This is a genomic window from Microbacterium invictum (assembly GCF_014197265.1).
GTDB classification, from domain to species: domain Bacteria; phylum Actinomycetota; class Actinomycetes; order Actinomycetales; family Microbacteriaceae; genus Microbacterium; species Microbacterium invictum.
On record NZ_JACIFH010000001.1, the window covers coordinates 3,309,276 to 3,366,495 of the forward strand.

Consider the following 57,220-nt stretch of genomic DNA (forward strand, 5'->3'; position numbering starts at 1 on the left):
TAGATGTCCTGCAGCTTGGTGAAGCCCTGTACCGCGACCGGGTCATCGGCGAAGTTGACCTCGTTCGCCGTGTACTGGGCGGCCCAGTCGTTGTCACTGGCCCACACGTTGTAGAAGTCCGCGAGCGTGATGATCTGCGCCGTCCACGCATCGCCGAACGTCAGCTCGACGCCGGTGTAGCCGGCATCCCGGATCGCGTCGGAGTTCGCGAGGAACTCGTCCCAGGTCTTCGGGACGTCCAGGCCCAGCTCATCGTAGATCGGAATGCTGTAGAAGATGCCGCCACCGCCGGCGGTCTGCACGGGCACGCCGAACACGCCGTCCTCGGTCGACACGGCTGAGATCCAGGCGTCATCCAGGTTCGAGACGAAGTCCTCGGCCGCGATGTCGAGCATGGTCTGGTCAGGGTTCAGTGCCTGCAGCAGCGAGCCGCTGTTGTACCAGAACATATCGGGCATCTCGCCGGTGGCCAGACGCGTCTTCATCAGGTTGTCGAGCTGGGCCGAATCGCTGGGGCCGGAGGCATCGACTTTGATGACGATGTCGGGGTTCTTCGCGTTGAACGCCTCAGCGAGTGCCTCTGCGGTGGCGATATTGGTCTCGACTCCGGATCCCTGGAACCAGGTCAGTTCGACTGGCCCGTCCGGATCGTTGTCTCCACCTCCACCGGCACAGCCGGTGAGGAGCACGGACACGGCCGCCGCGCTGGCTGCAGCCAGCATCAGCGAGCGTCGGGTGGTTGCTGACATCACTTACCTCTCTGTAAGACCGCCTTGGTGCGACGGATTTCATCGACTCTGTGCAAAACGAGTCAACGATGGGCTTTCGCGTAATGCTAGAGCCGGTCACACTGCCGCGTCAATGTCCGCGTCCCTCGCACGGACACTGATACGCCTTTGTGATCAATGCGTCGACGCACGGCCCGCGCCGCCCGCACACGATCCTCCCAGCGCGGTAGCATTGCGGACTATGGCGGCACGAGGCCCGTACGCGAAGGGACTCGCGAAGCGCGAGGAGATCCTCGCGGTGGCACTGGAACACTTCGCTCGCAAAGGGTACGACCGTGCGTCTGTGCGGGAGATCGCGCGCGAATCGGGGCTGAGCCAGGCCGGTCTGCTGCATCACTTCAGCAGCAAGGAGGAACTCTTCCTGGAGGTCCTTCGCCGGAGGGACGATCGTGACGGTGATCCGGTCCACCACCGCCACGTGCACTCGATCGATCACCTGATCCAGGCGGTCGAGCACAATGTGACCGAACCCGGTCTCGTTCGGCTGTTCGTCTCGATGTCTGCCGAGAGCGTCGATGAATCCAGTGCCACCAGATCGTTCTTCGAGTCGCGCTACGACTGGCTCCGCGGTGAGCTGAGATCCGACATCGAGCAGCGCCAGTCCCGCGGTGAGGTGTCGCGCGAACTCGACCCCGAAGATCTGGCGTCGCTGATGGTCGCCGCCGCCGACGGGCTTCAGCTGCAGTGGCTGCTCCAGCCGGACAAGGTCGACATGCCCCGTCGCCTCAGCGCCCTGTGGCAACTGATCTCGAGCATTCCGTGACCCGCCGGGATTCAGCGAATCGGTGACTCAGCGGCGGTCTTGCCGGGGTCGCGCTCGATGACGTCGCCGAGCGCGTCATCGATGCGCAGCATGAGCTCCGGAGGTATCACGACGCCCGACGCCGCAGCATTCTCTCGCACCTGCTCGGGACGCGACGCGCCGATGATGGCGGAAGCGACGTTGTGGTTCTGCAGCACCCACGCGACCGCCAACTGCGCCATCGAGACCGAGAGCTCGTCCGCGATCGGCCGCAGCCGCTGCACGCGATCGAGGACGTCGTCGCGCATGAACCGCCCGATCATGTCCGCGCCGCCGTTGCCGTCCGTGGCGCGGCTCCCGGTCGGCGGCGTGTGGCCACGACGGTACTTGCCGGTCAGCACGCCCTGTGCCACCGGCGACCACACGATCTGCGAGATGCCCAGCTTCTGCGACGTCGGCACGACTTCGGGCTCGATGATGCGCCACAACGCGGAGTACTGAGGCTGATTCGAGACGAAAGGGATGCGCAGTTCGCGGGCGAGCGAGGCACCCGCACTGAGCTGAGCCGCCGTCCACTCGCTGACCCCGATGTAGAGCGCTTTGCCGGACCGCACGATGTCCGAGAAGGCCACCATCGTCTCTTCCAGCGGCGTGGCGTTGTCCCACCGGTGCGCCTGATAGAGGTCGACGTAGTCCGTTCCCAGCCGTCTCAGGGACCCGTCGATCGATTCCATGATGTGCTTGCGGGAGAGGCCAGTGTCGTTGGGGCCGCCCGGACCCACCGGATAATAGACCTTCGTGAAGATCTCCAGCGACTCGCGTCGCTGACCTTTGAGCGCATTACCCAGCACGGTCTCGGCTGCGGTGTCGGCATACATGTCGGCGGTGTCGAATGTCGTGATGCCGACGTCCAGCGCGGCCTGCACACAGGCTCGGGCCGCATCGTTCTCGACCTGAGATCCGTGCGTGAGCCAGTTGCCGTAGGTGATCTCCGAGATCTGGATGCCGGATGCGCCGAGATACCGGGATCTCATCTCACGCCCTCTCGTCGGCGACGACCGCGGTGAAGCGATGCTCGCCCCCGATCACATCGAGTTCGCGTCCGTCCGGCAGCACGATCACCGCCGGTACATTGACTGGCAGGTCAACCTCGAGTTGGAACTCGCCGTCGTCGAGCCGCCAGGACGACCTGATCGGGCCGTGCACGCTGTCGTACGAGGTATCGGCCCAGGTGATACCGGGGCCGGGCTGCGGGTGGATGCGGACCTTCGAGTATCCGGGGGCGGCGGGGCGGATGCCCCCGACGACCTGGTAGATCCAGTCTGCGACCGCTCCCAGAGCGTAATGGTTGAAGCTCGTCATTTCGCCGGCATTGATCGACCCATCGGGAAGCATAGAGTCCCAGCGCTCCCAGATCGTGGTGGCGCCCATCGTCACCGGATAGAGCCACGATGGGCACTCGCGTTCCAGCAGCAGCCGATACGCGTCATCGATGTGGCCGGTCTCCGACAGCGCCCACGTGACGAACGGGGTCCCAGCGAACCCCGTGGTGACCCGGTAGCGCGCTTTCCTCACCAGATCCGCGAGACGAGTGCCGGCGCGCCGCCGGTGATCGCCGTCGAGCACGCCGAAGGCGATCGCCAGTGCGTACACCGTGACGCAGTCCGACGTGATCCGGCCGGCCTCGTCGACGTACTGCGACACGAAGGCGCTCCGCGTCCGCGCCGCGAGGCCATCCCACCGCGCAGCGTCGTCGGTCTTGCCCAGAATCCGGGCGGCTTCCGCAATGAACGACGCCGAGCGGTAGAGGCACGCAGTGGCGACGACTGCGGGATCGGCTTTCGCCGCACCAGGATCATCGGGCGGAGCATCGGGGTCGAGCCAGTCGCCGAGCTGCTGCCCGAGTTCCCAGACCCCACGGGGGGAAATGTCCTGCTCGATGGATTCCAGGTGGAGCACCATGCCCGGGTAGTAGTCGGCCAGACGCGCGACATCGCCGTACGCCTGCCACAACGCCTGCGGCACCCACACCGCGGCATCGCCCCAGACAGCGGTCGCGCGGTGCCAGGGCAGAGAGAACCCATCGGGGAAGTTCGCGTACTTGAGCACGTCGGGGACGATGAGGGGAACGAAGCCGCCCGGCGCGTTCTCCGTCTCGACCCGCAGGTCGCGCAACCAGCCATCGAGGAAGTCGGCGATGTCGAACTGGAACGCCGCCGACGCCGCGTAGGCGGCGAGATCGCCGGTCCAGCCCAAGCGCTCGTCGCGTTGCGGACAGTCGGTGGGAACGCTGAGGAAGTTGCCCTTCTGCCCCCAGACCGAGTTCTTCACGAGCTGATCGACGAGCGGCTCGGAGCAGGAGAAGTAGCCGGTGCGGCGCATCTCGGAGTGCACCACGACCGCCTCCAGGTCGTCGAGGGAGAGTTCCCCTGGCCACCCATCCACCTCGATGTAGCGGAACCCGTGGAATGTGAGTGTGGGCTCGAACCGGTCCGCATCGCCGGACAGTACGAACACATCCGTGGCTGCCGCGCCCCGCAGCGGCCGGGTGCCCAGCTCGCCGTCCTCGAGCACCTCGGCATGGCGGATGCGGATCTCGTGTCCGCGCGGGCCGGTGACGTGGAATCGAACCCAGCCGACGAGGTTCTGGCCGAAGTCAACGAGCGTGCGTCCCGAGGGCGAGCTCCAGATCTTCGCCGGCGCCACGACCTCGTTTCGGACGATGTCGGGCGTGCTCTGCGCCACGAGCGTCGAGCGGTCGACGTCCACCACTTCCACCTGGAGGGGGCGGGGCCGGTCTCGGGCGTCGATGATCTCGCCGTCGTAGAGCGAGTTGCCGATGATCCCGGTGGTCTCGGCTTCCCAGCCGGCCGATGTCGACAGCTGCTGACTCGTGCCGTCGCCGAACGATACCTCGACTGTCGCGGCGACGCAGATCTCATCGCCGTAATTCGCCTCCGCGGACGCGAATCCGAGATCGCCGCGATACCAGCCATTGCCCAGCACGAGCTCAAGGACGAGGTCACCGTGTCCTCCCGTGACCAGCTCGGAGATGTCGTAGGTCTGGTAGGCCAAGCGCCATTCATAGGCCGTCCAACCCGGGTTGAGGACCGACTGCGAGACCGGCGCTCCATCGATGAATGCTTCGTAGACGCCGTGGGCCGTGGCAGTGAGCACCGCGCGTCGGATCTCGGAACGGGGTTGGTTCAGCGGCGCGGTCAGTCGGAAGCGTGGTGCGATGCCGCGATCGGCGACGGCGCGGATGAACTGGGCGTCCTGCAGCGGATGCGCGTGTGTTGTGGTCACGCTTCAGGATTACCATTCATTGACTGGGATTTGCAAGTCCGATTCACTTTCCCTCCCGCGTGCAATCGGCCGCCACGCGTGCCAGCTCCACGGCACGGAAGTCCGCTCCGCCCGGATGCTGACGTGGCCAGGGGATGTAGGCGAAAGCGATGTCGCGAGCGGGGTCTGCGAACGCCAGCGCGCCGGCGGCACCATCGTGACCGAAGGCGCCGAGACTTCCATATGGCATCCTCGGCTGCGGTAGCAGGAATACCGCTCCGAAGCAGTTGGGGAAATCGAGTACCCGGTCGTGCCCCCACGCTCGTTGTGTCGCCATCGCACGGAAGGTCGCTGCGGAGGCGATGGGCGCAGCCGACGACGGCAGCGCGTCGGCGAATAACCGCGCGAGGCCCCGGGCAGATCCGACTCCGCCGATCGCGGCGGGGCCGGCGCGGCGGACCCGTGGGTTGTTGGTGCTGGTGCCCCATCGGCTGAGGTCCTCCGGAGCATCGACATTGCCGAAGACGGTTGCCGCCAGCCCATCCATCGGTGGTCGGCCGGCCAGCTCGGTCTCCTGTTCGGGGGTCAGCACCGGCGGCGCGAGCGGAACATACCGGGCATCCTCGGACTCGGGCAGCCCAAGGAAGAAGTCCGCTGCGCGCGGGCCGCGCACCTCCTCTTCATACCGCTCCTGGAGGCTCCTGCCGGAAATGCGACGCACGAGTTCTTCCATCAGAATCCCGATCGTGAGCGCGTGGTAGCCGAACGCGGAGCCGGGGATCCAGAGCGGGGCTTGTGCAGCGAGGCGCGCAGCGCCCGCCGACGAAGATTCGAGGACTTCGTCGACCGAGAACGTGCTTCCAGCCAGCGCGGGAAGGCCAGCGCGGTGGGAGAGGAGGTCCCCGACGGAGATCCGACCCTTCCCCGCCGCCGCGAACGCGGGCCAGTAGTGCGCCACCTCGCGGTCGAGCTCGAGCTCGCCACGGTCGATGAGCTTGGCAATCACCAGCGCGGCCACGCCCTTCGTCACCGAGAGACTCCCGTCAGGGACTCTCGGCTCAGCGCCGACCCGACTGCAAGGTCCACAACCAGGCGGCCGCGGTGGTGGATGGCGAGCTGTGCGCTGAACCCGGGCTCCGCATCGACGTACTCGCGGAGCTTGTGGCGCACCGGTTCGAACAATTGATCGCTGTCGCCGTGTAAGTCGGTCATGTGGTCTCCTTCGCAGTCGCGTGGTGTCGCGCAACGGAGTCGCGCAACAGAGCAGAGAGCAGGTCGGCTGCCCCCGAGGCGTTTTCGATGACGGACAGATGTGCGCCCGGCAGTTCCTCATATCGGAACGTGCTGCTATCCGCAGCGAATGCGCGCATGTTGCTCGCCGACACGGCGCGGTCGGCGGTTCCGCCGACGGCCAGACCGCGCGTCGTAACCGGACGCGCGAGGTGTCGGCCGTCGTACTCGGCGAGTGCGCGGCAGCACGCGAGGTGACTGGACAGATCGACGTCGGCGAGGTCGTGCAGAGTGTCGGCGACGACATCCGCACCCGCCCCCTCGGCGAATACAACGGTGAACCAGCCGCGGCGCGTGCCCGCGGGATCGAAGGCAGGGGTGCCGTGACGAGTCGCGGCCGCGACGATGGCGGCCCAGCCTTCCGGCGAGCCGAAGAGGAGTGCGCTGTTGAACAGTGCGACACCCGTGATCATCAATTCCGGCCGCACCGCGGCTTCCAATGCGATGGCGCCGCCCGTGGATGCGCCTGCGATCACGACACGTCCGGTACATCGCGTCGATTCGATCTGCTGTGCGATTTCTGTGGCGAGGCTGCCGATGTCGACTTCCGCTAGCGCGGGCGCGCCGCCATGCCCGGGGAGGTCAAAGAGCAGCATTTCAGCCCCGAGACGGGGCGGGATCAGCTGCACGACGGACCCCCACATGCGCGTTGTCGTTCCGTGTGAAGGCAGTAAAGCGAGGGTCGCGCGCGGTTGTCGAGCAGGCAGATACGTCGTCAATCTCAACGCTTCGCGTTCTCTTCGCCTCGTCGCGGTTGGGTGATCTCAACAGAACCGAGCGGGATAACAGTCAATGAATGGTAAGGCATGCGCGAGTGGCGCACGTGCGCAGAATGGTAAGACTCTCACGTCGGTGGTCAAGCCTTGAGCGGGCCATTGCGAGACGGTGGCGATGCCGGAGACGGCAGAACCAATAAAGAAAGTTGGGATTCTGATGGGACACGCAATGAAGCAAGTCCGAAGCACCACACTGGGGTGACGCAGTAATCCGGCCGAGGAAGGTGTTCGTCTTGGACGCGCCGACGGCGGTCGGGCAGCCGCGTCACCGAAAGGGACCAGATACGCCTCGATCTGCACGTCGACCGCCGCGATATCGGCGTCGATCTGATCGATCCGACCCAGCATCCTGCGATAGCAGGAACCGGTGATGCTCGTCGAAGTGACCGGTGAACGCTTCCTCCAGCTGGGGGATCTTCTTCCGCATCGCAGTACGCGCCATCTGCGCGAGCACTGTCGGATCTTGCTCCCCGGCGATCAGCGCCGCCATCATCGCCCGCCCGGAGGCACCGAAGATATCGGAGGCGACCACCGACGGCTTGATGCACGCGTCTTCGAGGACCTTCTCCACCCGGTCCTTCTCCGCGCCCCGCGAGCCGACCACAAGCTGGGCCGGAGCATCTGCCGTTCAGCGACCTTGCAGAGCCAGGCCGCGTTCAGCACGTCCGTCTTCGGCCTGCCCGGTAGATGTGCGACGTCCTTCGCGTTCACCAGCCTCGGCTCCAGCACGTGCGCTTCGAGCAGGTAGAACGGCGGCCGCCAGTAGTCGCTGGTCGCTGCCATCACTACCCGTTCGACACCCAGTTCCACCAGCAGGTTCGCCAATTCGGTCAACGACCGAGTCATCGTCGAATGCGTTGTCACCTCCTGCACCCGCCGCTTGCCTCCCGGCGGTGCCGGCAACCGGACACAGCACACCACCTCCGCCTTGCCGATATCCGGCGCCGCGACCCGCTCGATGATCTGCTCGTCGTCCTCTGTCTGGGTGAACATCACCGACACTCCCTTCCGAACCGGCATTGCCAACGGCGTGGCCGCCCGGGCGAACCACCAGGACGAGACAGCGAATCTAGTTCTCGTGCTCAACCGTCAACGACGGCCCGCGACAATGAAAAGTTGCTGTGTCTGCTGGTCGCGCAGCATCTTCTCGGGATCGCGTCCGGCCGGAAGTGGATCCGGTGCGCCAGAGCGCATCTGCGGGGCATGTTCCCGAACATCTCCAAGCAGTCCGGATGGGGCAAACGCGTCCGCCAGTCCACCGGGCTGCTGTCCGCGGGTGATCACCGAGCTGGCCCGTGACACGCCGTCGTGGGGCGAGGTGACCCGGCTGATCGACTCGACCCCGCTGCCCTGCGCCGAGTCGCGGGAGACGGTGAGACGCTCCGACCTGGCCGGCCACGCCGGCGAGCGCTGGGTCGAAGACCGCGGGAGGGTGTATCGGGTTAAATGGCATCCGTGAGTGACGATGAGGCGAGTTCAGGCGATCGAGGGCCGCAGACCCACAGGACGATCGATCGTGTGACGAAGATCCTGGAGGAGGTCGTCTACAACCCGGGAATGACCTTCGCTGAAGTGGCGAAAGCTCTCGACGCGCCGCGAAGTTCCGTGCACGGGTTCATTCGCGGACTCCTCGCCAGGGGCTGGCTGTTCGAGGACAATCATCGCTTCTACCTCGGGCCTGCCGTCTACGGCCTGACGCTCGCCAGCGGACACATCCGGGCCGGCCTTGTGACCGAGGGAGATTTGGCCGAACTGCATGATTCGACGGGGCTGACGGTCTTCCTCGGTGTCCAGGCAGGGGAGCATCTGATCTACGTCGCGGAGGCCGGATCCGACACGCTCGTCGGATACGCCGCACGGACCGATATCCGCCGCACTCTCCTCGAAACGGCGGGTGGTAAGGCGCTGCTCGTGGCTCTCCCGGAGTCGCAGCGCAATGCGTACCTGCGACGCAGGCCACCCGAGGATGCGGCGCTCGTCGACCAGTTCCTGTCCGAGTCCGTCTCGATCAGGGAGTCGAGGATCGCCCGCAACTCGCTGCATCAGGGCTCACGATTCGCCCTCGCGACTGTGCTGTCCAACACCGCGGGCGAGGCGGTAGCCGAAGTCACGCTCGTGGGAGAGAGCTCCGACATGTTGCCGCGCGAGGAGGAACTGAGTCAGACGCTGCTTCGGTTCGTCGACGGGTGGCGGCAGCGCAAGGGTTACAGCGCTCGTGAGGCTGTCTGACCGGACGCCATCAGGTGCGGTCGAAGACAGCTGCGAGGTCGGCAGGGTCGACCTGCAGGGGCGGTACACCGGCTCGTTCCTGCTGCAGCTGCAGGAACGCCTGGCTGTCGCGGCCACCCCAGCCTCGATCCATGGCCTCGGTCATCTCGTCGTAGATGATGTCGCACAGCGCCGTGGGAACTTCGAACTCACGCGCGAGGCGAACCGCGAGTCCGGCGTCCTTATATGCCAAGCGAAGCTGGAAGCTGGGGGTGTCGAGATCTCCGGACAGAACCCGGTTGCCGAATTTGTCGAAACTGCGAGCGCGCCCGGCTGCTCCGGAGCGGATTGCCTCGAAGAGTGCGAGCGGCTCGAGGCCCGCCTTCACGCCCACTGTCATCATTTCGCCCAGCACCGCCGAGATGCCGAGGCTTGTCATGTTGTGCACGAGCTTCGCGATCGTACCCGCACCGATGGGGCCGATGTAGGCCGGTTTGTCGGCGATCGCCTGGAGAAGTTCGAGGTGTCGATCGAACGCAACTCGATCGCCACCCACCCAGATCGCCAGCCGGCCGGTGGCGGCGCCGTTCGGTCCGCCGCTCACCGGTGCGTCCAAGAAGGCGACTTCTCGCTCGGCGAGTCGCGCTGCGAGGGAGCGGACAGTATCGACCGAGTTGGTCGACAGATCGAACCACGCCGTCCCCTCGCCCAGACCCGACTCAAGGCTCGCGGCGACATCCTCGACGTCGGCCGGGGTGGGGAGGGACGTGAAGACGACTTCGACGCTGCGGGCCAGCTCTTCCGCGGTGGCCGCCCAGGAGGCGCCGTGTGCGAGCAGTTCAGTCGCAGCGTGCGGAGCGATATCGGTGACGACGAGCTCGTGCCCCGCGGCGAGCAGATTCGCCGCCATTCCCCGGCCCATCTGGCCGAGCCCGATGAATCCAACCCTCACGGTTCTCCTGTCCGGAGTCGGTTTGACTCCTCTTCCGCGTTGACTGTACCGTGCCAATGTTCTCGATGAGGAACAATGATTCGATATTACGAACACACGATCGGGGAGAATTGCCTCATGACCGAGTCGAGCATTTACGTCAACCGAACCTCGGTGGGGGTGCCTTCGGATCCCGTCAGTGGCACATTCACGGGCGAGGCGTGGCGCGACGTCATCGTGCCCCGACGCGACGGCATCAACGTCGCGGACGTCTTCTTCACGCCGTGCGCGCGCACCGACTGGCACACGCACGAGGGTGGCCAGCTGCTCATCGTCCGCTCGGGCGAGGGGTACATCGGAGATGAGCACGGCGCACACCGCGTCGCGGCGGGGGACACCGTCTGGACACCTCCCGGCATCCGGCATTGGCACGGGGCCGCGCCCGATCGCACCTTCCTCCATACCGCGGTCTCGATCCGTGGCGTGGAATGGTCGGATCCGGTCACGGACGGCGAGTACGCACGGTGGACGGCCCCCGATGGCAACTGAACCCCCATTCGTCCTGCTCCACGGCGGCCGTCACGGCGGATGGTGCTGGAAGCGTGTCGCACCGCGGCTGCGGGCGGCCGGGCACGAGGTCTTCACCCCGACACTGACCGGCCTGGGGGAGCGAAGGCACCTGCTCAGCCCTGCCATCGACCTCGAGGTGCACGTCGCCGACCTGCTCGGCGTCTTCGAAGCAGAAGAACTCGACGACGTCGTCCTTGTCGCCCACAGCTACGGTGGCGTGGTGGCGTCCCGCGCGCTGCAGTCGCTGCGGGAACGGGTCCGCAGTTTCGTCCTGCTCGACGCGCACATGCCCGCCGAGGGGCAGGCGGTGTTCGACCTGGTCAATCCCGACAAGGTGCAGCGCATGAAGCAGCTCATCGCGACCGAGGGCGATGGCTGGTACGTGCCGGTCATGGATGCGAAGTGGTGGGGGCTCACGGATGAGGAAGACATCCGATGGGTCAATTCGAGGGTCACGCCTCAGCCTGCACGCACATACACAGACCCCGTCGGACGGACGGACTATGCACGGACGCATCCCTACACGTTCATCGAATGCAGCGACTCCGCACTCTCCGGCAGCGAACGCGAGTGGCAGCGACAGCGCGCAACGAAATCACCCGATGGCATCCGTCACCTGATGATCGACGGATGCCACGACGTCATGGTCACCGAGCCGCAGGCGCTTGCGGAGATGCTCCTGTCGGTGACCGATGCACCGACCGGTCGAGTGCACCCCGGCTAAAACCTAGTGCTCACTCGATATTGGTGCTAGCGTCTTCCACCAGGCGACCGAAGGGGTTCGCCGAGTGAGGAGAACAGGGATGTTCCGATTCAGAACCGCGGCCGCGGTCACCGTGATCGCGACGCTGGTCATCACAGGATTCGTGGGTTCCAGCGCCAGTGCCGCCCCGCCGTGGTGGCATCCGGGCGAGGCCGGGGGCAATGACGTGAAGGTGAAAGTCTCAACGGGCTCGCTGCGCGGCTCCACCGAAGACGGCGTGACCAGTTTCAAGGGTATTCCCTACGCCGCCCCGCCGACTGGCGCCAACCGGTGGCGGCCGCCACAGCCGGCGAAGTCGTGGAAGGGTGAGCGCGACGCCACCGCGTTCGGCCCGGACTGCATGCAGGCGAGCTTCGGTCCGCCTGGAGACACCCCGCCCTCGGAGGACTGCCTGTTCGCCAACGTCTGGCGCCCGGCGGGCGCCAAGAAGGGCGACAAGTTGCCCGTCATGGTCTGGATCCACGGTGGCGCATTCGTCTTCGGCAGCGGATCGCAGCCGACATTCTCAGGCGAGGCGTTCGCCCGGCAGGACGTCATCCTGGTGACCCTCAACTATCGACTCGGACGGTTCGGATTCTTCGCCTTCCCGGCCCTCAGCAAGGAGCGTCGCGGCGAGCCGAAGGGCAACTATGCCTACATGGACCAGATCGCGGGGCTCGAGTGGGTCAAGCGCAACATCTCGAAGTTCGGCGGCGACCGGAACAATGTCACGATCTTCGGGGAGTCGGCCGGGGGCGTCTCGGTCAACGCACTGCTGACTTCTCGCTCAGCGCACGGCCTCTTCGACAAGGCGATTTCCGAATCGGGGGGCGGTCGTGACGGCACCCTCACCGGCCGTCCGATCGCCGATGACAACACCGATCCGCAGTTCCCGGTTTCGGCCGAGACCATCGGCGTCAACTTCGCCCAACGGCATGGGATCGAGGGCGTCGATGCCGCCGCGCTGGCGCGCTTGCGGGCGCTGCCGGCCGAGCAGATCCTCGATAGTGGGGCCGAGACCGATGGCCCGGACGGCCCGCGGACCTATTCGGGGCCGATCGTCGACGGGCGCCTGGTCGCGCAGACGCCCGAGACCGTCTTCTCGGCGGCGAAGCAGAGTCGTGTCCCCGTGCTCATCGGTTCGAACAGCGCCGAACTGGGTGTCGAGTTCGTCCGCGCCGATTCGAAGGAAGACCTCTTCCGGCAGTTCGGCGATGCCAGAGACGAGGCGATCGCCGCGTATGACCCCGACGGGACCACCGATTTCGCCACTCTGATGACGATGGTCATCACCGACGAGGTCTGGGCGGAGCCCGCCCGGTTCATCGCCGATGCCGTCGTCGCCAGGCGCAAACCGGCGTATGTCTATCGGTTCTCCTATGTCGCCGAATCCATGCGGGCTCAATACACGCAGGGAGCACCGCACGCGTCTGAACTCGAGTTCGTCTTCGACACCCTCGAGGGGCGCTACGGCGACGCACTGACAGACACGGACCGCGGCGTCGCCAGCATGATGAACCGCTACTGGGCGAATTTCGCCAAGACGGGCGATCCGAACGGTCCGGGACTCCCGGAGTGGCCGCAGCACGATCCGTCCGCCAATCCGATTCTCGACTTCCGTCCCGATGGCACCGCGGTCGGCGGACCCGACCCCCACACCGCGCGGCTGAATGCCGTCGAGAAGGCCGACGACCTCGTGGTGCCTCGCTGATCCAGGGGCCCCGTCCCGCGCCGCCGAGCCCGGAGTTCGACAAGACTCCGGGCTCGGCGGTCGTCCTCAGTCGCCTGCGCGCGCGGCTGGTTGCGACGGGTCGGATGCCGCGGCGTCCCAATCTCCGTCGACGAACAGCGAGAACACCTGGCGCAGTTCGTCCGACATGTCGACGACGTCACGGTCAAGCAGCCACTGCACCTGCAGCCCGTCCATGAGCGCGATCACAGCGATGGCCGCGCGGCGCGGGTCGATGCCGGGGCGCAGCCGGCCGTCGGCGAGGAGGGCCAGGAACGCACGTTCCACCTTCTCGCGGGTGAAGTCGTAGCGGCGAGCGAAATATGCGTGGGCCGGATGATCGGGCGACGTCGCCTCGGCCGACAGGGTGGTGTAGAGCTCCACAACGCCCGGGATCGACGCGTTGTGCGCGGCAAGATCGACCAGGCTGCGGAGCACCTCCATGCCGTCGGGCGAGTCGACCGGTACCAATCCGCGGGCCTTCTCGTCGCGATGCTCGAGTACCGCTTCGAGCAGGGCTGTCTTGCTCCGGAAGTGGTGCAGCAGACCGGCCTCGCTCATGCCGACCCGCTGAGACACCTCGCGCAGGGATCCCGATCGAAAGCCGGACTCGGCGAAGACCTCGAGCGCGGCGTCGAGGATGGCAGCCCGCTTCTCAGCCGTCTTGGCATACGCTCCCCGCGGCTTGCGCGTGGGCTTCGCGGGGTTGGCACTGGTCGTCATGGGTTACCACCGTATACGGCCGGGCATCGTCGCCGACGACCGGATCCCTTCTCATTCAAGAACTTAGTCTCTGGTCGGAGTCCGAGGGCGAGTGGTGCATTCCTCAAAAACCTAGCGATCACTCGTATTTGGTGATAACTTTCTGAACAGAGGCGATCCGCAGGGGTATCGCCACCAGAAGGGACCAAGGATGTTCCGATTGAAGGCCACAGCAGCCGTCGCCGCCATCGCCGTCCTCGCGCTCACCGGTTGCTCGGGAGGCGGGGATGTGACACCCGACGAGGGGGACACCACTCGAGCCGAACAGTTGAGCCTCAGCTCATTCGTCGCTCCAACGAGTTTCGACATCGGCGAAGGCGCCGATTACGGAAACCGCAGCCCATTCTTCCAAGCCGTGTTCGACACGTTGCTCCAGAAGAACGGGGATGGCGAGATAGAGGCGTGGCTCGCCACGGAGTGGGAGTACAACGACGACGGCACTGTGCTCACGCTGACGCTGCGCGACGACGCCACCTTCACCGACGGTGAGCCCGTCAACGCGGAAGCCGTCGTAGCGAGCCTCGAGCGGTTCCGCGACGGCAGCGCACCGCAGGCGGCGACGCTCGCGGGCAAGGAGTTCGCCGCGGTCGATGACTTCACCGTCGAGATCACTCAGCCCGCGGCCGACCCGTCGCTGCTCAATCTGCTGTCGATCGCCCCCGGTCTCGTCCAGGCGCCGTCATCGTTCGACGATCCGGATTCGGCGACGAACCCCGTCGGCTCAGGGCCGTACATCTTCGACGCCGCCGCTTCGGTCATCGGCACCACCTACAACTTCACCGCCAATCCGGACTACTGGAATCCCGATGCGGTGAAGTACGAGAACCTCACCATCAGCGTGATCGAGGAATCGACAGCCACGCTCAACGCACTCAAGGCCGGTGAGGTGAACGGATCCAAGATCATCGACAACACCACCATCCCCGAGGTCGAGGCGTCGGGGTGGACGGTCCAGTCGAACGAACTCGACTTCCAGGGCATGCTCCTGTTCGACCGTGCCGGCACCATGTCCCCCGAGATCGGCAACGTGCAGGTCCGGCAGGCGATCAACAAGGCGTTCGACCGCGAGGCACTGCTCGAAGCGCTGCAGGCGGGCTACGGCACGACCACCGAGCAGGTCTTCCCTGTGACATCGGTCGGCTTCGACGAGGCGCTGGACAGCACCTACGGCTACGACCCCGAAGGGGCCCGAGAGCTTCTTGCCGAGGCCGGCTATCCCGAGGGCTTCACGCTGAACCTGATGACGACTCCGGCGTTCCAGACGACATTCGATCTCGTCGCCCAGCAGTTGGCCGATGTTGGCATCACCGTCAACTACACCGACCCCGGCACCGGCAACTACATCACGGAGATGCTTGCGCCGAGCTATCCGGCCGCGTTCATGGCCCTCGAACAGAATCCCGATTGGCAGCTGATCAACTTCATGATCTCGCCGGATGCCACCTACAACCCCTTCGGGTACTCCGACCCGCAGGTCGACGAGTACATGTCGACGATCCAGCTCGGAACCGAGGAGGAGGCGGAGCAGGCGACGAAGGACCTCAACGCCTACATCGTGGACGAGGCCTGGTTCGCCCCGTTCTTCCGGGTGCAGGCATCGTTCGCGGTCGACGAGAACACCAACCTCGAGTTCTGGCCGACCAACGCCTACCCTTCGATCTTCGGCTTCTCGCCGAAGAGCTGACCGACGCCGGTGGGCCCGTGCAGCGCGCTGCACGGGCCCACCCCGTTTCACAGGACTGAGAAATGCTCGCATTCATTCTCCGGCGCGTGCTCGCCGGTCTCGCGCTCATCGTGGTCATCTCCTTCCTTGCCTTCGTCCTGCTGTATCTCGCAGGCGGCGATATCGCTCGCCGCATCCTCGGCGAGAACGCGAGTGCCGAGTCGGTCGCGAGACGTCGCGAGGAACTGGGGCTCGACGCGCCACTGCTCACCCGGTATTGGGATTGGGTCATCTCCGCGCTCACCGGTGATTTCGGCCGCAGCTGGTTCAGCGGCGAGCTCGTGACGGCAAGCGTGACGAATCGGCTCGCGGTGACACTCTCGATCGTGATCGGCGCGACGATCATTTCGGCGCTGCTCTCCGTTGTGCTCGGCGTCTGGGCGGCTCGACGCGGCGGCGTGGTCGACGGTGCCATTCAGATCTTCTCCCTCGTAGGCTTCGCGATCCCGGGCTTTCTCATCGCACTGGGACTCGTGCTGGTGTTCGGCGTGAGCCTCGGCTGGTTCCGGGCCACCGGCTACACACCGGTGACGACCTCGGTGACAGGGTGGCTGTCATCGGTGACCCTGCCGATCATCGCGCTGTCGATCGGTGCCATCGCGAGCGTCGCGCAGCAGATCCGCGGTTCGGTCATCGACGCCATGTCCCGCGACTATGTGCGGACGCTCCGCTCGCGCGGCCTGCGCACCGACTCCGTCGTCTACCGGCACGTTCTGCGCAATGCGGCGGGTCCGGCCCTCGCCGTTCTGGCGGTGCAGTTCATCGGGCTCCTGGGTGGCGCCGTCATCGTCGAGCAGGTCTTCGCGATCCCGGGCATGGGTCAGCTCGCCGTCCGCGCGACCAGTCTCGGCGATCTGCCCGTCGTGCTGGGCGTCGTCATCGCGTTCGCGGTGATCGTCATCATCGTCAATCTCCTCATCGACATCGCCCAAGCTGCGCTGAACCCGAAGGTGCGACTCTCATGACCGCGGTAGACCTCCCGCCCATCGTCCCCGTGGCTCGCTCGCGCGTCGCCCTCGGGAGACGTGTCCTGCGCCGCCCGCTGGGTCTCGCGTCGGTGCTGTTTCTCGGCCTGGTCGTCGTCATCGCCGTCATCGGCCCCTGGATCGCCCCGCTGGACGCCAACTACGCCGACGTCCGCAATGTGCTGGCTCCGCCGAGCGCCGATCACCTGCTGGGCACGGACGGCAGCGGTCGCGACGTCTTCTCGCGCCTTCTGGTCGCCACGCAGACCACCGTTGCAGCGGCGCTGATCGCCGTGGTGGTGGCTGTCGTGCTCGGTGTGGTGAGCGGTCTGATCGCCGGTTACTACCAAGGCTGGTTCAACACCGTCGCCACCTGGGTCACCGAACTGAACATGGCGCTTCCCGGCATCGTCGTGCTGTTGGCCGCCCGAGTCGTCCTCGGCCCGTCGGTGTGGATCGCGATGCTCATCTTCGGTGTGCTGCTCGCGCCGGCGCTCTTCCGGCTCGTCTACGCGTCCGTGACTTCGGTGCGCGAGGAGCTGTACGTCGATGCCGCGCGGGTGTCCGGGTTGAGCGACGGCCGCATCATCGCCCGCCACGTGCTGTCGGTCGTCCGGGCACCGATCATCATCCAGGCGGCGATGATCGCCGGCATTGCTATCGCGGTGCAGTCGGGTCTGGAGTTCCTGGGCCTCGGAGACGTCATGGTGCCCACTTGGGGCTCGATGCTCAACGATGGCTTCGGCAACATGTACCGCGCGGCGATCCTGATGCTCTGGCCGTCGCTCGCCATCGCGTCGACATGTGTCGCGCTGACGCTGCTCGCCAATGTGATGCGCGACGAGATCGAGCGCACGATCACTGTTCGCCGGCGCCGTGGCCGAGCCGTCACGACCGTGACAGGCTCGGTCGCGGCCGTCACCACCTCCTTCTCGATGAGCGGCGGGGACGTCGTCGATGCGGATGAACCGCCCGTCCACGAACGGGACGAGGTCATCGTTCACCGTGACGACAAGCACTGCAAAGAACCGCTGACAGTGCTCGCGCTCCGCGAGGTCCGGGTCGGCTACGACCAGCCCGACCGGTCGCACATCGAGGTGGTCCGGGGGGTTTCGCTCGACATCCGCGCCGGGGAAGTGCACGGCCTGATCGGCGAGTCCGGGTCCGGGAAGACGCAGACCGCCTTCGCCGTTCTCGGCCTGCTGCCCCGTGGTGGTCGGGTGACGGGCGGGTCGATCCGCTACGAGGGGGTCGAATTGGCCGACGCGCCGGAGCGCGATTTCGCGCAGATCCGAGGAAAGCGCATCGGCTACATCCCGCAAGAGCCGATGAGCAACCTCGATCCGTCGTACACGCTCGGCAGTCAGCTCGTCGAGCCGCTGCGCAAGATCCTCGGTCTCTCCAAGAAAGAGGCCGTCGAGCGCGCGCTTGATCTGCTCGCACGTGTCGGCATCCCAAACCCGAGACGGACATTCGACGCCTACCCGTTCGAAGTCTCGGGCGGCATGGCCCAGCGGGTGTTGATCGCCGGAGCAGTCTCAACCGACCCGGATCTCATCATCGCCGACGAACCGACGACGGCGCTCGACGTCACCGTGCAGGCGGAGGTGCTGGATCTGCTGCGAGACCTGCAGTCGGAACGGAAGATGGCCATGCTGCTCGTCACGCACAACTTCGGTGTCGTGGCCGACCTGTGCGATCGCGTCACGGTCATGCAGAACGGTCGCTTCGTGGAGCAGGGCCCGGTGAGGGCGATCTTCCACCAAGCTCAGCACCCCTACACGCGTGCCCTGCTGGACGCGATTCTCGAGGACGGCGCTCCCCGGGAGTCGCTCGCGGCGAAGGGAGGCGCAGCATGACGGCGCCACTGCTCGATATTGCCGATCTCGTGGTCGAGTATCCAGGAAAGGGTTTCCGGGCAGAGCCGTTCCGCGCGCTCAACGGGGTATCGCTCGATATCGCGCCGGGCGAGACGGTGGGACTTGTCGGAGAGTCGGGCTCGGGGAAGACGACCCTCGGTCGCGCGGTGCTCGGCCTGGCGCCCGTCAAAGCGGGTGCGATCGTGTACGACGGCAAGGACATCACACAGCTGGGCCGCCGGCCGCGCAGGGCGCTGAGCTCGGAGATCCAGGTCGTGTTCCAGGACCCCTACTCGTCTCTCAACCCGTCGATGACGATCGAGCAGATTCTCACCGAGCCACTCACGGCGACGGGCAGCGCGGCCACGGCAGCCAGGGCGCGCGTGCGAGAGCTGCTCGACCAGGTCGGTCTGCCGGCCGATGCGCAGGGCCGCCTCCCTCGCGAGTTCTCCGGTGGCCAGCGGCAACGCGTCGCGATCGCTCGGGCGCTCGCGCTCAGCCCGCGTCTGATTGTGTGCGACGAGCCCGTTTCGGCGCTCGACCTCACGACGCAGGCCCGCGTGCTCGATCTTTTCATCGAGATTCAGAATCGCACTGGGGTCGCCTACCTGTTCGTGACGCACGACCTCGCCGTTGTCCGCCACGTCAGCCATCGGGTGGCCGTCATGTATCGCGGTGAGATCGTCGAGTCCGGGGATGGCGATCGAGTGACCTCAGAACCTTCGCATCCGTATACGCAACGCCTGTTCATGGCAGCGCCGGTGCCCGACCCCGACGAGCAGGAGGAGCGACGCCGGGCGCGGCGCGCTCTCCTCGACGCGGAACGGGCGGCCTCGCCGTCGTAGAACCTCGCACCCGACCCGCTGCCGGATACGGCATCTGCGATTCATGAACACGCCCCGACCGATGATAGGAACCCTGCGGTGACCGACTCCGTGAACCATCTGCGCCCGCTTCTGGCCGAACTCACCCTCGAGCAGAAGATCGCATTCGTCCAGGGCGCGGATTTCTGGACGACCACCCCGATCCCCGAGATCGGACTCCGGGCGATGACGCTGTCCGATGGCCCGGCCGGGGTGCGCGGTCCGAAGTGGGACGAGCGCGAACCCTCGCTGAACATGCCGTCCGGCTCGGCGCTGGCGGCATCGTGGGACATCGAGCTCGCTTTCCGGTACGGCGCGGCCGCGGCATCCGAAGCACGTCGCAAGGGCGTGGACGTAGTCCTGGGACCGACGATCAACCTACAGCGGAGCCCGCTCGGGGGGCGCCACTTCGAATGTCTGAGCGAAGACCCCGAGCTCAGTGCCGCGCTCGCCGCCGCTTACGTGCGCGGGCTGCAGGGAAGCGGCGTGGCAGCGACCCCGAAGCACTATGTCGCCAACGACTCCGAAACCGATCGGTTCACCGTCGACGTCCGCATCGATGAGCGGACGCTGCGCGAGGTGTACCTGGCACCGTTCGAGCGGGCCGTCGAGGCCGGCGCATGGTCGATCATGAGCGCCTACAACTCCGTCGACGGCGTCACGATGAGCGAGAACGATCTGCTCGAGACGCCGTTGAACTCGGAGTGGGGATTCGACGGTGTCGTAATCAGTGACTGGACCGCGGTGCGGACGTTGGATGCGGTCGCCGCGGCCCAGGACCTCGCGATGCCCGGACCGGCGCCAGCGTGGGAAGGACTGGCCGACGCGGTCCGCAGCGGTCGCGCGAATGTGGGTGACCTCGATCGCAAGGTGCTGCGGCTGCTTCTCCTGGCCGAGCGCGTCGGCGCGCTCAACGGACGCACGCCAGTCGAGCCGACGCCCATCGACGGCCGCCCCTTCGTGCGGGAAGCGGCGATCGCCGGCACGGTACTGCTGCAGAACTCCGGCATCCTCCCGCTTGACCCGTCCGCGCTGGGAGCCGTCGCGGTGATCGGCCAGAACGCCCGCGATGCCCGCACGCAGGGCGGCGGCTCGGCCACCGTCGTCCCGGCGATCGTCGTCTCGCCGCTGGAGGCGCTTCGAGCCGCGCTTCCGGCCGCCGAGGTGCGATATGAGATCGGTGCGATCGTGCAGGACGGGGTGACTCAGATCCCCCTTGCCGCGATGGAGAATCCGGTCACGGGGGAGCCCGGCGTCCGCGTCGCGTTCTTCGATCCCGACGGTGTCGAACTCTTCGCCGAGAACCGTCGTTCGTCGGCCCTTGTCTGGTTCGGGGGCGAGGCGCCGATCAAGGCGAGTCGCACGGTGGTGGTCGAGACCCGATACACGCCCACCGAGTCCGGCACGATCCAGCTGGGGTTCGCCGGCGCAAATCCCGGGCGCCTGTACGTCGATGGGCGCCTGCTGCTCGATGATTCGCCGACGAAGACGGGCACGAACTTGGGAGCCTCGATCCTCAATGCACCCTCGACAACCGTGGCCGTCGTCGTCGAAGCCGGGAGGACGATCGCCCTCCGGGGTGAGTTCACGCGGCGGGCCCGGCACGCCATCGACGGTTCGTTCAGCGTCACCATCGGCGTTGCCCCGGCGCGCACCGATCCGGACGAACTCATCGCTCGCGCGGCGGCGTCGGCGAAGACGGCCGATGTGGCGATCGTCGTCGTCGGCACCAACTCCGAAGTCGAGTCGGAGGGCTACGACCGCGCCAACCTCGATCTGCCTGGCCGACAGGACGACCTCGTGCGTGCCGTGGCCGCGACCGGCACGCCCACCGTCGTGATCATCAACGCCGGCTCGCCGGTCATACTGCCCTGGGCGGACCAGGTCGCCGCTGTCGTGCAAGGGTACTTCGGCGGCCAGGAGTTCGGTCATGCCATCGCCGACGTGGTGACGGGTGCCGCTGAGCCCGGCGGTCGACTGCCCACCACGTGGCCGGCTGCGCTCGAGGACGTTCCGGTCATCGACGTCACGCCGGCCGATGGCCGCCTCGAATATCGCGAGGGCCTCCACATCGGCTATCGCGCCTGGCTGAGGTCGGCGGCCAGCCCCGCATTCGCGTTCGGTCACGGTCTGGGGTACACGAGGTGGGACTGGACTGCGGCACGGCGGGACGGCGATACCGTCGTAGTGACGCTGACCAACACCGGCGGCCGCGCCGGCAAGCACGTAGTTCAGGTCTACGCCGAGCGCCCCGACTCCGCCGTCGAGCGGCCCGCGCGGTGGCTCGTCGGCTTCGCCACGGTGCACGCCGCGCCGGGCGCGACGGTCACCGCCACCGTGCCCGTCCCGTCGCGTCGTCTCGCGCACTGGGCCGGCGAGTGGGTCGTCGAGCCTGGGTGCTACACGATTCGTGCTGGGGCATCCGTCGCTGATCTGCCGCTCGCACTCGAGTGGACGGTGGAGTCATGAACACAAACCTAGAAAGAGAAGGAGCACATATGTCGCTTTCCACCCGGACTCTGTCGGCACCGCCGTCCGGCCATGAGTTGATCGTGTCGGCCATCGGCTTCGGCTGCATGGGCCTGTCGGCGAACTACGGCGAACCCGTCGCCGTCGCGGACGGCATCGACCTCATCCGCGCCGCGCACGAAAGGGGTGTCACACTCTTCGACACGGCAGAGGCCTACGGCCCGTTCACGAACGAGGAGCTCGTCGGCAAGGCCGTCGCACCCATCCGTGATGAGGTCGTCGTCTCCACGAAGTTCGGTTTCGATTTCTCCGGCGAGAAGCGTGCGCTCAACAGCCGTCCCGAACACATCCGCGCGGCCGTCGAGTCGTCGCTTGGACGACTGGCAACCGACCGCATCGATCTCTACTACCAGCATCGTGTTGACCCCGACGTGCCGATCGAGGACGTCGCCGGCGCGGTGAAGACACTGATCGAAGAGGGAAAGGTGCGCGCGTTCGGCCTGTCTGAGGCGAGCGCCGAGACGATCCGCCGCGCACACGCGGTGCACCCGGTCGCCGCTGTTCAGAGCGAATATTCGCTCTGGGTGCGCGAGCCCGAAACAGACGTGCTTCCCGCATGCCGGGAACTCGGTATCGGGTTCGTGCCGTGGAGCCCGCTGGGGCAAGGATTCCTGACCGGGACCGTCGACGCGAACTCGACGTTCGGTGAAGGCGACATCCGGCGGGTGTTCCCGCGGTTCGCCGCCGACGCGCTCCGCGCCAACGAAGAGCTCGTCACGCGCATCCGGCAGGTGGCGGCGCACGCCGAGGCCACGCCGGCGCAGGTCGCGCTCGCCTGGCTGCTCAGCCGCGGACCGTCCATCGTTCCGATTCCGGGTACGCGCAAGCTGCACCGGCTCGACGAGAACCTGGGAGCAGATGCGGTGACGCTCGCCGCGGAGGATCTCGCCGCCCTGGACGAGCTCTCGCGCACGGTGGAGGTCCAGGGTGCTCGCGGCAGTGGGCACGAGTCGTACCGCTGAGCAGCACCGGCCCGCGAATCCCACAAGCCGGTTCCGAATTCAAACGTGGAGGACATCAACATGAATGTGACTTTGAACAACGGCGTCGCTATGCCTGCCCTGGGCTTCGGCGTCTTCCAAACCCCGCCCGAGACCACCGCGGACACGGTTGCCGAAGCCCTGCGCGTGGGCTACCGGCTGATCGACACCGCCGCGTCGTACTTCAACGAGCGCGAGGTCGGCGACGGCATCCGCCGATCCGGGCTCGACCGTTCGGAGGTGTTTATCGAGACGAAGCTGTGGATCAGCGACTACGGCTACGACCAGGCCCTGCACGCGTTCGACAAGTCCGCGGGCAAGCTCGGGGTCGAGACCATCGATCTGCTGCTGCTGCATCAGCCCGTCCCCACACAGTTCGACAAGACGGTCGGCGCGTACAGGGCACTGGAGCACCTACTCGCGGAGGGCAAGGTGCGGGCGATCGGGGTGAGCAACTTCATGCCTGAGGTGCTCGCCGAGCTGCTCGCGCAGACCGACATCGTCCCGGCGGTGAACCAGGTCGAGGTGCACCCGTACTTCACGCAGCGCGACGTACAGGTCGCGAACGCGGCGCATGGCGTGTTGACGCAGGCATGGTCACCGATGGGTGGGATCACCAGCTACCGCGGTGATGACAGCACGTCCACCTTCAACGATCCCGTGATCGGGGCCATCGCCGAAGCCCACGGGACCACGCCTGCCCAGGTGATGCTTCGGTGGCACCTGCAGGAGGGACGTTCGGCGATTCCGAAGTCGGTGAAGCCCGAGCGGATCGCGTCCAACTTCGACGTGTTCGGATTCGAACTGACCGGTGACGAGTTGGCCGCGCTCGATGGTCTCGACACGGGGGTGCGCGGCGGACCCGACCCGGTCACCGTCACGCCCGAGGCCTTCCACCGCGACATCCCCGAAGCCTGACCGGCACAACGACCTGCGAGCCGTGGCCAGATGGCCACGGCTCGCAGATGCCGGAACGAGCGGTCAGCTGAAGTAGGTGGGCCGCCGGGTGACGTAGGGCCCTTCCAGCTCGGCGACCTCATCGCCTGACAGCTCGATGTCGAGAGCGGCGACCGCGTCGGCGAGATGGTGCGGCTTCGTCGCCCCTGAGAGCACCGAGTCCACGACGGGATTCCGCAGGACCCACGCCAAAGCGACCGATGCCATCGACACGTCGCGTTCGCCGGCGATGCGTTCCACGGCATCGACGATGGCCTTGTCGCTGTCGAGGAACAGCGGCTGGCCGAACATGTCGACCTTGGGGTTCTGCTTCGCGCGGTCGGTGGACTGATCGCCCCACGGCCGCGCATTGACGCCCGCGTTGAGCGGGCTCCACGGGATCGACCCGACGCCCTGATCGGCCAGGAGCGCGAACATCTCACGCTCTTCCTCGCGGTGGGTCACCGAGTACTGATCCTGCATGGACACGAACTTCGTCCAGCCGTGCAATTGCGCGGTGTACTGCAGCTTCGAGAACCGCCAGGCCCACATGGACGACGCGCCGAGGTAGCGGGCTTTGCCGGCCTTGACGATGTCGTGCAGCGCTTCCATCGTCTCTTCGACGGGGGTGAGCGGGTCGAAGCGGTGGATCTGAAGGAGATCGACATAGTCCGTGCCCAGACGTGCCAATGACGCGTCGACCTGCTCGATGATCGCCTTCCGGGAGAGCCCTGAACCGCCGGGCCCGTCATGCATCCGGTTGAAGATCTTCGTGGCGAGGACGATCTCCTCGCGGCTCGAGTACTCCTTGATGGCGCGCCCGACAATTTCTTCGCTGGTGCCGCGTCCGTACGTGTTCGCGGTGTCCCAGAAGGTGATGCCGAGCTCGATCGCCTGTCGGAAGATCGGTGCAGCCGCCTCATCATCGAGGTTCCAGTCACGTCCAGTGCCCGGCAGGCCGAAGCTCATGCAGCCCAGGGCGACACGGCTGACCTTCAGGCCGGAGTGTCCGAGATTCGTGTATTGCATGATCCCACTCTCTTATCGGTTGCGCGGCCTAGCCGTGCTGGGCCTGATACTCCAGGTAATCCTCGATGCCGTAGCGGCCCATTTCGCGACCGATGCCCGAGAGTTTGAATCCGCCGTGCGGTGCGCGCATGTCGATCGGGGTGCCGTTGATGCGGACCCGACCGGTGCGGATCCGGGAGGCGACCCGGCGGGCATGCTCGCGATCGCCGGCCCACACCCCGCCGGCGAGGCCGAACTCCGAGTCGTTGGCGATGCGGATCGCCTCGTCCTCGTCGTCGAACGGGATGATGATCACTACCGGCCCGAAGACCTCCTCCTGCGCGAGGCGATCGCTGTTCGTGCCCGAGAAGACGGTGGAGCGGACGTAGTAGCCCCGATCGAGCCCCGCGGGGTGGTCCAGGCCACCGGTGATGAGCTTGACGCCCGCGTCGAGCGCCCGCGAGATGTGGCCGCGCACGCTCTCATACTGATCGGCGTTCGCCAGGGGGCCCAGCTGGGTACGCGGGGCGGTGGGGTCGCCGATGATGAACGAGTCGGCGGTTTCGCCCGCGAGCTGCTCTGCTTCTGCGAGCCGTGCGCGCGGCACCAGGAGGCGGGTGAGAGCTCCGCACGCCTGACCCGAATTGCGGAATGCGTCGTCGATGCCGGACCGGACGGCTTCTTCGAGGTCGGCGTCCTCGAGCACGATGTTCGCCGACTTTCCGCCCAGCTCCAGCGCGACGCGCTTGACTCGGCGGGCGGCGACCTCCATGACCCGTGCACCGGCGCCCACGGAGCCGGTGATCGAGACCATGTCGACGCCGGGGTGGGCGGTGATCGCCTCACCGACGATGCTGCCGGAACCGTTGACGAAGTTCACGACGCCGGCGGGCACCCCCGCTTCCTCGGCGACGGATGCCAGGAAGTGCGGGGTCAGCGGTGCCACCTCGCTCGGCTTCACCACGACCGTGCACCCGGCCGCGATGGCCGCACCGACCTTGAGGGAGACCGAGCGCATCGGCCCGTTCCATGCGCCGATCGCGCCCACGACGCCGGCGGCCATGCGGCGCACGGTGGAGTCGCCGACCTTCTCTTCCCACACAACATCGGGCAGGGCGTCGGCGAAATGGCGCAGATCGCTGATCGACACTCCGGTCGACGCCGTCTTCGCCCGGGTCACCGGCATGCCGATCTCGCGCACGACGGATGCCGTGATCTCGTCTGCTCGCCGCTCCATGATGTCGGCCATTGCGTGCAACGTTGCGGCGCGGTCGGCCGGATCGGTCTGCGACCATGCATCGAGCGCCCCTTGCGCCGCGGCGACGGCACGGTCGACATCTTCGGCAGTGCCGCGTCGTACCTCGCCGTACACCTCTTCGGTAGCGGGGTTGGTCAGCTGTCGGAAGTCCTCGCTCCCGGCGCGAACCCACTCTCCGTTGATGTAGTTGTCGTCGTGCCGGATCATCTGGATTTCCTCCTGGACGGGTGTACGTGCATCGGACAGTCCCGGTTGGTGCTCATCGGTGAGTCAAGCCGATGAGCACCGAGATGGCGGCGTCAATCGGATGATTCAGAGTATACTCTATCGCGAAGGGCCCGATGGTGGCCGTTTCCCGGATAAAGGAGTCTGTCGATGCCCGTGCCATTCGTCCGACACGCCGGCGTCGCCGCTCGAGCCGTCTGGGGTGACGGAGCGCTCGCCGCGCTCGACGGTGAACTGCGCCGCCTCGGCATTACACGTCCCGTCGCGATCTGCGCCCGGTCGGTCGCCGCTCGCGCCGATGTAATGGACATGCTCCACGAGGCGCTGGGCGATCGACCGGTTGCGACGTTCTCCGATGTTCGCGAGCACAGCCCGCTGCCGCAGGTCCGCGCCGCGGCAGAGGTCCTCGCGGAGAGCGGAGCCGATGGAGTCATCGCCGTAGGCGGCGGGTCGGCCGTCGTGACGGCACGAGCCGCGACGATCCTGGCTGCCGAACGCAAGGACATCCGTGAGCTCGCCACCCATCGCGACGCCGAAGGCCGCATGATCAGCCCGCGCCTGCTCGCCCCGAAGCTGCCGAACGTGGTCCTCGCGACGACGCCGACGACGGCCTATGCGAAGGCCGGTGCCGCAGTCCGAGACCCGGAAGCGGCCGAGCGGCTCGCCCTGTTCGACCCCAAAGCGCGCGCCCAGCTGGTCGTGTTCGATCCGATGCTCGCGCGCACCGCGCCGGCATCACTCGTGTCGTCCGCAAGTCTCAATATGTTCGCCATGGCGATCGACGGTATGCAGACGACCGCTGACAACCCGCTGGCCGAGGCCCTCCTCAGTCAGGGTCTTCGCGAAGTGCTGGCCTCACTGCCGGCGCTCGATGCCGACGGTGGGGATGATCGCGAACGGGTCAGGCTCATGCTGGCCGCGCTGCTCGTGGGGCAGGGCAGCGACTTCGCCGGCACCGGGATCGCGCAGGCGCTGTCCCATGCCGTCGGTCCGATCTCAACGACGGCGAACGGCGTGGTCGAGGCGATGCTGCTGCCGCACACCGCCCGTTTCAATCGCGATGTCACCGGGCGGAGCCAGGCTCGTATCGCGGAAGACTTCCCTGCCGGGACGCCGGATGCGCGTGACCTGCCGGATGCGATCGGCCGGTTCCTCGCGTCGTCCGGCGTCCCCACGAGACTCCGGGACGTCGGCATCACGCAGGACCAGTTGCCGGATGCCGTCGCGCATACGCTGGGGGACTGGTCGATCACGCGCGTTCCGAAGCCCGCCGGCGAGGCCGAGCTTCTCGACATCCTGCAGGCGGCATGGTGATGCCTGCCGGTGAACAGCCATCCCGAGGAGGAATGGGTAAATGACGAAGATCCTGGAACAGATGCTGGCCGGCGGGCGCGCGCCCGACAGCGTGGTGCCGATGCTCATCGACGGCGAGTGGACGCACGGCGACGGTGGCGACGCGCTCCCAACGCACGACCCGGGTACGGGCGACGTGATCGCCAACGTGCCACGGGCCACCCTCGCCGATGTCGATCGTGCGGTGGCCGCCGCGAGGGCCGCTTTCGACGAGTCCCGCTGGATGCGGTTGGCGCCGGCCCAACGCGGTGCGATCCTGTGGCGGATCGGCGATGCCATGATCGCGCGGGCCGAAGATCTGGGAGCTCTGGAGAGCCGCAACATGGGCATCCCGGTTCCGCAGGCGCAGGCGATGGTGCGTGAGGCAGCGGCGCAGTTCCACTATTACGCGGGCTGGGCCGACAAGATCCACGGTCGCACCCTCGATCTCGGACCGGCCGAACGCCGGATCCAGGGCTACACGCTCCGCGAGCCGATCGGCGTCGCCGCACTGATCGTTCCATGGAACGCGCCCTTGATCTCGGCGGCCAAGAAGCTCGCGCCCGCGCTCGCGGCCGGCTGCTCCTGCGTGCTCAAGCCCGCGACCGAGACGCCGCTGACCGCCCTCGTGCTCGGCCAGATCATGTCGGACTGCGGTGTCCCCGCCGGTGTCGTCAACGTCGTGACCGGTTCGGGGGAGACGGTCGGCGGCCGGATGGCCGATCACCCGGATGTCGACACGCTCGGATTCACCGGGTCGACCGAGGTCGGGCGCAGCATCATCCACGCCGCCACGGGAAACCTGAAGACGCTGTCGCTCGAGCTCGGCGGCAAGTCGCCGGTGATCGTGATGGGCGACGCCGATCTCGAAGCGGCCATTCCCGGCGTCGCGGGAGCGGTGTTCTGGAACACCGGACAGGTCTGCGCCGCGGGGACGCGTCTGTTCGTCCACGATTCGGTCTATGACCAGGTCGTCGAAGGTGTTGCGGCGCGCGGCCGTGCCCTCAAGGTGGGTTACGGCGCCGACGCGGGCGTCGACATCGGGCCGCTCATCTCGCAGAAGCAGCTGGACCGGGTCACCGACTACGTCGATGTCGGGCGAGGTGAGGGCGCGACCGTCTACAGCGGTGGCACCCGGATCGGGGACGCGGGCTACTTCTTCGAGCCGACGGTGATCGTAGATGTGGATCAGAGCATGCGGGTGATGCGCGAGGAGATCTTCGGGCCCGTGCTCGGCGTGATGCGGTTCTCGGATGCCGATGAGGCGGTCGCCCTGGCCAACGACAACTCCTACGGACTCGCGTCGAGCGTATGGAGCAGAGACGGCGCGACGGCGCACGCCATCGCGAGGCGACTGCGAGCCGGCCGGGTGGGCATCAACATCCATCGCGCCGGCGGGGTCTACATGCCCGCGGGTGGATATCGTCACTCGGGTTGGGGGCGCGAGAACGGCGAAGAGGCGCTGCTCAACTACATGGAGACGAAATCCGTCGTAGCCACGCTCTGATCGTCCGCGGGCGCTCCCGTTGGGGGCGTCCGGGGACGGCCGATGAGCTCACGCCAGAAGTCGACAAGGAGTCGCCTTCTGGCGCCGGTCAAATGCTCTGAGCCCTGTCGCGCATCCGTGACGCCACGGCGAGCATTCGGCTGAGAAGGGCATCAGGCGCCGAGTAGAAGAGCGAGTGGTCAGTGTCGATCTCGATGTAGTCACCGAGAATCGTCGCGCACGCTCGCTGGTAACTTGGGGCCATCGCGAAGTCGTCTGTGCAGACGACATATGTCGCCGGAACATCGCGCCATGAGGCACGCCCGACGGGTGCTGTCATGCAACGATGGTGCATCGGTCGAAGACGGGGCAGTACGGCGTGGATGGTGCTGTCGGCACAGCGGTTGTAGAACGCTGGAGTCGCGCCCTCGGCACTGAGTCGAAAGACCGCGGGGTCGTCCATCGATTCCATGGCGGCCTCGAGCCGCGGCGTGAACAGACGCTCGAAGGCATCGGATGCTGATTCGTCTGAATCAGGCATCGTCGCGGCGCAGTACATCAATTCATCTGCTTCATGACCCGCAGCCGTGATCACGACGCCACCGTAGCTGTGTGCCGCCAGCAAGACCATGTGACCCTGTTCCTTCGCCTCGCGCACAGCCTCGCGCACGACGTGTGCGTCGTCAGCCAGCGAGGTCAAGGGGAGATCGACTGCGGTCACTGTCAAACCTGCGTTCCGAAGCGGGGGACTCAACTCCTCCCAGCACCAGGAACCGTGACATGCACCGTGGACCAGGATCACAGCGACTTCCGGCAGCTCTGTCAACGTATCGACCTCGCCTTTTCGCCGGCCCCGTTTGGTTCCGCGCAGATCTGCTCATCGTCATCGGCCGGGCGCGCCAGAACGGCTTCCGCCCAGTTGTGGATGCGTTGCCAGAACGACTTCCGGGTCCCGGCGAAGTTGTGCATGTGCCCCATGCGTGGACAGATGTGCACAGTCACGTCGCAGGATTGAAGGTACGCACGGGGCTCACTGCGCGGGTCAGGCGTGACGTCGCGTTCGCCGACGCCGACGAAGACCGGCACTCTGATCATCGCCGCCTCAGGAGCGACCGCGCCGGGGGACATCATGGTCATCGAGGAGGGAGGAACGACGTCAGTGGCCCACTCCGGCAGCTCACCGCGACGCGTCGGGTACTCGGTGAGATCGGCTATCACGATGTCTCGCGGCACATCGTCGTAGTGGAATCCGGACGCGGTGGCAGGCAGTCCGTCGGCGTCCCGCGCCATCTCAGGCATTGCCGTGGTGTGCAACTCGCGCGTCATTGCGCCGACATCGGATCCACGGGGAAAGTACCGCGCCGCAGCTCGTGGCGTACCCGGGGGCAGCCAGCTCACCGAATGCGACGCAGACCACCCCAGAACGGCGACGGCGTCGAAGCGATGTTTCTGGCCCTGGTGGAGAATCAACAATGCGCCCCCCATTGATTGGGCGAGTCCGAGGGTCCGTGGAGCTTGGATCGCTCTGAGGCCGGGCACGAGGCTCCCCGAACCGAGACGGTCGAGCACGTAGGCGACCGCTGCATCATTTGCATCGACGAGTTGCTGCCAGGTCACGGTGCTCATGTCTTCGACACGTGTACCACCTCCGGTCCCCAGATGGTCGACCGCAACGAACACCCAACCCTTCGACGTGTGATGGCCGGCCTGGCCACCCCCGCCGTGACCGGGCATGTCAAACGAGAAGTAGCGGCGGCTATAGCCGCCCCCAGGAAACGCGAAGCACACGACCGGGTCGTGGCCGATGACGTCGGGAATCTGGATCGTCACAGCGACTGACAGCTGTTGGTCAGAAGCAACCGCTTCCGATACGTCGACCATGAGTTCATGCTTCGGCATTGGTTCTCCAAGGCTTACAACGTTGTGTCTGCAACGGGGGCTGGCGGTACTCGATCTTGGCAGCGGCTGGCGGTTCCTGCGTACTCGGTGACTGCCGGAGTACGCAGGGCGCGGTCCCGCAGCTGGGCTAGTAGCGCGGCGTGAAGTCCGCGACATTCTCCGGGGTGATGACGACAGGGTCGGTCGTCGTCCCGTACTCGGCGGGAATGTTCGAGATGAAGCGCGGGACGTCCTTCCCGGTCTGGGCATCGTGGATCGCCTGGATCAGCTTGACTCCGTACTGATCCGGGAAATACGGCAACGTGAACTGCATGTTGCCCGCCACGATCTGCTCCACACTGAAGTCTGTCCCACCCTGATCCGCGAACTGCACGGTACCCATGACGCCAGCCTCCTCCATGGCGCTGGCTACTCCACGGGACAGGTCCGGCGAGAAGGCCGAGAGCACCACGGTGACGTCCGGGTTGGCAAGTAGATAGTCACGGGTCTTCGACAATCCACTTGGCGTCGTCCAGTCTGTGAAGACCGGCGTGATCGTGACCTCGCTGTTCGTCTCAGCAAGTTCGGCGATCGCGGCCTTCTGATTGATCACCAGCGGATCGAGCTCCGGACCCGTGATCAAGGCGATCTTCTGCTGTCCTGGGTTGAGCTCGATGGCGGCCTCAAGGAATGCAGTGGTGTAGTCCGACGTCGTGTCGCCGGCAATGGTCGTGAACGTCCCGGGCACCCAGAGGTCGTCTCCAGCAGGCAAGACGCTCGTGTCGCAGGGGGTTCCGATCGTGATCGACAAAAGGCCGGCGTCCGGGATGGTCTTGGTCATCGCAGCACACTCGGAGGCAGCGACGAGCGGTTCCACGGCCATCACGTCGTAAGTCTTGTTGGTCGCGGCCGTCTGGATCTGGTTCAACTGCTTGTTCAGATCGAACTGTGCGTCGATCGCCTCCACCACGTAGCCGTGCTTCGCAGCCTCCTCCTCCGCGCCCCGCACGATTGCCTGGTTGAAGGCGGTCGCGCTTCCTTGAAGGAATATCCCGATCTTCACCTCATCCAAAGGCAGGTCGATGGTGCCACCCTCCCCCACGTCGAGCGTGATCACCTCGGTCGAGCCGGGCGGCGTATCGTCGCCACCGGCATCCGAAGCGCAGGCTGTGAGGAGTAGGAGAGATGCCGTTGCCGCGACGGAAATTGCCATCGTGGTGACGGGCCGGTTGCTGACTAGCGTCATCGCTAGACCCTTTCTGGGAGTCGGAACCCGATGGCGCCGCACGGGCGCCACAAGGGGAGGATTACCACGTCCGCTTTATCGTCCTGTCGGGATGTTCATCATTGAGCGTGCATACAATCTGACGACTAGACGGGTGTATGTACTCTACAGTATATTGAGCCTCAGTCAACGGTGACACTGATGCACCGTGAACGAGCGATCATCAAGCCCACCTGCTTGCCGCAGTGCGCCGATGCAAACCTCAGAGCGCTCCGACCCATGAATGGTGAGCAATGGACAACGCTGTCGTCGTCTCCGATTTGACCAAGGTCTTTGATCGGACCTTTGCGCTACGGGGTATCGATCTGACCGTCCGATCGGGCACAGTGCACGCCCTCATCGGCGAGAACGGTGCGGGAAAGTCCACGGCTCTCGGCGTGATCGCGGGGCGGATAACGAAAACGGGCGGCACTGTGTCCGTCTTCGGGGAAGATCTCCGCGGCGGCGGTCCACGTGAATCCCGGCGTGCAGGCGTCGTCGCCATCTACCAGGAACTCACCATTATTCCCGGTTTGTCGGTCGAGGCGAACGTGTTTCTCGGCCAACCGATCACCCGAGGGGGCTTTCTCGCCGAATCAACGATGCGCCACCGCTATCTGGAATTGTGCGATCACGTCGGGGTCGGTTCCCATCCCCCCAATACTCGAGCGGGTGCGTTGTCGGTCGCAGACCAGCAGATCCTCGAGATCCTCCGGGCTGTGGTCAGTGATGCGCGAATCATCCTGTTCGATGAGCCGACTGCTTCGTTGGCGGTGCCCGAGCGTGAAGCGCTCTTCACGCTCATTCGCGCTCTGCGAGACGACGGCGTCACCGTAGTCTTTGTGAGCCACAACCTCGACGAGGTGCTCGACATCTCTGACAGCCTCACAGTCTTTCGAGACGGTCAGGTAGTGGCCGACGGCGCACGGGGTGACTTCACTAAGGGGTCGATGGTCGCGGCCATGCTGGGGCAGACCGGCGATGACCGGGTCGCTTCCGAGTTGAGCGAGAACGCCGACGGGCACGAGATCCGAACGGCGCCCGGTATCTTGAGGCAGAGTCGGCAGACCGCGCAGCCGCCGCTGCTGGCGATTGCGGATCTGACGGTGCCTGGCGCGGTCGACGGTATCAACCTAGAACTGCAACGCGGCGAGATCATCGGTCTTGGCGGCCTGGTCGGTTCGGGGCGGTCGACCGTCCTACGAGCGATCGCGGGCGCATTACCCCAAGCAACTGGGCGAATGTGGATCGACGGAGTTGAAGTGCCGTGGCCCCGAAGCGTTCGGCGCGCGCTGCGCTACGGAGTTGCGCTGATCCCGGAGGACCGAAAGGCTGAGGGACTCATACTTCCGATGCTGTCGATGGACAACATCGCCGTGAGCGACTTCCGCCGCCTCTCACGGTTCGGCCTTCTTTCCTCGAAGTCGGTAGAGCAATCGACAGCGGACCACGGTGCGGCATTCGGTCTCACCAGGGCACTGCTAGAGCGTCCGGCATGGCAACTCTCCGGAGGGAATCAGCAGAAGCTCCTTCTCGCGCGCTGGAGGCATGTGACGCCGCGCGTGCTGCTCGCCGATGAGCCGACTCGGGGCATCGACGTCGGGGCAAAGGCCGAGATCCTCAGGTCGCTCGAGCGGCTGGCAGGCGACGGACTCGGGATCGTCATGGTCTCCTCCGAACTCGAGGAGATCACGGCCGTCGCGAGGCGTGTAGTCGTGCTCGCCGAAGGCGTGCAGGTCGGACTTCTGGACGCCGCGACAGCGCCCATCTCGCCCCATGACATCCTCGCCCGCGCTTTTCGCGTCAATGAATTGCACACGCATACCAAGGAATTCGGCGATGGCTGAAGGAGATCCCGTGATGAAGAATGATTCCGTGGCCGCAACCAGGCTGCGGCAGGAGTCGCCCCCGATGACTCGCGGGGGTACAGTGATCGTGGCGCGTGGTAGCACCGCCCTGCGGCTTGCCCTGCGATTCGGAATGGTCTGGGTCCTGATCCTCACCGTCATATTCGCGCGGATCATCTATCCGCAATTCTTCGACGCCGCGAACCTCAACAACATGGTCGCTCAAGTGGCCCCGACCGCGATCGTAGCTGTCGGGATGACCTATGCGATCATCTCGGGTGTTTTCGACCTATCCGTCGGGGCTGTGTTCGCGGCATCCGCAGTCCTGTTCACCAGTCTCTCGAACTCGATGCCGTGGCCGCTCGCCTTTGCGTGCACGGTTCTGATGGGGATCGTCTGCGGCGCGGTCAACGGCTTCGTCGTCACCTACCTCAAGGTCAACTCGTTCATCGCCACGCTTGCCACGGCGTCGCTCATTTCCGGTGGTGCGTACCTCTACTCCAACGCACAACCTGTGATCTCCTCGGCCGACGGCTTTGAGTTCCTTGGTACGAGCAGACTGGGAGGGGTGTGGACCTCGACGTGGCTACTCGTTCTGTTGATCCTGCTCCTAGGAGTCATCCTGGGGCGAACCTCCTACGGGAGGTCGATCTATGCGGTCGGCGGCAATCTCGAGGCGTCCCGACTCGCTGGCCTGCGGGTAAAGGGTGTTCGCATCAGTGCGTTCATGATCGTCGCGGCGTGCGCAGCGGTCGGGGGGATGATCGTGGCGTCGCAGACGAGCGTGGGACAGGCGAATCTCGGTGCGAGCGTGACACTGGATGCCATCGCGATCGTGATCATCGGGGGGACCTCGTTGCTCGGGGGAGAGGGCGCGATGTGGCGAACTGCGATCGGAATTCTCCTCTGGGGAACGATCGCGAACGTGTTCTCGGCTCTGGCTCTGAACACCTCCAGTCAGTTGCTGATCCAGGGCGGTATCCTGCTCATCGCCGTCTCCATCGACTCGCTCGCACGACGGGGACGGTGAACCGGCGGTGGCACTGACGATTCGAGCATTCTGCGTCGGACGGGCATACGGGCTCCCCAAGCCGTCGTTCACTTACATGCGCAACTGGCAGCAGCAGCAAGATCTCACCCTCATCATGTTCGTCATCGAGGGTGGTGACTCGCCCATCATCGTGGACACCGGTGCCGACGTAAGCCGTGCGCCAGAGCTCCATGGTCTGAGCATGGAGCAGTTGGAGCACGAAACCCCGCAGTCCGTCCTTCGCGAATGTCGAATCGACCCGGCCGATGTGAAGCTGGTCGTCAACACGCACCTGCATTGGGATCACAGTTCGAACAACCATCTCTTTCCGAATGCTGAGATTGTGGTGCAGCGGGCCGAATTCGAATTCGCGCAGCATCCCGTTCCTTGGCATCGCCATCAGTACGAGGCGCTTCCCGGGGTCGTCGCAGCTTGGCAGGATGCCCGGGACCGGGTGCGGCTCATCGAAGGCGATGTCGTGCTCGCTCCCGGTGTGACGTCGATCGCGTTGCCCGGCCACACCCCTGGATCTCAAGGGGTGCTCGTCGAGGCGGGCGATCGCAGGTACCTCATTGCCGGCGATCTGGTCTACCTCTATGAGAACTGGGCGGGAGACGAGGCAGTCGATCACATTCCGGTCGGCCTGTTCACTGATCTCGTCGCATATGGAGCAAGCCTTCGAAAGGTCGAGGGCCTGGGCTGTGAGGTCATCCCCAGCCATGATGCTCGGGTCGTGGAGCGTCACCTGTTCAACTGATGCTCTCGTGCCGCGTTGGGGCGGAGCCTTGACACCATAGAGAGTCTACTATCTATACTAGAGAGCATCCGAGGCTGCTTCGTATCCCGCCCCGGAACCCGGACAGAGAGGTCCTGCGATCATGCGATTCCACCACAGCAAGAATCCGTCCCGTATCGCCCTCGGTGTGCTCACCGTCGGGGCACTCGTCGTGCTCTCATCGTGCGCATCGAGCACGCCTGAGCCGGAGGAATCAGCGGCCGGCGTTGACTTCCCGGTCGCGACCGGGTCAGGGTCGCCGACCGTGCTCGACGACGCCGAGTGGGAGTCGCTCGTCGAAGCGGCGAACGCCGAGGGCGAGCTCATCGTCTACTCCTCGCCTCCCGGCACCGAAGAGACCTTCGCGCAGTTCTCCGAGGACTACCCCGACATCACCGTCACGGTGGTGCGAGAGCCGACGAGCGATCTCATCGCCCGCATGGATCAGGAGATCGACGCCGGCGTAGCCGGTGCGGACGTGACCTGGCACTCGCAGCCCGCCTGGGCCGCCACGCGAGCCGAGGACGGGGCGCTCAACGCCCTTCAGCTCAGCCCCGAGGCCGCCGAGCTCGGCTGGGGCGAATTCGCCACCGACGACTACTACCTGCAGATCATGGCCAACCCGTATCTGCTCGGGTGGAACACCACGCTCGGCGAGCCCGTCGACAACATCCAGGACCTGCTCGCCAAGGCGGGGGACACTCCAGTCGGCATCGCCGAACCCATCTCGCAGAACGGGATGTTCCAGCTGCAGACCTGGATGGACGAATACGGCGAGGACTTCCTGGGTGAGCTCGCGGCGTTGAACCACACGGTCATCAGGTCGACGACGCCGCTCGCCCAGAGCCTGGCAGCCGGCGAAGTCGGCTACGCGATCCTCATGCAGCCGGGCCTGCTCGATCAGCTGAAGGAGGAGGGCGCTCCCGTCGAGCAGATCGTGCCGGACGACGGACTCGTCACCGGATTCGCCTACGGGCCGATGACGCTCGCCGGCGCCGACCACCCCGCAGCCGCACAGGTGTTCGTGAACTGGTTGATGTCGCAGCCGACGCAGCAGCTCCTCGTCGACAGCCACGGCCCGCTCGCCGTGCCGATCATCCTCGACGGAACCGAGAACGCGCTGGCGTGGGATGAAGTCCAGGCGGTCGACGATGCCGAATGGCCCCAGGAGCGACGAGACGAGTTCCGCGCAGTCTGGGACAGCTACTTCCTCCCTTGACCGGCGGCTCGATCGAGTGCCGGCGATGCCGGTCCTGACGAAGGGAACGTGCAGATGATGTCGTCTTTGATAGCGGAGGTCGATGCCGCCCTCGGCGGCCTGCGGACCGCGCTCGAGGCCGGCGGCTACGGGCTGAGCGTCGATGACGTGCAGCCTGATGGCACCGTGCAGCTTGCGGTGACCGCCGGATCCGAGGCGTGTGAGGAGTGCGTGATGCCCGACGACATGCTCGTGCTCATGGCGGAGCGGGCCATTTCGGAGCGTGGGCTCGCCCTAGGCGGAGTGCAGCTGCGCAAGGATTGGCCGGGAAAATGACCCAGACGATCCAGATGGTCAATCCGGTGCCGCCGCTCCGCAACGCCGACGGTGACCTCGGGGCGCAGCGCGTCTCGACCCTGGCCGGGAAGCGTGTCGGCCTGCTGTACAACGGCAAGCCCGGCGGCCAGCACCTTCTCGAAGGGGTGCGCGGCGCGCTTGCCGCGAGGTATCAGGACATCGATTTCGACTACCGAGCCAAACCTCATGCCGGCGTCGGCGCCCCGTTCCTCGACGAGCTTCCCGGTAACTGGGATGTGGCGGTGGTCGCCGTCGGCGACTGCGGGTCGTGCTCGTCCTATGCCATCCACGATGCGACCGAGCTCGAGAAGCGGGGGATTCCCACTGTGGTGTTCGTGAGCACGCCCTTCACCGAGATGAGTCGGCTCTGGGCGCGGCAACTGGACGTCCCGAACCTGGGGATCGTCGTGGTCGACCATCCGCTGGCGCATCTGCCGGCTTCCGTCCTTGCGGACGAGTGGGGCGCGCCGCGTGCCGATGAAGTGATCGGGCTGCTGGCGGCCGACCAGTGAGCGTGGATGCCACGGCGACACTCCTCGCCGTCTCCGCCGATCCGGTGCAGCTTGCCCGCGAACTGGCCGAGCGCCACATCGGCGATGGGCTGCCCGTCGTGGTCGCCACCCCGGAGCGGGTGGACCAGATGCTGGCGGGCACCCCTCGCGACCCCGATGAGGTGATCGGGCACATGCCTCCGATCCAGGGGCTGGTCACCCCTCGGTATGTGGCAGTGAACGGCGTTCTGGCAGGGTGTTCGCCCGAGCACATGCCGGTTCTGCTCGCCGTCGCCGAGGCGCTGATGGCTCCGGAGTACAACCTGTTCGCCATCCAGCCCACCACCAACCCCGTCACGCCGCTGGTGATCGTGCACGGCCCCGTGCGAGAGCAGCTGGGCATGAACTGGGGCGCGGGATGCTTCGGGCCGGGCAATTATGCCAATGCGGTGATCGGCCGCGCGGTCCGCTTCCTCCTCCAGAACCTGGGCGGTGCCATCCCCGGCAAGACCGACCAGGCGACACACGGCTGGCCCGGCAAGTACAGCTTCTGCGCAGCCGAGAACGCCGACCAGACCCCTTGGGAGCCCTACCATCAGCGGGTGGGGCTCGATGCCGACGACAGCGCCGTGACATTGTTCGCTGTGCAGGCGCAGCACAACATCATCGACGTGACCGGGCAGAACGGCTACGAGGCGCTCAATGTGATCGGGCGCGGAATGGCGGCCGTGGGCTCGAACAACCACACCATGGGCGGGGAGGCTCTGGTGGTGCTCTGTCCCGAGCAGGCTCATCAGATCGCCGACAGCGGACTGGGCCCGACGGAAGCCGCCGAGATCCTGTTCGAGCACGCACGGATCGACATGACCGGCATGCCCGCTCCATTCCAAGAGCTGATCGCCACTCGTCGGCCGAAGTGGGTGGACATGAGCAGGCTGCCGATCGTCGATCGCCCGGAGGACATTCAGATCATCGTGGCAGGCGGTCCCGGTGTCCATGCCCTGTACATGGCGTCCTTCGCGCTGACCAAGGCGGTCACCCGTCGTATCTGAGAGTCCGATGATCATCGATTCCCAAGTCCATGCATACGACGCCGACACCGCCGAAAGGCCCTGGCGCAACGCTCCGGACTGGCCCGCACACGTCACGGGCGCAGAGATGGTGACGGCGATGAAGGCGGTCGGCGTTGACGGAGCGATCCTCGTTTCGCCATTCATCCTGTACGGCTACGACGCGAGCTACACCGTCGCGGTCGGGCGTGAGTTTCCCCGCACATTCGCCTTGGTCAAGATGATCGACAGCACCGATCCGGATGTAGCCGATGTGATTGCGGAGTGGAAGCAGACCCCGGGCACGGTGGGCATTCGTCTGCGGATCGACATCAAGGTCTCCACCCAACCCGACGACCCGGGTGTCGACGTGGCGATGCGGGCGGCAGCTCGGCACGATCTCGCCGTGAACGTGCTGTGCGGCGGGCGGGTCGATGCGGCGATCGACCTCGTGGATCGGCATCCTGACACCCGATTCGTCATCGACCATGTCGGACTCGACCAGCACCTTCCGATATCGTCCCGGCCGTGGGCGCAGTTGGACGGGGTGCTCGAGCTGGCGAAGCGGCCGCACGTGGCGCTGAAAGTGAGCGGCGTGGGCACGCTGGCGCGTGAGCCGTATCCCTACCCCGACATCTGGGATCCCTTGGCGCGGATCTTCGATGCCTGGGGGATCGACAGATGCCTGTGGGGGAGCGACTGGACCCGGACGTCGGCGAAGGTGAGCTACGCGCAGGCGACCGTGCCGTTTCTGTCGACCGATCGACTCACGGATGCCGAACGGGCTCTGCTGATGGGTGAGGCCTGCGCGAGGGCCTACCGGTGGCGACCAACGCCGCCGGCCGAAGGCGAGGAGCGAGGATGAGCGCTGTTCCTGTGGGGCTGTTGCGGGGCGACGGGGTCGGCCCGGAGATCTCCGATGCTGCGCTGATGGTCATGGCCGCCGCCGGCGCGGACATCGAATGGGTCGAGCTGGCTGCCGGGGAGGACGCCTTTCGCCGGACCGGGAGCGCAGTCCCGGACGACACGGCAGAATCGCTGCGCACGCTCGGCGTCGCGCTGAAGGCTCCATACACCACCCCGTTGACCGGCTACACCAGCCCGAGTTGGGCGATGCGGGAGGCCGTCGACGCCTATGTCAATGTGCGCTCTGTTCAGTACTATCCGCATCGTGGATCTCGGTACCCGGGACTGGACCTCACCCTGGTGCGCGACCAGACCGAAGACCTGAGCCGGAGCGTCTCCCAGCGAAGTGCCGACGGCGATGTGGGTATCGGGCTGAAGATCATCAGTCGCCGGGCATCGGAGCGGGTCTCGAGATTCGCCATGCAGTGGGCCCAGGACCATGGCCACGACAGGGTGACCGTCGGGCATATCGCCACCGGCCAGCGAGCGACCGATGGGCTGTTCCTCGAGTCGGCGATGGACGTCGCGCGCGATTTCCCCGATCTCACCGTGGACGAGGAGATCCTCGACGGCCTGTCGACCCACCTCATTCAGGATCCGTCGTCGTATCGCATCCTGCTCACCGAGAGCGTGTACGGCGGCATCATGTGCGGGATCATGGCCGGGCTTGCGGGGACGGTCGGGGTGATGCCGGGCGCGTTCATCGGGCCGGGCGGAGCGGTGTTCGAGGCCGGCCACGGCAGCGCGCCGAAGTACGCGGGTACCGGCAGAGTGAATCCGACGGGGATGATCCTGTCGGGCGCGATGCTTCTGGATCACATCGGCCAGCGGCAGGCCGGCGATCGTGTGCGCGCCGCGGTGGCATCGGCGGTCAGTGAGGGAGACATGCTGACGCGGGATCTCGGCGGCACGGCCACCACCGCCGAGTTCGCCACGCGATGCAGTGCGCTGGCGTCGTCTTGACGCCACCTCAATTGAGGACGAAGTGCACCGTGCTTGCGTTGCCCGCGACGTCGTACACGACCAGGGAGCTCTCGCCCTGGATCGCGCCGAACGTGCCGGGGCGCAGGAAGTTGACGTCCGACCAGGTGTTGTCGGTGAGGTTCTTCTCGACACCGTTGACCACGACCTTGTCGACCTTGCCGGCGTCGAACAGTTTGAAGCTCACCTGATCGTACGTACTGCCAGTGGCCGCGGTGAAGCCGTCTCCGTCCTTCACCGTGGCCGTGGGGGCGGTGGTGTCGATCGCGAACGCGAACGTTCCCGTCCTGGCGGTGTTGCCCGCGAGGTCCTGAGCGTTGTACTTCACGGTGTAGGAGCCGTCGGGCAGTGCGACCGAGGCCAGGTGCGAGGCGGAGGGCGCTCCGCCGACGGCGGTCTGCGTGCTCTTCACGAGTACGCCGTCCCGGTAGATGTTCGCCACGATCCGCCCCAACCCGCGGTCATCCGTCGCATCGACGCGCAGGGACAGCGTCTGGAAGGGGCCGGCGACGGTCGGCGACGTCAACGTCGCCGTCGGCCTGGTCGTGTCCGGCATCGGTGTGTAGACGTCACCGCGGAAGAACGGACGGGCGAACGTCTCGATCTCGTACTCGATGTAGTCCCGGGACGCCGCTTCGTCGATTGCCCGGACCCGCTCGTTCATGGCCTCGGCGGACGTGTCGGGCCAGACCCCGGTGCGAACGCGTTCATCGACGACTTCCACCGCCGAGACGTATGTCTCGGTCGAGAACGCGCAGTGGCCGGCGGTGTCAACGACCGTCGTGCGGACGAGATCCTGCTTGCCGTTTCTCGTGGCTTCCGCCACATATGAGCTGATCGTCGCGAGCTGGGTGGTCGCGTCGCCGAGAGCCTGGTTGAACAGGATCGGCCGATCGGGGTCGGCGGTGTGGCCGCCCCGACGGTCCACCTCGGCGACGGCAGCGGGGTCGGCCACGATCCGCGGAGCGGCGTCCAGCGTGCGGAGTTCGACCTCGAGGTCCAGCCCCGCCTGGGAGTACATGTCCTGGACGACAGCCCGCAGTTCCGGTCGAACCATCCGGTGGAAGACGTCGACGTAGTCGACACCGTCGTTCCAATTGAATACGCCGCCGGCCGCCTGTTCGTAGTCCCGTCGAATACCCAGACGGGTCTGGAACTGGCCGGCCAGAGTCTCGAACATCGCCTGCTGCAACTCGGCGCTGTCGTCCGGGTCCGGCACGGGCTGGGTGGCGGAACTGCGGACAGGCAGCTGGCCGAGAACATGGGCGAGCGAAATGCGGGCCTTGCCCTCCGGCGTCCCCTGCGCGGCCTGGAGCGCGTCAGCCCAATCGCCGACGAGGGTGCCGTATTGCGCGTCATCGGTCGGGATGTCGACGATCGCGAGCTGCTGTGCTCCCAGCAACTGCTGGGCGGCGAAGGCGGCATCCAACTTGCTGTTGTACGAGGGAATGTAACCGGGCACCGTGCACTGGGCGACGGCGCCGTCGATCTGATCGGGATACGTCTCCATCAGCACAGCGGCCGTGACACCACCCCGGGATCGGCCGTTCGACAAGACGTACTCGGGTGCACCGAACTCCTCGGTGAACACGTCGAGGACATCCAGCAGATCTGCCGCGAAGGCGGGCGCGTCTCCCGCACCGCCGGCGCGTTCGACTCCGGCGCCGGCGAATCCGCGCTCGTACAGGGCCTGATAGCGGGACTGCGACGTATTGAAGTCCAGATCGAGCAGAAGGGTGCCGTTCCATCTACTCGGAAGCACTGCCGTGTACGGATTGCCGTTCGCAAGCGTTCCCTCGATCGTCGTGAGCTCGAGGTCGTCCGCTGCCGCTGCGCCACCTGACGTCGCGACTCCCGCTGCGGCAATGACGGCGACGGCGAGCGGTGCTGCGACGATCGGCAAACGCCGCCGACGTGCTGGATTCGTTCGTTCTCGCATGAGTGCTGGACCTCCATGTCCGCATCGGGGATGAACGCGCGCTCGTTGAGTAGAGAGTAGACTGTAGCGCGCTTGGCGTCCAGTGGTTCGTGTGGCTGTGCGTGAAAGCCCACTCAGCCTGGAGGCGCCGATGCTGACCGGATCGATGACGTGACCGGCACTTTCACCAGCCCACCCGGCGGCTGGCTCTGGCGACCGCTCGTCGGAGTGGCGCTCGGGCAGATCGCACTCGGTATTGCGCGCCCTGCTCTGTCGTATGCCGCTCTGGATCTGGGTGCCGACGGGTTGACGATCGGAATCCTCGTCTCGGCGGCAGCAGTTCTGCCGGTCCTGATCGCGATCCCGCTGGGAACCATCGTGGGTCGTCTCACGCACATCGCCATCGTGCCCGTGGTCTCCGCGCTGGTGCTCGTCGGCAGCTGCGTGCTCGCGGCGATCACGAGGGAGCTCTGGGTGCTCGTCATCGCCAGCGGCCTGATGGGCGCAGCGCACCTCGGGCTTGCGCTGGGCGGTCAGGGATGGATATCACGCTCGGCGCCGCCGCGGCTCTACAACAGCGGCTTCGGGTGGATGGCAGCCGGCGCCTCTCTGGGCCAGGCGATCGGACCGGTGGTTTCGGGCATCGTGGTGGGTCCCACGGCGACGACACGTGAAGGGATATCGGCCGCTTTCTGGATCGCCGCGGCGGTCGGCATGGTCCTCGCGATCGCGTTCACCAGTACGGCGGTGCGCCGCTACGCGACGACCGACCCGGCGGAGCCGACGACGGTGGGCGATGTGCTGCGGGCGCCCGGCGTGCTGCGCTATGTGTTCGTGAGTGCCGCAGTGCTCACCTCTGTCGACCTGCTGACCGCGTATCTTCCGCTGATCGGCGAGAACATCGGGCTGAGCCCGATCACCGTGGGGCTGCTGCTCGGTGTGCGGGGGACGACCTCGATGATCTCGCGCATGTTCCTCGGCCTGCTCGCACGCCGGTGGTCGTCCTCCGGTCTGCTGCTGTGGAGCACTGCCGGTTCGGCGGTGGCGCTGGTGACGGTTGCCCTCTCGAGTCAACCCGTGCTCCTGTTCGCGGCGATGGTGTTCGGCGGGTTCTTCCTCGGTGTGGCCCAGCCGCTGAGTATCACGATCATCATCGCGACACTCGCGCCGCGCGCCCGCTCGCGTGCGCTGGGGGTGCGGATGCTCGGCAACCAGCTCGCGCAGGTTCTCGTACCGCTCGCGGCCGGGGCGCTGGCTCTCGTGCTGGGGCCGGGGGCGGTCTTTCTCGCTCAGGCGGCCGGGCTTATGGCATCGGCAGGGTGGGAACTCGCTGCGCGCCGGGACAGTGCCCCCGAGTAGCGCCCGCGTCAGGCGGTGACGAACCGCACCGAATCCGTGAGCGCCGCGCGGGTGGTTCGGTACCTGTTCACGGGGTGGTCCTCCGCGGGATAACCGAACGCGACTCCGAGGAGCACCTTGCGGTCGGGTGGGATGCTGAAGTGTTCCCGGATGAACGGGGCGGCATAAGCGAAAGCGCCCTGCGGTACGGTGCCGAGTCCCAGGGAATGCGCCGCGAGCAGCAGATAGCCCGCGTACAGGCCCGAGTCGACGGCACCGTATGTGCCCTGTTCGGTCGCGGTGGTGACGATCGCGACGTGCGGAGCTCCGAAGAGCTCCCAGTTCAGAAACGCCTGTCGAGCGCGCGCCGCGCGGTCGTCGTAGCCGATGTCGAGGGCCTCATAGAGCTGCCGCCCGCTCTCGCGCCGGCGTTCCCGGTACACGCCGGTGTACTCCCGCGGGGTGTCGAAGTCCGTGGGTCGCGACGGCCCTTCCGAGCGGATCTGCGCAGTCAGCCCTGCCCGGAATCGCTCCGTGGCGGCTCCGGATGTCACGATCACCTGCCAGGGCTGGGTGTTGCACCACGACGGAGCGAGCTGGGCGAGCGTGAACATGCGCTCGATGGTCGCCGTCTCGACCTGCCGCGGCTCGAAGGCACGGCAGCTCCAGCGTTCGCGCAGCAGTTGTTCCAGAGGGCCGGAGGGGTCGGCAGGAGGTGCATCTAGAGAGTGCGAAGTCGCCATCGAGGTCATCACCGCCGGGTTGTGGAGGGGTCTGTAGGAACAGTATATTATCTACGATGAGGATGTCGAGCGGGGGTCGAGGTCCGGTCTGGGCGTGGTTCGGCCACTCGTGGCGACGGCTCGCGATTCTCATAGCGGCACTGGCCGCGTGTACAGCGCTCATGATTCTCGTCGGTGCCCCGGCACCATTCCTCCTCGGCCCTCTCGTCGGTGGCGGCATCTTCTCGCTTGTCGTGAAGGCGGACTGGGGCGTGCCGGACGCGATCCGCCACGGCGGCGTAGCTGTCGTCGGCGCAGGTGCCGGTGCGCTGATCGATCCGGATGCCGGTGTGAAGCTCTTCGAGTCGCCGCTGGCAATCGTCGGGGGTGTGGTCGTCACCATCATCTTCTCGCTCCTGACCGGGCTGCTGCTCCTACTCTCGCCGCACATCAGTATCGCGACGGCGCTGCTCGGGTCGCTGGCCGGTGCTGCCTCCGGGGTCTCGGCCATGGCTCGGGATGTCGAAGCAGACGAGGTCGTCGTCGCCGCCATCCAATATGCGCGAGTCGTGGTCGTGATCGCCGCCATCACCCTCGCAGCGGCAGTTCTCGGGGCAGAAGCATCGGGTGACGCGAGCGCGCCAGTGGCTGCGGGCGGCTCACTCCTGCTCGATCTCGGGTTCACACTCGTTTCGGCCGGTGGCGGCCTCGTGTTGGCGCGGCTGCTGCCTTTCACCGGAGCGGCGCTGTTGTACGCGACGCTCCTGGCGGTCGTCGCCGCATGGTTGCTCCCGATTCCCGTCGGAATACCTGTTCTGATCCTGGACGCGGGCTATGCGAGCATCGGCCTGGCAGTGGGGTTCTCGTTCACGGTGGCGACAGTGAGAACGCTGCGACGGGTGTTCCCCATCGCACTCGTGCAGATCGTGGTCTGTGTCGCAGGTTCCGCAGGGCTCGGTCTTCTGTTCGCGGAGGTGCTCGGGGTGTCCCCCCTTTCGGGGTTCCTCGCGATGTCGCCAGGTGGGCTGCCCACAGTCGCCGCGATCGCCGTTCAAGCCGGAGACGACGTTGCGCTGATCATCGCCATGCAGCTCCTGCGCATGTTCCTCGCGATCATCACTGCGGTGCTGATCGCCGTGGGTATCAACGGGTACAGCCGACGGGCACGCGGTGGCGCCGTCGACGGCGACGCCCCACCTGGAGGATTGGGTATATAGGATATACTCATCGTGGCGATGCAGCCCAGCAGAGAGGTGCGTTCAATGAAGATCGGATATATCGGACTCGGCGTCATGGGTGCGGGCATGGTGCACAACCTGATCGACGCCGGACACGACGTATACATCCACGACCTTGATCGTGATCGCGGCGCAGAGTTCGAGTCCCGTGGCGCGACGTGGGCGGACAGTATCGCCGAGCTCGGCCGAGAATCGGCAGTGGTGTTCACCTCGTTGCCCGGACCGGTGCAGATGCGCGCCGTCGGCATCGACGAAGGTGGCCTCGTCGGCTCGATGGCTCCGGGCAGCGCGTGGTTCGACCTGACGACCAACTCGCCGGCGACTGTCCGGGAGGTTCACGCTGCGGCGGCGGAGCGGGGCGTACAGGTGCTGGACGCGCCCGTGAGCGGCCGACCGGCCGGTGCGCGTAGCGGAAAGCTCGCGATCTACATCGGGGGCGATGTCGGTGTCTACGACCAGCATCGAGAACTGCTCGATACCATCGGCGACCGCGTGATGTACGTCGGCGGCATCGGCTCGGGCAACATCGCCAAGCTCGCCCACAACTGCGCGAGCATCAGCATCCGCGCGGCGATCGCCGAGGTCATGAGCCTGGGGGTGAAGGCGGGCATGGAGCCGGACACTCTGTGGGCTGCGATGCGGCAGGGTGCGATCGGGAGGGCGCGGACCTTCGACTCGATCGGCAAGCGCTACCTGCAGCAGGCGTATGAGCCGCCGTCGTTCGCGCTGGCGCTGGCGGACAAGGACCTTCGGCTCGCGCTGGAACTCGCGGACGAACTCGACGTTCCGATGAGCGTTGCGCGTACCGCTCAGCAGGACTATCGCGAGGCGCTCGATCGCGGGTGGGGCGGCAAGGATTCGCAGTCGCCGATGCAGTTGCAGAACGAGCGGGGCCGGCGTCGACATCCGGCTGTCGGACGCCCAGGTCGACAAGGTGCTCGAGGAGGGGTGACAGTGAGCGATGAAGAACTGAACGACGATAGCCTCGGGCGCCGGGTGCTCACCGAGTTGATGGGCGAGACCTACCTTCGCGAGAAGGATGCGAAGCGCAACTCCTTCAATGACGTGCTGCACGACTACTCCGCCGACGTCTGCTTCGGCCGGGTGTGGTCGCGGGAGGGGATCGATCGCAAGCAGCGAAGCATCCTGAACATCGCGATCCTGACGGCGATGAACAGGCCGAACCAGCTCAAGAATCATGTCGAAGGCGCCCTCAACAACGGCTGCACCCCCGCAGAGCTCAAAGAGGTTCTCCTGCAGACCGCCGTCTATTGCGGACTGCCCGCCGCGACCGATGCATTCCGTGTCGCGGAGGGCGTGCTCCGGGAGCGTGGCCTCATCGATTGATCGGCGGCGGGGTCTTGCCTTTCGCTGCTATTGAGTATATTTTATTGTACCAACCGACGCCGACGCGAGTTCGCTGATCGGCGGCCAAGGAACAGAGAGGTTCCACGTGAAGAATCACACAAAGATGTCGCGTCGTCGTCAGGCAGTCCGCGGTCTCGCGGCGCTCACAGCCGTTGGAAGTCTTGTCCTGCTCGCCGGATGCGGGGGTGGCGAAGCTCCGGCGGACGACAGCGCAGATGGATTCGAGGCGGTGGCCTCCACCGGCTCCGGCTCGCCGGTCGTGCTGAGCCAGGAAGAGTGGGACGACCTCGTCGAAGCGGCGAAGGCTGACGGCGAGGTCATCATCTACTCCGGACAGCCGGCGTCGGAAGACGTCTTCTCGAAGTTCAGCGAAGCGTACCCAGAGATCGATGTCTCCGTCGTCCGTGAGCCTGCGGGCGACCTCGCGATCCGCATGGACCAGGAAATCGCAGCGAACGTCGCCGGGGCAGACGTCTCGTGGAGCACACAGTACGCATGGGTCGCTCAGCAGGGCGACGCCGGCAGCCTAGCCGCCTTCCAGTACGGGCCCGAGATCGCGGACGCCGGCTGGTCGGAGGCGACGCACGAGGACTACTTCATGCAGCTCCTGGCGTCACCGTACGTGCTCGCATGGCACACCGAGCTCGGAGAGCCCGTCACGGATATCGAAGATCTGATCGCGAAGGCGGGCGATCGACCTGTGGGCATTGCGGAGCCCATCTCCCAGAACGGAATGCACCAGCTCAACGCCTGGGTCGAGGCGTACGGCGAGGACATCCTCGCGGAGCTCGCCGATCTGAATCATCAGGTGATCCGCAGCACCGTGCCGCTGACGCAGAGCCTGGCGGCGGGGGAGACCCACTTCTCGGTGCTGACGACCCCTGACGTGGTCGGTACGATGATCGCCGAGGGCGCGCCCATCGACTACGTCATCCCGGAGGAGAACACCACCGGGTTCGCGTACGGTCCGTCGGTGCTCGCGAACGCGGGCCATCCCGCAGCCGCCCAGCTCTTCGTGAACTGGCTCCTCAGCGAAGACGGCCAGCAGGTGCTCGCCGATGGGCTGGCTCCCGCCGCGTTCCCGGTGCTGTACGACAGCACCGACGGTGCGCTGGACTGGGACTCGATCGACGCGGTCGATGAGCGCGATTGGCCCGAAGAGCGCCGCAACGAGTTCCGGGCGCTCTTCGACAGCTACTTCCTCGGATGAGTCAGGACAGTTCCCCGGCGCCGCTGGGCGGCAGGGTCGCGTGGGTCACAGGAGGATCCTCGGGCATCGGAGCGGCCGCCGCGCAGCTGCTGGCCGCGCAGGGCGCGACTGTCGGCGTCCTCGATCTGACCGAACCCGACAGCTCGCTCGCCTGGGCCTGTTGTGACCTGGCGGATCCGCAGTCTGTCACCGGCGCGGCCGAGGAACTCACCCGCAAGATCGGACCGGCCGATATCCTCGTCACCAGCGCCGGCATCAACGCCTCGCAGGAGGTCGTCGACCACCCCGACGACCTCTGGGAGCGCGTGCTGGCGATCAACCTCTCGGGGACGTTCTACGCGATCCGCGCCTGCCTGCCCGGCATGATCGAGCGGGGTTGGGGACGCATCGTCACCGTCAGTGCTACCGGCGGTGTCCGCGTTCTCCCCGGGAGGGCGGCGTATGGGAGCTCGAAAGCGGCGGTCATCGCCCTGACGAAGGCCGTGGCTCATGAGGGGGCGCCGCACGGCGTCACCGCGAACTCGGTGGCGCCCGGACTGACCGACACGCCGATGGCGGCGGATATGTACGACAACGACGCCGGCACCGCCGTCAAGGTGCTGAACGTATCCAACCCCATGAAAGTCCTCCTCGAGCCCATCGACATCGCCCACGGGGTCGCGTACTTCTGCAGTACGGAAGCACGCTACGTCACCGGTCAGCTTCTGCACGTCAATGGCGGCGCCGTGATGTGAGTCACGCCCCAGCGCCGCACCACACACAAAGGAGAGCACATGAACGCCGCGACCCAGCCTTCAGAGGCGACCGTGATCGTCGAACAGCTCGCCCGCCGATTCGGAGAGGCGGTGGCAGCCCGGGACTGGGATGCCATGCGCGCACTGTTCGATGACGGCGAGTTCAGCTTCAAGACGACCGGCCTCGTCAACAGCACGAACTATGAGGGCCTCGGTCAACAGGGCCCCATCAAGGCGCTGCAGGGATGGATTCCCGACGACTATCAGATCGAGGGCGTGGAGCAGATCGTGACGGACGCCTTCGCCGCGCGCGGCCGCGTCGGCTATCGGCTACGCGTCCGCAAGCCCGAAGGCACCTTCCTGCTCGAGCAGCAGGCGTATGTGGGCCAGCAGGACGGCCGCATCAACTACCTGCGCATCATGTGCGGCGGGTACCGTCCGCTCGACGCCTGACACGCGGTAAGACGGCGGATGCCACGGCCGCAGGGTCGTGGCATCCGCCGTTCCGGGGAAGGACCCGCGGGATCAGCTGGCGTCCGGGGCGACCTGCGCCCAGGCGGCGGTGTACTCGGCGTCGCCGACCGGGCGGTCGAGCATCTCCGTCGAACCCACGGAGAGCACGAAGTACGTCACGAACGAGTCCGGCGAAGCGCCGTGCCAGTGCTCCTCGCCCGCACCGACATGCACGACATCGCCGGGGAGCAGCCGGTGTATGTGGCCGGTGCCGTCCGCGATGATGCCCTCGCCGGTTCCCATGACGATGATCTGGGCGACCTCATGGCGATGCCAGTGATTGCGGCCGCCGGGCTCGAACGCGACGTTGAACGCCCGGACGGGAGCCTCATCGATCACCGGGTCCATACGAAGTACGCCGGTGACCTGGTCAGGCCCGGCCAGTCGCACGGCATCGCCGGTTCGTCCTCTGACGATTTTCATCCGTGTTCCTCCTGCGGTGGTCGGTCGGCTCAGAACGCCAGCGTCGGGTCGATGATCGGTTTGATCTCGGTGAGGCTCTGCATTCCGCGCAGGGCATCGGTGACGCCGTCGAGGCCGAACCGCCCGCTCAGGATGCGGTCGAAGTCGAACTCGTCCTGGTGCGTGCTGAGAAACTGCATCGCCTTCCAGTACTGGGGCTCCGCGGCCGACATCGAACCGATGACGTTCAGATGGTTGCGCATGATCTTCGACGGCTGGATCGAGACCTCATGCGGGCCGACCTGCCCACCGACGAGGAACCGTCCGCCACGACGGACCATGTCGAGGCCCTCCGCGAAGGCGGTGCGCGCCCCCGACCATTCCATGACGATCTCTGCACCGTGCCCGCCGGTGAGCTCGCGCACCGCTTCGACGCGCGCACCCGGCTCGGTCACTGTGAGCACTGACACGATGTCGGTCGCGCCCCACTCCTGCGCGAGATCGAGGCGGGCATCCGGGGCCCCCACCACGATGATGCGCTTCGCGCCCGCCGCCTTCGCCAGCGCGGTGGCGAACAGGCCCAGCGGGCCGGAGCCCTGGATCGCGACGGTCTGCCAGGGCTCGATTGAGCCCAGCCGCTCATAGCCGCCGACGATCGTGCGCAGCGCGCAGCTTCCCGCGGACGCCCATTCGGGCTTCACGTTCGCGGGCACCTTGATCTTGTGCGAGGACGGGTACACGTAGCAGTACTCGGAGAAACCGCCGACCAGGTAGGGGTGACTTTCGCAGTTCGTCCCGTAGCTCTTGCGGTTGGCGCAGAGGTTCGGCTGGTTCGCGACGGCGCAGTGATAACACGTGCCGCACCGTCCGAGCGTGAAGACGATGCGATCGCCGAGCTCAGCGAGCCCGCCGCCCACGTAGGGGACGTCGCCGTTCGCGGCGACGATCGTGCCTGCCATCTCGTGGCCGGGGACGACCGGCGGGATCACGGGGCGGATGCCACCGGCATGCAGCGACCCGTCCCAGACGTGCACATCGCTGCCGCACACCGTGGCCGCATCCACTTTCACGAGGACGGCGCCAGGCTCGAGCTCGGGGATGGGGAGGTCGCGTACCTCGAGGTCTTCACCGAACCCGGTGATGATCGCGGCCTTGCTAGTCTCGGGCAGGGCGGGAGCTATCGACATGTGAGCTGTGCCTTTCTGATTCAGATGGCTTTGGCGGAGCGCAGAGCGTCGACGCTTGCGGCGTCGTGGCCGAGTTCGTCGCGGAGGATCGACTCAGTGTCGGCGCCGAGGGCGCCTGGACGGGTCGGTTCCACCATCGGCGAGTCGGAGAGCAGCACGGGGCTTGCCCAGGTGTGCCATGTCCCATCGGCCTCGGTGGTCGCGCGGAGCATATTGCGGTGGATGAAGTGGGGATCCTCGAGCAGCTCTGGCAGGGTCACCACCGGGGCGCACGGGATGCCCTGCGCCTGCACCACTTTGAAGATCTCGTCCTTGGTGTGGCGACGCGCCCAATCTGAGACGATCTCGTCGACGAGATCGATATGCGCGGCGCGCCCGGACATGTCGTCGAGCCGGGGGTCGTCAGCCCGCGGGTCGCCCATGATGGTGCGCAGGGCACCCCAGTGCGTCGGTGACGGGCACAGGATGGTGATCCATCCGTCAGATGCTTCATAGGCGTTATACGGAGCCACGGCCAGGCCCCCGTGCCGGTTGCCGGTGCGCTCCGGCGAGTTCGCATCGCTGAGCAGGGCGGCGATGTTGGACGAGAGTGCAGGTACGATCGCATCCTGCAGCGCGACCTCCACTTCCTGACCGACCCCGCTGCGCTCGCGCTGCAGCATCGCAGCCAGGATGCCGACCGCGAGATGGGTACCTCCCATGAGATCGACGACGGACGGGCCGGTACGCACGGGCTCACCATCCATGAATCCGGTGGTGCTCATGATGGCGGCGCGAGCCTGGATTGTGAGGTCCATGGCCGTGTCGTCGGCGTATGGACCCGTCGAACCGAACCCGGATCCGTTCGCCAGGATGATCCGCGGATTCGCGGCACGCAGCGTGTCGTACCCGAGGCCCATCCGGTTCAAGGCGCCGGGTGCGAGATTCTGGACGACGACGTCCGCGGTCCGAACCAGTTCGAGGAAGACCTCGCGTCCGCCGTCTGTGCGCAGATCGAGCTTCATCAGCCTCTTGCCGGCGTTCATGAGATTGAACTGCACGGAGTTGCCGGAGCCCGTCGTGGTCGGCAGGAAGCGGTAGGGGTCACCGCTGGGCGACTCGATCTTGATGACGTCCGCGCCCAGTCTCGCCAGCAGGAGGCTACTGTAAGGCGCCATATAGAACTGGCCGATACAGATCACTCGGACGCCGTCAAGTGCCGACATGGGAACCTCCGTTGGTCGATGCCGGGGTATGCAAAACCCGTAACAGTAGATAGTATATACCTGAATGGTCGCTGAGGCCGAACTTCCGAAGTCGGTTGCAGTGACCTGACTGAGTACATAGTCTACTATCTACGAATCGGTCGTCAGCAACCGATTCCCGCAGAGCACATGGACAGAGAGGTCCAGGATCCGAAGATGAGTCTGACTTCCAAAGTCACAGTGAGTGACAGCGCCTACGCGGACACCGCGACGGGCACGCTCGCGGCAGCACGAGGACGCGGCTCGGGCGGCCGGCGCGACCGCCGACCAGCATGGCGGCCGAAAGCGGTACACCTCTGGTATGTGATCGCCGCCATCAGCGTGCTCTTCGTCGTCATGCCGATCGCCATCTTCTACGCCCAGGCGTTCGAAGACGGCGGCGCGGCGATCGGCAGACTCACCAATCTGCCGCGGTTCGGTCAGACGCTCCTGACGACGGTGGCGCTGGCGGTCGGATCGACCGTCCTCGCCCTCGTCGTCGCGGTCGTGATGGCGGTGCTCGTGCAGCGCGTCCCTGCGCGGTTCCGTGGAATCGCGACGATCATCCCGCTGCTGCCGCTGATGGTGCCCCAAGTCGCACTGATCATCGGCTGGGTGTTCGTATTCGCGCCGACGGTCGGTTACGGCAACACGCTCCTGCGGCAGCTGCCGTTCTTCTCCGGCCTGGTCGAGGGCCCCTTCAACGTCTACTCGGCCGAAGCGATCATCCTCATCACCGGACTCGACCTCGCCGGTATCGCCTACACGATGGTGAGCGCGCGCTTCCAGGAGATCCGTGGATCACTGGAGGCTGCGGCGCGGTTGTCGGGGGCTTCCCGCTTCACGGCATTCCGCACCGTGACCCTCCCTCTGCTGCGCCCGGCACTCCTTGCCGGTGCCGTGACCACCTTCCTCCTCGGGCTGGGACAGTTCACTGCTCCGCTGCTGCTCGGTGGCCGTGCCGGCATCGATGTGCTGACCACCGAGATCTTCCGGGTCCGGGAGAGCTTCCCCATCGACTACGCCTTGACCGCGGCAATCGGTCTGCCCCTGGTTGCCATCGGCATCCTCTCGATCGTGTTCCAGCGCCTCACGCTGGGCGACCAGCGGCGCTACGCGTCACAGGGTTCGAGCGGTGGCGTGCCTTCGCGTGAGACCTCGATCTGGGCGTTCGTAATCATCGTGGTCTATGCCGCCGTGACCGTCGTGTTGCCGCTCATCGGGCTGGGGCTCGTCGCCTTCTCGAAATTCTGGAACGGCAATCTGGCGCAGATCGAGTTCACGCTCGACCACGTGATCAGTGGCCTTACCGATCCGGTGCTGCTGTCGTCGGTGCAGAACACGGTGGTGTTCTCGCTGGCAGCGATTCTGATCGCCGTACCGATCGGGTTCATCGGCGCCATGGCCATGACGTCGACGTTCCGAGCTCCGAAGTTCGCTCAGTACGCCCTCGACCTGGCGTTCGTGACGCCGCTGGCGGTGCCACGAGCGGTCCTGGGTATTGCGGTGATGTTCGTCTTCCTGCAGCCCCCGTTCAATCTTTTCGGTAGCCCGTGGCTGTTCGTCATCGGCTACGTCTACATCGTGCTGCCGTTCGCGCTTCGCGCCCAGCACTCGAGTCTGCTGGGGGTCGATCCACGGCTGTACGAAGCGGCGCGAGTCTCGGGCGCGGGCTATTTTCGAACCCTCTGGGGAATCGCACTACCGCTTGCTCGTCGCGGTGTCGCGGCGGCGGCGACAGTGATGTTCATCCTGCTCTCCCATGACTTCGCGGTGTCCGTCATGCTGCGCACGCCGCGCACGTACGTGATGGGGACTCTGCTCTACGACACCTGGACCACAGGGGTCTACCCCGAGGTTGCAGTTCTCGCGCTGGTCATCACCGCCGTGACCGGAATCGGAGTCGCGCTGACGCTATTGGTGGGCGGCCGATCTGCACTGGAGAAGATGTGATGACGACGGAAGCAACCTTGGAAACGACGATGGAGAAGAACATGGCCACGAACACCGCCGAGGCGGACGTGAAGCGCCCCGAGGCGAGCGTCGTCGGGCTGAGCAAGAGCTTCGTCAGCAAGAAGCGCGACGTGCACGCCGTGCGCGGCATCGACCTCAGTATCAGGAAGGGCGAATACGTCGTCGTGCTTGGGCCGAGCGGCTGCGGAAAGTCTACGCTGATGCGTTGCATCGCGGGGCTCGAGCAGCCGACTGCGGGAACAGTCCGGCTGCACGGCCAGACCGTATTCGACGAGAAGAGCGGTGTCGACGTCAAGCCGGAGGCGCGCAACGTCGGCATGGTGTTCCAGAACTACGCCTTGTGGCCCCACATGAGTGTGGAAGCCAATGTGGCCTACCCCCTCAAGCGCCGAAAGGTTCGTGGTCCGGAACGCAGCGCGCGCGTCGCCGAAGTTCTCGAGACCGTCGAGTGTTCGGCGCTGGCCAAGCGGCTGCCCGCCGAGTTGAGCGGTGGCCAGCAGCAGCGGATTGCGCTGGCTCGGGCGCTCGCATCGCGTCCGTCGCTGATGCTCCTGGACGAGCCGCTCAGCAATCTCGACGCGCTGCTGCGCGTCAGCCTGCGCTCCGAGCTGCTGCGGTTGCATCGTGAACTCGGGTTCACTGCGCTGCACATCACGCACGACCAGGCCGAGGCCCTCGAGATGGGTGACCGCGTCGTGCTGATGCGTGATGGCGAGATCGAACAGTCCGGAACTCCCGAAGAGGTCTACACCCGACCGGCATCGCCGTACGCGGCGACGTTCCTCGGAGTGCGCAACAAAGTCACCGCAACGTTGAGCAACGGCCAGGTCTCATACGACGGAGGATGGATCAGGGGCGTCGACAACGTACTCGGAACCACAGAGGGCGCGACCATCAAGGTCTTCGCGCGACCCAAGGATGTGCGGGTCACCCCTCAGTCGCAGCAGGCCCAGGCCGCGCCGACCGGGGATGTCACGCTGGAGGGGCAGGTGGCGCAGGTCGTGCTGTCAGAAGGCGGCACGCACCAGTTCATCGTCGACGTCGGTGGTGCGCAGTGGTTCGCCGAGCAGGGGGATGTCGCCACTGTGCGCACCGGCGACCGCGTCGTCATCTCGGTGGAGCGGTCAGGCGTCCTGCTTTATGACAAGGATGGGCGGCTGTTGCCGGGAAGCGGGAGCAACGGAAAATGACTGTGACGAACCCCTCATCCGGACTGCCGCTCGCCGGCATCCGCGTACTCGATTTCACGCATGCCGCCGCGGGACCCTATGCGGCGATGTTCCTCGCCGATCTCGGCGCCGAGGTCATCAAGGTGGAGAAGCCCGGGCGGGGCGACGGCGCGCGCTACATGGGCGCACCGATGCTGGGCCCCTTGGAGAGCGACTACTTCGTCGCGATCAACCGCGGCAAGCGCGACGTCACCCTCGACCTGCGCTCCGCGGAAGGTCAGGAGGCAGCTCGACGGCTCGCCGCGAACTGCGACATCGTGCTGCAGAACTTCAGACCTGGCGTGATGGATCGCCTCGGCCTCGGCTTCGACTCCCTGAAGGAGCGGCGGCCAGGACTCATCTACGGCTCCATCTCGGCCTTCGGCACTGAGGGTCCGTGGAGTGGGCGGCCTGCCAACGACATCATCCTGCAGTCCGTGAGCGGACTCATGGGGGTCACCGGCGAGGTTGGCGGCGGGCCCGTCCGAATGGGCACGCCGGTCAGTGACTACTCGGCCGGTCTGTTCTGCCTCGTTGGTGTGCTCGCCGCTCTTCACGCGCGCGACGAGCATCCCGAGGGACAGCACATCAAGATCTCGATGATCGATGCCAGCGTCGCACTACTCGCGAACTACATCCCCGTGGTCGCGGGAAAGGGGGAGCGGATACCGCGCCTCGGCCGAGGGCACGCCCAGATCGTGCCGTACCAGGCGTTCGAGTGCAGCGACGGCAACTTCGTCATGGTCGGTGCATTCACCAATGGGTTCTGGCGCAGCCTCTGCGCCGCCGTCGGCCGGGATGAGTGGATCGAGGATGAGCGATTCGCCACGAATGCCGCTCGCGTCGAGCACCGGGAACTGCTGATCCCACAGATCGCAGAGATCATGCTCACGCGCACGCGGGACGAGTGGCAGGATGCTCTGGACGCCGCAGACGTACCGAATTCTCCGGTGCTCGAGCTCCACGAGACGCTGGAGCTCGACCAGGTGAAGGTCAATCGCACCGTGCAGTGGGTCGGCGAAGGTGAATCGGCCGTCCCGACGGTCCGCAATCCGGTGCGCTCGCCGGAGTGGCCTGAGATCGAGCCTCTCAGCCCGCCGCGACTGGGGGAGCATTCGGTGGAAGTACTGCGCGAGGTCGGCGGCATGTCCGATGCCGAGATCGACGAGCTGCTCGCCGCCGGCGTGACAGACACGCCCCTTGCACGGGCAGCGGGCGACTGACCGAGTATCGTCTATACCATCGCGTTTCGATCAGGCAGAGGGGATGGCCACGGATGGCCACGGATAGTCGCACCAAGCGGCCGGAGACATTGGTCTCTTATGCGATTCGTCGCATCAGGACCGAGATCTCCGACGGCACGATCAAGCCAGGTGCGCGCCTCTCTCCGCACCAGCTCGCCCCCGAGTACGGGCTGTCGCA

The 57,220-nt window shown here is 66.2% G+C and carries 53 protein-coding genes and 1 pseudogene (2 of these 54 only partly in view); 34 read left to right on the forward strand and 20 right to left on the reverse strand.

Annotation, left to right across the window (positions count from 1 at the left end; translation table 11 throughout):
* Positions 1-749, reverse strand: partial view of an ABC transporter substrate-binding protein gene (locus BKA10_RS15245; RefSeq protein ID WP_241740016.1) — the 5' portion only. The gene continues 574 nt to the left of window position 1, outside the view; only the first 749 of its 1,323 coding nucleotides appear in the window; the start codon lies at positions 747-749; its stop codon lies beyond the left edge, outside the window.
* Positions 750-969: 220 nt separating this feature from the next.
* On the opposite strand from BKA10_RS15245, the gene BKA10_RS15250 reads away from it, so the two are divergent.
* On the forward strand, positions 970-1,551 hold the full coding sequence (locus BKA10_RS15250) for a TetR family transcriptional regulator (RefSeq protein ID WP_183500746.1): 582 nt from the start codon (positions 970-972) through the stop codon (positions 1,549-1,551).
* An 11-nt stretch (positions 1,552-1,562) separates the two neighbouring features.
* Here BKA10_RS15250 and BKA10_RS15255 read toward each other — a convergent pair whose 3' ends face one another.
* From BKA10_RS15255 to BKA10_RS15280, 7 genes are all read right to left on the reverse strand, one after another.
* Complete coding sequence (locus tag BKA10_RS15255) at positions 1,563-2,564, reverse strand: aldo/keto reductase family protein (protein WP_183500747.1); 1,002 nt, start codon at positions 2,562-2,564, stop codon at positions 1,563-1,565.
* 1 nt (position 2,565) lies between these two features.
* Positions 2,566-4,836 carry a family 78 glycoside hydrolase catalytic domain gene (locus tag BKA10_RS15260; protein ID WP_183500748.1) on the reverse strand — a complete coding sequence of 757 codons (2,271 nt, stop codon included), beginning with the start codon at positions 4,834-4,836 and terminating at the stop codon, positions 2,566-2,568.
* 43 nt (positions 4,837-4,879) lie between these two features.
* Positions 4,880-5,833, reverse strand: coding sequence for a serine hydrolase domain-containing protein (locus BKA10_RS15265; RefSeq protein WP_183500749.1), 954 nt, complete (start codon positions 5,831-5,833; stop codon positions 4,880-4,882).
* Between the two features lie 8 nt (positions 5,834-5,841).
* Positions 5,842-6,027: a hypothetical protein gene (locus BKA10_RS15270; RefSeq protein WP_183500750.1), complete on the reverse strand. Its 186-nt coding sequence runs from the start codon at positions 6,025-6,027 to the stop codon at positions 5,842-5,844.
* The gene (locus BKA10_RS15275) at positions 6,024-6,830 is read right to left on the reverse strand and encodes an alpha/beta fold hydrolase (RefSeq protein WP_338402332.1); all 807 of its coding nucleotides are present in this window, start codon (positions 6,828-6,830) and stop codon (positions 6,024-6,026) included. Before BKA10_RS15275 ends, BKA10_RS15270 begins: the two co-directional genes overlap by 4 nt.
* Positions 6,831-7,146: 316 nt before the next feature.
* Positions 7,147-7,452 carry a hypothetical protein gene (locus BKA10_RS16820; protein ID WP_241740139.1) on the reverse strand — a complete coding sequence of 102 codons (306 nt, stop codon included), beginning with the start codon at positions 7,450-7,452 and terminating at the stop codon, positions 7,147-7,149.
* On the reverse strand, positions 7,371-7,901 hold the full coding sequence (locus tag BKA10_RS15280) for an IS110 family transposase (protein ID WP_338402333.1): 531 nt from the start codon (positions 7,899-7,901) through the stop codon (positions 7,371-7,373). The genes BKA10_RS16820 and BKA10_RS15280 overlap by 82 nt, the downstream gene beginning before the upstream one ends.
* 93 nt (positions 7,902-7,994) lie before the next feature.
* Between BKA10_RS15280 and BKA10_RS16825 the strand changes: the two are divergent.
* Positions 7,995-8,286, forward strand: a pseudogene (locus tag BKA10_RS16825) (transposase family protein); the annotation flags it as partial.
* A gap of 113 nt (positions 8,287-8,399) precedes the next feature.
* Positions 8,400-9,110, forward strand: coding sequence for a helix-turn-helix domain-containing protein (locus BKA10_RS15290; RefSeq protein ID WP_206686707.1), 711 nt, complete (start codon positions 8,400-8,402; stop codon positions 9,108-9,110).
* Positions 9,111-9,120: 10 nt separating this feature from the next.
* On the opposite strand, the gene BKA10_RS15295 is transcribed toward BKA10_RS15290, so the two are convergent.
* Positions 9,121-10,041 carry an NAD(P)-binding domain-containing protein gene (locus BKA10_RS15295; protein WP_183500754.1) on the reverse strand — a complete coding sequence of 307 codons (921 nt, stop codon included), beginning with the start codon at positions 10,039-10,041 and terminating at the stop codon, positions 9,121-9,123.
* A 117-nt stretch (positions 10,042-10,158) separates the two neighbouring features.
* Between BKA10_RS15295 and BKA10_RS15300 the strand changes: the two genes are divergently transcribed.
* The 3 genes from BKA10_RS15300 to BKA10_RS15310 all read left to right on the forward strand — a co-directional run bounded on the left by BKA10_RS15300 (position 10,159) and on the right by BKA10_RS15310 (position 13,043).
* On the forward strand, positions 10,159-10,569 hold the full coding sequence (locus BKA10_RS15300) for a cupin domain-containing protein (RefSeq protein WP_183500755.1): 411 nt from the start codon (positions 10,159-10,161) through the stop codon (positions 10,567-10,569).
* Positions 10,559-11,314 (forward strand): alpha/beta hydrolase, encoded by a 756-nt coding sequence (locus BKA10_RS15305; protein WP_183500756.1) that lies wholly within the window; start codon positions 10,559-10,561, stop codon positions 11,312-11,314. The genes BKA10_RS15300 and BKA10_RS15305 overlap by 11 nt, the downstream gene beginning before the upstream one ends.
* A gap of 79 nt (positions 11,315-11,393) precedes the next feature.
* Entirely contained in the window at positions 11,394-13,043 is a 1,650-nt protein-coding gene (locus BKA10_RS15310) for a carboxylesterase/lipase family protein (RefSeq protein ID WP_183500757.1), read from the forward strand.
* Between the two features lie 66 nt (positions 13,044-13,109).
* Here BKA10_RS15310 and BKA10_RS15315 read toward each other — a convergent pair whose 3' ends face one another.
* Positions 13,110-13,784 carry a TetR/AcrR family transcriptional regulator gene (locus BKA10_RS15315; protein WP_183500758.1) on the reverse strand — a complete coding sequence of 225 codons (675 nt, stop codon included), beginning with the start codon at positions 13,782-13,784 and terminating at the stop codon, positions 13,110-13,112.
* Between the two features lie 190 nt (positions 13,785-13,974).
* Here BKA10_RS15315 and BKA10_RS15320 point away from each other — a divergent pair, with 190 nt between their 5' ends.
* The 7 genes from BKA10_RS15320 to BKA10_RS15350 all read left to right on the forward strand — a co-directional run bounded on the left by BKA10_RS15320 (position 13,975) and on the right by BKA10_RS15350 (position 23,660).
* Entirely contained in the window at positions 13,975-15,507 is a 1,533-nt protein-coding gene (locus tag BKA10_RS15320) for an ABC transporter substrate-binding protein (RefSeq protein ID WP_183500759.1), read from the forward strand.
* A gap of 62 nt (positions 15,508-15,569) precedes the next feature.
* On the forward strand, positions 15,570-16,511 hold the full coding sequence (locus BKA10_RS15325; RefSeq protein ID WP_183500760.1) for an ABC transporter permease: 942 nt from the start codon (positions 15,570-15,572) through the stop codon (positions 16,509-16,511).
* Entirely contained in the window at positions 16,508-18,370 is a 1,863-nt protein-coding gene (locus tag BKA10_RS15330; protein ID WP_183500761.1) for a dipeptide/oligopeptide/nickel ABC transporter permease/ATP-binding protein, read from the forward strand. The genes BKA10_RS15325 and BKA10_RS15330 overlap by 4 nt, the downstream gene beginning before the upstream one ends.
* Complete coding sequence (locus BKA10_RS15335) at positions 18,367-19,215, forward strand: ATP-binding cassette domain-containing protein (protein WP_183500762.1); 849 nt, start codon at positions 18,367-18,369, stop codon at positions 19,213-19,215. The genes BKA10_RS15330 and BKA10_RS15335 overlap by 4 nt, the downstream gene beginning before the upstream one ends.
* A gap of 204 nt (positions 19,216-19,419) precedes the next feature.
* Entirely contained in the window at positions 19,420-21,702 is a 2,283-nt protein-coding gene (locus tag BKA10_RS15340) for a glycoside hydrolase family 3 protein (protein WP_241740058.1), read from the forward strand.
* A 29-nt stretch (positions 21,703-21,731) separates the two neighbouring features.
* Positions 21,732-22,724 (forward strand): aldo/keto reductase, encoded by a 993-nt coding sequence (locus tag BKA10_RS15345; protein WP_183500763.1) that lies wholly within the window; start codon positions 21,732-21,734, stop codon positions 22,722-22,724.
* A 60-nt stretch (positions 22,725-22,784) separates the two neighbouring features.
* The gene (locus tag BKA10_RS15350) at positions 22,785-23,660 is read left to right on the forward strand and encodes an aldo/keto reductase (protein WP_183500764.1); all 876 of its coding nucleotides are present in this window, start codon (positions 22,785-22,787) and stop codon (positions 23,658-23,660) included.
* Positions 23,661-23,723: 63 nt separating this feature from the next.
* Here BKA10_RS15350 and BKA10_RS15355 read toward each other — a convergent pair whose 3' ends face one another.
* Both BKA10_RS15355 and BKA10_RS15360 read right to left on the reverse strand, forming a co-directional pair.
* The gene (locus BKA10_RS15355; protein ID WP_183500765.1) at positions 23,724-24,707 is read right to left on the reverse strand and encodes an aldo/keto reductase; all 984 of its coding nucleotides are present in this window, start codon (positions 24,705-24,707) and stop codon (positions 23,724-23,726) included.
* 28 nt (positions 24,708-24,735) lie between these two features.
* On the reverse strand, positions 24,736-26,151 hold the full coding sequence (locus BKA10_RS15360; protein WP_183500766.1) for an aldehyde dehydrogenase family protein: 1,416 nt from the start codon (positions 26,149-26,151) through the stop codon (positions 24,736-24,738).
* A 168-nt stretch (positions 26,152-26,319) separates the two neighbouring features.
* Between BKA10_RS15360 and BKA10_RS15365 the strand changes: the two genes are divergently transcribed.
* Both BKA10_RS15365 and BKA10_RS15370 read left to right on the forward strand, forming a co-directional pair.
* Positions 26,320-27,483, forward strand: coding sequence for an iron-containing alcohol dehydrogenase family protein (locus tag BKA10_RS15365; protein WP_183500767.1), 1,164 nt, complete (start codon positions 26,320-26,322; stop codon positions 27,481-27,483).
* Positions 27,484-27,523: 40 nt separating this feature from the next.
* Positions 27,524-29,008, forward strand: a complete 1,485-nt coding sequence (locus tag BKA10_RS15370) for an aldehyde dehydrogenase family protein (protein ID WP_206686708.1) — start codon at positions 27,524-27,526, stop codon at positions 29,006-29,008.
* 88 nt (positions 29,009-29,096) lie between these two features.
* Here the strand turns inward: BKA10_RS15370 and BKA10_RS15375 are convergent, their stop codons facing one another.
* The 3 genes from BKA10_RS15375 to BKA10_RS15385 form a co-directional block, all read right to left on the reverse strand.
* Positions 29,097-29,789: an alpha/beta fold hydrolase gene (locus BKA10_RS15375; RefSeq protein WP_248199226.1), complete on the reverse strand. Its 693-nt coding sequence runs from the start codon at positions 29,787-29,789 to the stop codon at positions 29,097-29,099.
* A gap of 20 nt (positions 29,790-29,809) precedes the next feature.
* Positions 29,810-30,886 carry an alpha/beta fold hydrolase gene (locus tag BKA10_RS15380; RefSeq protein WP_183500769.1) on the reverse strand — a complete coding sequence of 359 codons (1,077 nt, stop codon included), beginning with the start codon at positions 30,884-30,886 and terminating at the stop codon, positions 29,810-29,812.
* 127 nt (positions 30,887-31,013) lie between these two features.
* The gene (locus tag BKA10_RS15385; protein ID WP_183500770.1) at positions 31,014-32,111 is read right to left on the reverse strand and encodes a sugar ABC transporter substrate-binding protein; all 1,098 of its coding nucleotides are present in this window, start codon (positions 32,109-32,111) and stop codon (positions 31,014-31,016) included.
* A 272-nt stretch (positions 32,112-32,383) separates the two neighbouring features.
* Here BKA10_RS15385 and BKA10_RS15390 point away from each other — a divergent pair, with 272 nt between their 5' ends.
* The 9 genes from BKA10_RS15390 (at position 32,384) to BKA10_RS15430 (ending at position 40,745) form a co-directional block, all read left to right on the forward strand.
* Positions 32,384-33,976 carry a sugar ABC transporter ATP-binding protein gene (locus BKA10_RS15390; protein WP_183500771.1) on the forward strand — a complete coding sequence of 531 codons (1,593 nt, stop codon included), beginning with the start codon at positions 32,384-32,386 and terminating at the stop codon, positions 33,974-33,976.
* 82 nt (positions 33,977-34,058) lie between these two features.
* Positions 34,059-35,006 (forward strand): ABC transporter permease, encoded by a 948-nt coding sequence (locus BKA10_RS15395; protein ID WP_206686709.1) that lies wholly within the window; start codon positions 34,059-34,061, stop codon positions 35,004-35,006.
* Positions 35,007-35,013: 7 nt separating this feature from the next.
* Complete coding sequence (locus BKA10_RS15400) at positions 35,014-35,763, forward strand: MBL fold metallo-hydrolase (protein ID WP_183500772.1); 750 nt, start codon at positions 35,014-35,016, stop codon at positions 35,761-35,763.
* 121 nt (positions 35,764-35,884) lie between these two features.
* Positions 35,885-37,000 carry an ABC transporter substrate-binding protein gene (locus tag BKA10_RS15405; RefSeq protein ID WP_183500773.1) on the forward strand — a complete coding sequence of 372 codons (1,116 nt, stop codon included), beginning with the start codon at positions 35,885-35,887 and terminating at the stop codon, positions 36,998-37,000.
* A gap of 48 nt (positions 37,001-37,048) precedes the next feature.
* Positions 37,049-37,315 (forward strand): hypothetical protein, encoded by a 267-nt coding sequence (locus BKA10_RS15410; RefSeq protein WP_183500774.1) that lies wholly within the window; start codon positions 37,049-37,051, stop codon positions 37,313-37,315.
* The gene (locus BKA10_RS15415) at positions 37,312-37,848 is read left to right on the forward strand and encodes a UGSC family (seleno)protein (protein ID WP_183500775.1); all 537 of its coding nucleotides are present in this window, start codon (positions 37,312-37,314) and stop codon (positions 37,846-37,848) included. The genes BKA10_RS15410 and BKA10_RS15415 overlap by 4 nt, the downstream gene beginning before the upstream one ends.
* Positions 37,849-37,850: 2 nt before the next feature.
* Entirely contained in the window at positions 37,851-38,879 is a 1,029-nt protein-coding gene (locus tag BKA10_RS15420; RefSeq protein WP_183500776.1) for a hypothetical protein, read from the forward strand.
* Between the two features lie 7 nt (positions 38,880-38,886).
* Positions 38,887-39,741, forward strand: coding sequence for an amidohydrolase family protein (locus tag BKA10_RS15425; protein ID WP_183500777.1), 855 nt, complete (start codon positions 38,887-38,889; stop codon positions 39,739-39,741).
* The gene (locus BKA10_RS15430; RefSeq protein ID WP_183500778.1) at positions 39,699-40,745 is read left to right on the forward strand and encodes an isocitrate/isopropylmalate family dehydrogenase; all 1,047 of its coding nucleotides are present in this window, start codon (positions 39,699-39,701) and stop codon (positions 40,743-40,745) included. The genes BKA10_RS15425 and BKA10_RS15430 overlap by 43 nt, the downstream gene beginning before the upstream one ends.
* A gap of 7 nt (positions 40,746-40,752) precedes the next feature.
* Here the strand turns inward: BKA10_RS15430 and BKA10_RS15435 are convergent, their stop codons facing one another.
* Positions 40,753-42,666: a hypothetical protein gene (locus tag BKA10_RS15435; RefSeq protein ID WP_183500779.1), complete on the reverse strand. Its 1,914-nt coding sequence runs from the start codon at positions 42,664-42,666 to the stop codon at positions 40,753-40,755.
* 186 nt (positions 42,667-42,852) lie between these two features.
* On the opposite strand from BKA10_RS15435, the gene BKA10_RS17000 reads away from it, so the two are divergent.
* Positions 42,853-44,040, forward strand: a complete 1,188-nt coding sequence (locus tag BKA10_RS17000) for an MFS transporter (protein ID WP_183500780.1) — start codon at positions 42,853-42,855, stop codon at positions 44,038-44,040.
* An 8-nt stretch (positions 44,041-44,048) separates the two neighbouring features.
* Here BKA10_RS17000 and BKA10_RS15445 read toward each other — a convergent pair whose 3' ends face one another.
* Positions 44,049-44,762: a nitroreductase gene (locus BKA10_RS15445; protein WP_183500781.1), complete on the reverse strand. Its 714-nt coding sequence runs from the start codon at positions 44,760-44,762 to the stop codon at positions 44,049-44,051.
* Positions 44,763-44,818: 56 nt separating this feature from the next.
* Here BKA10_RS15445 and BKA10_RS15450 point away from each other — a divergent pair, with 56 nt between their 5' ends.
* The 5 genes from BKA10_RS15450 (at position 44,819) to BKA10_RS15475 (ending at position 49,744) form a co-directional block, all read left to right on the forward strand.
* Entirely contained in the window at positions 44,819-45,958 is a 1,140-nt protein-coding gene (locus BKA10_RS15450; protein WP_183500782.1) for an AbrB family transcriptional regulator, read from the forward strand.
* 45 nt (positions 45,959-46,003) lie between these two features.
* Positions 46,004-47,326: an NAD(P)-binding domain-containing protein gene (locus BKA10_RS15455; protein WP_301549512.1), complete on the forward strand. Its 1,323-nt coding sequence runs from the start codon at positions 46,004-46,006 to the stop codon at positions 47,324-47,326.
* Positions 47,327-47,576: 250 nt separating this feature from the next.
* The gene (locus BKA10_RS15465; protein ID WP_183500783.1) at positions 47,577-48,557 is read left to right on the forward strand and encodes an ABC transporter substrate-binding protein; all 981 of its coding nucleotides are present in this window, start codon (positions 47,577-47,579) and stop codon (positions 48,555-48,557) included.
* Positions 48,554-49,291 (forward strand): SDR family NAD(P)-dependent oxidoreductase, encoded by a 738-nt coding sequence (locus BKA10_RS15470; protein ID WP_183500784.1) that lies wholly within the window; start codon positions 48,554-48,556, stop codon positions 49,289-49,291. The genes BKA10_RS15465 and BKA10_RS15470 overlap by 4 nt, the downstream gene beginning before the upstream one ends.
* Positions 49,292-49,330: 39 nt before the next feature.
* Complete coding sequence (locus tag BKA10_RS15475; RefSeq protein WP_183500785.1) at positions 49,331-49,744, forward strand: nuclear transport factor 2-like protein; 414 nt, start codon at positions 49,331-49,333, stop codon at positions 49,742-49,744.
* A gap of 72 nt (positions 49,745-49,816) precedes the next feature.
* Here the strand turns inward: BKA10_RS15475 and BKA10_RS15480 are convergent, their stop codons facing one another.
* From BKA10_RS15480 to BKA10_RS15490, 3 genes are read right to left on the reverse strand one after another with little or no spacing between them, the layout of a single operon-like run.
* Positions 49,817-50,227, reverse strand: coding sequence for a cupin domain-containing protein (locus BKA10_RS15480; RefSeq protein WP_183500786.1), 411 nt, complete (start codon positions 50,225-50,227; stop codon positions 49,817-49,819).
* Positions 50,228-50,256: 29 nt separating this feature from the next.
* Positions 50,257-51,393 (reverse strand): zinc-binding dehydrogenase, encoded by a 1,137-nt coding sequence (locus BKA10_RS15485; RefSeq protein ID WP_183500787.1) that lies wholly within the window; start codon positions 51,391-51,393, stop codon positions 50,257-50,259.
* Positions 51,394-51,413: 20 nt separating this feature from the next.
* The gene (locus tag BKA10_RS15490) at positions 51,414-52,598 is read right to left on the reverse strand and encodes a CaiB/BaiF CoA transferase family protein (protein ID WP_183500788.1); all 1,185 of its coding nucleotides are present in this window, start codon (positions 52,596-52,598) and stop codon (positions 51,414-51,416) included.
* A 195-nt stretch (positions 52,599-52,793) separates the two neighbouring features.
* Between BKA10_RS15490 and BKA10_RS15495 the strand changes: the two genes are divergently transcribed.
* The 4 genes in view from BKA10_RS15495 to BKA10_RS15510 are tightly spaced (at most 53 nt apart) and all read left to right on the forward strand, a layout consistent with a single transcriptional unit that may run on beyond the window.
* Positions 52,794-54,569, forward strand: coding sequence for an ABC transporter permease (locus BKA10_RS15495; protein ID WP_183500789.1), 1,776 nt, complete (start codon positions 52,794-52,796; stop codon positions 54,567-54,569).
* Positions 54,569-55,780 (forward strand): ABC transporter ATP-binding protein, encoded by a 1,212-nt coding sequence (locus tag BKA10_RS15500; RefSeq protein WP_183500790.1) that lies wholly within the window; start codon positions 54,569-54,571, stop codon positions 55,778-55,780. Before BKA10_RS15495 ends, BKA10_RS15500 begins: the two co-directional genes overlap by 1 nt.
* Positions 55,777-57,021, forward strand: a complete 1,245-nt coding sequence (locus BKA10_RS15505; protein WP_183500791.1) for a CaiB/BaiF CoA transferase family protein — start codon at positions 55,777-55,779, stop codon at positions 57,019-57,021. The genes BKA10_RS15500 and BKA10_RS15505 overlap by 4 nt, the downstream gene beginning before the upstream one ends.
* 53 nt (positions 57,022-57,074) lie before the next feature.
* Positions 57,075-57,220 carry the start of a GntR family transcriptional regulator gene (locus BKA10_RS15510; RefSeq protein WP_183500792.1) on the forward strand. The gene runs 523 nt beyond the window's last position, so the window shows 146 of its 669 coding nt (coding positions 1-146); it begins with the start codon at positions 57,075-57,077; its stop codon lies beyond the right edge, outside the window.

Excerpts from the sequence above, each read along its gene's own strand:
- BKA10_RS15250 (WP_183500746.1), top strand. The coding sequence starts at position 970 with ATGGCGGCACGAGGCCCGTACGCGAAGGGACTCGCGAAGCGCGAGGAG.
- BKA10_RS15255 (WP_183500747.1), bottom strand. The coding sequence starts at position 2,564 with ATGAGATCCCGGTATCTCGGCGCATCCGGCATCCAGATCTCGGAGATC.
- BKA10_RS15270 (WP_183500750.1), bottom strand. The coding sequence starts at position 6,027 with ATGACCGACTTACACGGCGACAGCGATCAATTGTTCGAACCGGTGCGC.
- BKA10_RS15280 (WP_338402333.1), bottom strand. The coding sequence starts at position 7,901 with ATGCCGGTTCGGAAGGGAGTGTCGGTGATGTTCACCCAGACAGAGGAC.
- BKA10_RS15300 (WP_183500755.1), top strand. The coding sequence starts at position 10,159 with ATGACCGAGTCGAGCATTTACGTCAACCGAACCTCGGTGGGGGTGCCT.
- BKA10_RS15305 (WP_183500756.1), top strand. The coding sequence starts at position 10,559 with ATGGCAACTGAACCCCCATTCGTCCTGCTCCACGGCGGCCGTCACGGC.
- BKA10_RS15310 (WP_183500757.1), top strand. The coding sequence starts at position 11,394 with ATGTTCCGATTCAGAACCGCGGCCGCGGTCACCGTGATCGCGACGCTG.
- BKA10_RS15315 (WP_183500758.1), bottom strand. The coding sequence starts at position 13,784 with ATGACGACCAGTGCCAACCCCGCGAAGCCCACGCGCAAGCCGCGGGGA.
- BKA10_RS15320 (WP_183500759.1), top strand. The coding sequence starts at position 13,975 with ATGTTCCGATTGAAGGCCACAGCAGCCGTCGCCGCCATCGCCGTCCTC.
- BKA10_RS15325 (WP_183500760.1), top strand. The coding sequence starts at position 15,570 with ATGCTCGCATTCATTCTCCGGCGCGTGCTCGCCGGTCTCGCGCTCATC.
- BKA10_RS15330 (WP_183500761.1), top strand. The coding sequence starts at position 16,508 with ATGACCGCGGTAGACCTCCCGCCCATCGTCCCCGTGGCTCGCTCGCGC.
- BKA10_RS15335 (WP_183500762.1), top strand. The coding sequence starts at position 18,367 with ATGACGGCGCCACTGCTCGATATTGCCGATCTCGTGGTCGAGTATCCA.
- BKA10_RS15340 (WP_241740058.1), top strand. The coding sequence starts at position 19,420 with ATGACGCTGTCCGATGGCCCGGCCGGGGTGCGCGGTCCGAAGTGGGAC.
- BKA10_RS15345 (WP_183500763.1), top strand. The coding sequence starts at position 21,732 with ATGTCGCTTTCCACCCGGACTCTGTCGGCACCGCCGTCCGGCCATGAG.
- BKA10_RS15350 (WP_183500764.1), top strand. The coding sequence starts at position 22,785 with ATGAATGTGACTTTGAACAACGGCGTCGCTATGCCTGCCCTGGGCTTC.
- BKA10_RS15355 (WP_183500765.1), bottom strand. The coding sequence starts at position 24,707 with ATGCAATACACGAATCTCGGACACTCCGGCCTGAAGGTCAGCCGTGTC.
- BKA10_RS15360 (WP_183500766.1), bottom strand. The coding sequence starts at position 26,151 with ATGATCCGGCACGACGACAACTACATCAACGGAGAGTGGGTTCGCGCC.
- BKA10_RS15365 (WP_183500767.1), top strand. The coding sequence starts at position 26,320 with ATGCCCGTGCCATTCGTCCGACACGCCGGCGTCGCCGCTCGAGCCGTC.
- BKA10_RS15370 (WP_206686708.1), top strand. The coding sequence starts at position 27,524 with ATGACGAAGATCCTGGAACAGATGCTGGCCGGCGGGCGCGCGCCCGAC.
- BKA10_RS15380 (WP_183500769.1), bottom strand. The coding sequence starts at position 30,886 with ATGCCGAAGCATGAACTCATGGTCGACGTATCGGAAGCGGTTGCTTCT.
- BKA10_RS15385 (WP_183500770.1), bottom strand. The coding sequence starts at position 32,111 with ATGACGCTAGTCAGCAACCGGCCCGTCACCACGATGGCAATTTCCGTC.
- BKA10_RS15390 (WP_183500771.1), top strand. The coding sequence starts at position 32,384 with ATGGACAACGCTGTCGTCGTCTCCGATTTGACCAAGGTCTTTGATCGG.
- BKA10_RS15405 (WP_183500773.1), top strand. The coding sequence starts at position 35,885 with ATGCGATTCCACCACAGCAAGAATCCGTCCCGTATCGCCCTCGGTGTG.
- BKA10_RS15415 (WP_183500775.1), top strand. The coding sequence starts at position 37,312 with ATGACCCAGACGATCCAGATGGTCAATCCGGTGCCGCCGCTCCGCAAC.
- BKA10_RS15425 (WP_183500777.1), top strand. The coding sequence starts at position 38,887 with ATGATCATCGATTCCCAAGTCCATGCATACGACGCCGACACCGCCGAA.
- BKA10_RS15445 (WP_183500781.1), bottom strand. The coding sequence starts at position 44,762 with ATGGCGACTTCGCACTCTCTAGATGCACCTCCTGCCGACCCCTCCGGC.
- BKA10_RS15450 (WP_183500782.1), top strand. The coding sequence starts at position 44,819 with ATGAGGATGTCGAGCGGGGGTCGAGGTCCGGTCTGGGCGTGGTTCGGC.
- BKA10_RS15455 (WP_301549512.1), top strand. The coding sequence starts at position 46,004 with ATGAAGATCGGATATATCGGACTCGGCGTCATGGGTGCGGGCATGGTG.
- BKA10_RS15470 (WP_183500784.1), top strand. The coding sequence starts at position 48,554 with ATGAGTCAGGACAGTTCCCCGGCGCCGCTGGGCGGCAGGGTCGCGTGG.
- BKA10_RS15475 (WP_183500785.1), top strand. The coding sequence starts at position 49,331 with ATGAACGCCGCGACCCAGCCTTCAGAGGCGACCGTGATCGTCGAACAG.
- BKA10_RS15480 (WP_183500786.1), bottom strand. The coding sequence starts at position 50,227 with ATGAAAATCGTCAGAGGACGAACCGGCGATGCCGTGCGACTGGCCGGG.
- BKA10_RS15485 (WP_183500787.1), bottom strand. The coding sequence starts at position 51,393 with ATGTCGATAGCTCCCGCCCTGCCCGAGACTAGCAAGGCCGCGATCATC.
- BKA10_RS15490 (WP_183500788.1), bottom strand. The coding sequence starts at position 52,598 with ATGTCGGCACTTGACGGCGTCCGAGTGATCTGTATCGGCCAGTTCTAT.
- BKA10_RS15495 (WP_183500789.1), top strand. The coding sequence starts at position 52,794 with ATGAGTCTGACTTCCAAAGTCACAGTGAGTGACAGCGCCTACGCGGAC.
- BKA10_RS15500 (WP_183500790.1), top strand. The coding sequence starts at position 54,569 with ATGACGACGGAAGCAACCTTGGAAACGACGATGGAGAAGAACATGGCC.
- BKA10_RS15505 (WP_183500791.1), top strand. The coding sequence starts at position 55,777 with ATGACTGTGACGAACCCCTCATCCGGACTGCCGCTCGCCGGCATCCGC.